54 protein-coding genes and 1 pseudogene (2 of these 55 running past the window's edge) are annotated in these 55,132 nt (G+C 67.6%); 29 read left to right on the plus strand and 26 right to left on the minus strand.

The genetic code is table 11. The features are described from left to right. From lpxA to BN940_RS09585, 4 genes are all read left to right on the plus strand, one after another. Window positions 1–240 carry the 3' portion of an acyl-ACP--UDP-N-acetylglucosamine O-acyltransferase gene (gene lpxA, locus BN940_RS09570; RefSeq protein ID WP_242404163.1) on the plus strand. It extends 561 nt beyond the left edge of the window, so 240 of the gene's 801 nt are visible here — the last part of the coding sequence; its start codon lies off the left edge, out of view; it ends in the stop codon at window positions 238–240. Between the two features lie 182 nt (window positions 241–422). Next, window positions 423–1,622 (plus strand): lipid-A-disaccharide synthase, encoded by a 1,200-nt coding sequence (lpxB, locus tag BN940_RS09575; RefSeq protein WP_052356073.1) that lies wholly within the window; start codon window positions 423–425, stop codon window positions 1,620–1,622. Further along, the gene (gene rnhB / locus BN940_RS09580) at window positions 1,606–2,310 is read left to right on the plus strand and encodes a ribonuclease HII (RefSeq protein WP_084330616.1); all 705 of its coding nucleotides are present in this window, start codon (window positions 1,606–1,608) and stop codon (window positions 2,308–2,310) included. The genes lpxB and rnhB overlap by 17 nt, the downstream gene beginning before the upstream one ends. Next, window positions 2,307–3,137 (plus strand): TrmH family RNA methyltransferase, encoded by an 831-nt coding sequence (locus tag BN940_RS09585; RefSeq protein ID WP_043682511.1) that lies wholly within the window; start codon window positions 2,307–2,309, stop codon window positions 3,135–3,137. Before rnhB ends, BN940_RS09585 begins: the two co-directional genes overlap by 4 nt. A 60-nt stretch (window positions 3,138–3,197) precedes the next feature. Here BN940_RS09585 and ppsR read toward each other — a convergent pair whose 3' ends face one another. Then, window positions 3,198–4,031, minus strand: coding sequence for a posphoenolpyruvate synthetase regulatory kinase/phosphorylase PpsR (gene ppsR / locus BN940_RS09590; RefSeq protein ID WP_043682514.1), 834 nt, complete (start codon window positions 4,029–4,031; stop codon window positions 3,198–3,200). Between the two features lie 222 nt (window positions 4,032–4,253). Here ppsR and ppsA point away from each other — a divergent pair, with 222 nt between their 5' ends. After that, window positions 4,254–6,632, plus strand: a complete 2,379-nt coding sequence (ppsA, locus tag BN940_RS09595; protein WP_043682516.1) for a phosphoenolpyruvate synthase — start codon at window positions 4,254–4,256, stop codon at window positions 6,630–6,632. Between the two features lie 14 nt (window positions 6,633–6,646). Continuing rightward, complete coding sequence (locus BN940_RS19510; RefSeq protein WP_052355758.1) at window positions 6,647–7,354, plus strand: methylated-DNA--[protein]-cysteine S-methyltransferase; 708 nt, start codon at window positions 6,647–6,649, stop codon at window positions 7,352–7,354. 74 nt (window positions 7,355–7,428) lie between these two features. On the opposite strand, the gene BN940_RS09605 is transcribed toward BN940_RS19510, so the two are convergent. Continuing rightward, window positions 7,429–8,073, minus strand: a complete 645-nt coding sequence (locus BN940_RS09605) for a cysteine hydrolase family protein (RefSeq protein WP_043682518.1) — start codon at window positions 8,071–8,073, stop codon at window positions 7,429–7,431. A 128-nt stretch (window positions 8,074–8,201) separates the two neighbouring features. Here BN940_RS09605 and BN940_RS09610 point away from each other — a divergent pair, with 128 nt between their 5' ends. Beyond that, window positions 8,202–9,221, plus strand: a complete 1,020-nt coding sequence (locus BN940_RS09610) for a GlxA family transcriptional regulator (protein ID WP_043682519.1) — start codon at window positions 8,202–8,204, stop codon at window positions 9,219–9,221. A 194-nt stretch (window positions 9,222–9,415) separates the two neighbouring features. Here the strand turns inward: BN940_RS09610 and smpB are convergent, their stop codons facing one another. Next, the gene (smpB, locus tag BN940_RS09615) at window positions 9,416–9,880 is read right to left on the minus strand and encodes an SsrA-binding protein SmpB (protein ID WP_043682522.1); all 465 of its coding nucleotides are present in this window, start codon (window positions 9,878–9,880) and stop codon (window positions 9,416–9,418) included. Between the two features lie 70 nt (window positions 9,881–9,950). Here smpB and BN940_RS09620 point away from each other — a divergent pair, with 70 nt between their 5' ends. The 5 genes from BN940_RS09620 (at window position 9,951) to mmsB (ending at window position 14,345) form a co-directional block, all read left to right on the plus strand. Then, window positions 9,951–10,385, plus strand: a complete 435-nt coding sequence (locus BN940_RS09620; RefSeq protein WP_043682524.1) for a type II toxin-antitoxin system RatA family toxin — start codon at window positions 9,951–9,953, stop codon at window positions 10,383–10,385. 1 nt (window position 10,386) lies between these two features. Then, a complete protein-coding gene (locus BN940_RS09625) occupies window positions 10,387–10,692 on the plus strand; it encodes an RnfH family protein (protein WP_043682527.1) in 306 nt (101 codons plus the stop codon). 281 nt (window positions 10,693–10,973) lie between these two features. Continuing rightward, the gene (locus BN940_RS09630) at window positions 10,974–12,128 is read left to right on the plus strand and encodes an acyl-CoA dehydrogenase family protein (protein WP_043682530.1); all 1,155 of its coding nucleotides are present in this window, start codon (window positions 10,974–10,976) and stop codon (window positions 12,126–12,128) included. After that, window positions 12,125–13,285, plus strand: coding sequence for an enoyl-CoA hydratase/isomerase family protein (locus tag BN940_RS09635; RefSeq protein ID WP_052355759.1), 1,161 nt, complete (start codon window positions 12,125–12,127; stop codon window positions 13,283–13,285). The genes BN940_RS09630 and BN940_RS09635 overlap by 4 nt, the downstream gene beginning before the upstream one ends. A gap of 166 nt (window positions 13,286–13,451) precedes the next feature. After that, a complete protein-coding gene (mmsB, locus tag BN940_RS09640) occupies window positions 13,452–14,345 on the plus strand; it encodes a 3-hydroxyisobutyrate dehydrogenase (protein ID WP_043682533.1) in 894 nt (297 codons plus the stop codon). A gap of 92 nt (window positions 14,346–14,437) precedes the next feature. Here the strand turns inward: mmsB and ygfZ are convergent, their stop codons facing one another. Next, window positions 14,438–15,439, minus strand: a complete 1,002-nt coding sequence (gene ygfZ, locus BN940_RS09645) for a CAF17-like 4Fe-4S cluster assembly/insertion protein YgfZ (protein WP_158386265.1) — start codon at window positions 15,437–15,439, stop codon at window positions 14,438–14,440. Window positions 15,440–15,743: 304 nt separating this feature from the next. Here ygfZ and BN940_RS09650 point away from each other — a divergent pair, with 304 nt between their 5' ends. The 6 genes from BN940_RS09650 (at window position 15,744) to BN940_RS09675 (ending at window position 21,616) form a co-directional block, all read left to right on the plus strand. After that, window positions 15,744–16,814, plus strand: coding sequence for a YeiH family protein (locus tag BN940_RS09650; RefSeq protein ID WP_084330619.1), 1,071 nt, complete (start codon window positions 15,744–15,746; stop codon window positions 16,812–16,814). 164 nt (window positions 16,815–16,978) lie between these two features. Next, window positions 16,979–17,986 carry an endolytic transglycosylase MltG gene (mltG, locus tag BN940_RS09655; protein WP_043682537.1) on the plus strand — a complete coding sequence of 336 codons (1,008 nt, stop codon included), beginning with the start codon at window positions 16,979–16,981 and terminating at the stop codon, window positions 17,984–17,986. 3 nt (window positions 17,987–17,989) lie between these two features. Continuing rightward, window positions 17,990–18,685, plus strand: a complete 696-nt coding sequence (gene tmk / locus BN940_RS09660) for a dTMP kinase (RefSeq protein ID WP_084330620.1) — start codon at window positions 17,990–17,992, stop codon at window positions 18,683–18,685. Beyond that, entirely contained in the window at window positions 18,682–19,821 is a 1,140-nt protein-coding gene (gene holB, locus BN940_RS09665) for a DNA polymerase III subunit delta' (protein WP_242404164.1), read from the plus strand. The genes tmk and holB overlap by 4 nt, the downstream gene beginning before the upstream one ends. A gap of 54 nt (window positions 19,822–19,875) precedes the next feature. Further along, entirely contained in the window at window positions 19,876–20,658 is a 783-nt protein-coding gene (locus BN940_RS09670; protein ID WP_043682540.1) for a TatD family hydrolase, read from the plus strand. A 67-nt stretch (window positions 20,659–20,725) separates the two neighbouring features. Then, window positions 20,726–21,616 carry an ankyrin repeat domain-containing protein gene (locus BN940_RS09675; protein ID WP_052355761.1) on the plus strand — a complete coding sequence of 297 codons (891 nt, stop codon included), beginning with the start codon at window positions 20,726–20,728 and terminating at the stop codon, window positions 21,614–21,616. 119 nt (window positions 21,617–21,735) lie between these two features. Here the strand turns inward: BN940_RS09675 and BN940_RS09680 are convergent, their stop codons facing one another. The 5 genes from BN940_RS09680 to BN940_RS09700 all read right to left on the minus strand — a co-directional run bounded on the left by BN940_RS09680 (window position 21,736) and on the right by BN940_RS09700 (window position 26,709). Beyond that, a complete protein-coding gene (locus BN940_RS09680) occupies window positions 21,736–22,809 on the minus strand; it encodes a sulfate/molybdate ABC transporter ATP-binding protein (RefSeq protein ID WP_043682543.1) in 1,074 nt (357 codons plus the stop codon). Then, window positions 22,806–23,693: a sulfate ABC transporter permease subunit CysW gene (gene cysW / locus BN940_RS09685; RefSeq protein WP_043682546.1), complete on the minus strand. Its 888-nt coding sequence runs from the start codon at window positions 23,691–23,693 to the stop codon at window positions 22,806–22,808. Before cysW ends, BN940_RS09680 begins: the two co-directional genes overlap by 4 nt. Before the next feature lie 129 nt (window positions 23,694–23,822). Continuing rightward, on the minus strand, window positions 23,823–24,683 hold the full coding sequence (cysT, locus tag BN940_RS09690; RefSeq protein ID WP_043682548.1) for a sulfate ABC transporter permease subunit CysT: 861 nt from the start codon (window positions 24,681–24,683) through the stop codon (window positions 23,823–23,825). Window positions 24,684–24,695: 12 nt separating this feature from the next. After that, on the minus strand, window positions 24,696–25,706 hold the full coding sequence (locus tag BN940_RS09695) for a sulfate ABC transporter substrate-binding protein (RefSeq protein ID WP_043682551.1): 1,011 nt from the start codon (window positions 25,704–25,706) through the stop codon (window positions 24,696–24,698). 166 nt (window positions 25,707–25,872) lie between these two features. Continuing rightward, window positions 25,873–26,709: an RsiV family protein gene (locus BN940_RS09700; protein ID WP_242404165.1), complete on the minus strand. Its 837-nt coding sequence runs from the start codon at window positions 26,707–26,709 to the stop codon at window positions 25,873–25,875. A gap of 123 nt (window positions 26,710–26,832) precedes the next feature. On the opposite strand from BN940_RS09700, the gene arsC reads away from it, so the two are divergent. Continuing rightward, complete coding sequence (gene arsC / locus BN940_RS09705; protein ID WP_043682554.1) at window positions 26,833–27,177, plus strand: arsenate reductase (glutaredoxin); 345 nt, start codon at window positions 26,833–26,835, stop codon at window positions 27,175–27,177. An 83-nt stretch (window positions 27,178–27,260) separates the two neighbouring features. Then, entirely contained in the window at window positions 27,261–28,043 is a 783-nt protein-coding gene (locus BN940_RS09710) for a bestrophin-like domain (protein WP_158386267.1), read from the plus strand. 80 nt (window positions 28,044–28,123) lie between these two features. On the opposite strand, the gene BN940_RS09715 is transcribed toward BN940_RS09710, so the two are convergent. Then, on the minus strand, window positions 28,124–29,383 hold the full coding sequence (locus BN940_RS09715) for an NAD(P)/FAD-dependent oxidoreductase (RefSeq protein WP_043682560.1): 1,260 nt from the start codon (window positions 29,381–29,383) through the stop codon (window positions 28,124–28,126). Between the two features lie 439 nt (window positions 29,384–29,822). Continuing rightward, window positions 29,823–31,691, minus strand: a complete 1,869-nt coding sequence (locus BN940_RS09720) for a methyl-accepting chemotaxis protein (RefSeq protein WP_148304937.1) — start codon at window positions 31,689–31,691, stop codon at window positions 29,823–29,825. 187 nt (window positions 31,692–31,878) lie between these two features. Between BN940_RS09720 and BN940_RS09725 the strand changes: the two genes are divergently transcribed. Both BN940_RS09725 and BN940_RS09730 read left to right on the plus strand, forming a co-directional pair. Beyond that, window positions 31,879–32,175, plus strand: coding sequence for an acylphosphatase (locus BN940_RS09725; protein ID WP_043682566.1), 297 nt, complete (start codon window positions 31,879–31,881; stop codon window positions 32,173–32,175). Window positions 32,176–32,307: 132 nt separating this feature from the next. Further along, complete coding sequence (locus BN940_RS09730; RefSeq protein WP_043682569.1) at window positions 32,308–32,736, plus strand: DUF411 domain-containing protein; 429 nt, start codon at window positions 32,308–32,310, stop codon at window positions 32,734–32,736. A gap of 53 nt (window positions 32,737–32,789) precedes the next feature. On the opposite strand, the gene BN940_RS17940 is transcribed toward BN940_RS09730, so the two are convergent. Both BN940_RS17940 and BN940_RS09750 read right to left on the minus strand, forming a co-directional pair. After that, the gene (locus BN940_RS17940) at window positions 32,790–34,169 is read right to left on the minus strand and encodes an OmpA family protein (protein WP_052355762.1); all 1,380 of its coding nucleotides are present in this window, start codon (window positions 34,167–34,169) and stop codon (window positions 32,790–32,792) included. Continuing rightward, window positions 34,166–34,981 (minus strand): motility protein A, encoded by an 816-nt coding sequence (locus tag BN940_RS09750; RefSeq protein ID WP_043686722.1) that lies wholly within the window; start codon window positions 34,979–34,981, stop codon window positions 34,166–34,168. The genes BN940_RS17940 and BN940_RS09750 overlap by 4 nt, the downstream gene beginning before the upstream one ends. 151 nt (window positions 34,982–35,132) lie before the next feature. Here BN940_RS09750 and BN940_RS09755 point away from each other — a divergent pair, with 151 nt between their 5' ends. Both BN940_RS09755 and BN940_RS09760 read left to right on the plus strand, forming a co-directional pair. After that, complete coding sequence (locus BN940_RS09755) at window positions 35,133–36,041, plus strand: LysR family transcriptional regulator (RefSeq protein WP_043682571.1); 909 nt, start codon at window positions 35,133–35,135, stop codon at window positions 36,039–36,041. A gap of 114 nt (window positions 36,042–36,155) precedes the next feature. Then, complete coding sequence (locus BN940_RS09760) at window positions 36,156–37,544, plus strand: 8-oxoguanine deaminase (RefSeq protein ID WP_043682573.1); 1,389 nt, start codon at window positions 36,156–36,158, stop codon at window positions 37,542–37,544. Between the two features lie 360 nt (window positions 37,545–37,904). Here the strand turns inward: BN940_RS09760 and BN940_RS09765 are convergent, their stop codons facing one another. The 3 genes from BN940_RS09765 to BN940_RS18535 all read right to left on the minus strand — a co-directional run bounded on the left by BN940_RS09765 (window position 37,905) and on the right by BN940_RS18535 (window position 41,787). Further along, a complete protein-coding gene (locus tag BN940_RS09765; RefSeq protein WP_043681547.1) occupies window positions 37,905–38,987 on the minus strand; it encodes an IS630 family transposase in 1,083 nt (360 codons plus the stop codon). A gap of 115 nt (window positions 38,988–39,102) precedes the next feature. Next, window positions 39,103–40,611: an IS5 family transposase gene (locus BN940_RS09770; protein ID WP_242404166.1), complete on the minus strand. Its 1,509-nt coding sequence runs from the start codon at window positions 40,609–40,611 to the stop codon at window positions 39,103–39,105. Window positions 40,612–40,746: 135 nt separating this feature from the next. Beyond that, window positions 40,747–41,787: a DNA-binding protein gene (locus BN940_RS18535; protein ID WP_084330622.1), complete on the minus strand. Its 1,041-nt coding sequence runs from the start codon at window positions 41,785–41,787 to the stop codon at window positions 40,747–40,749. A gap of 163 nt (window positions 41,788–41,950) precedes the next feature. On the opposite strand from BN940_RS18535, the gene BN940_RS18540 reads away from it, so the two are divergent. Continuing rightward, window positions 41,951–43,030, plus strand: a complete 1,080-nt coding sequence (locus BN940_RS18540; RefSeq protein WP_173424582.1) for a tyrosine-type recombinase/integrase — start codon at window positions 41,951–41,953, stop codon at window positions 43,028–43,030. Window positions 43,031–43,346: 316 nt separating this feature from the next. Here the strand turns inward: BN940_RS18540 and BN940_RS09780 are convergent, their stop codons facing one another. The 7 genes from BN940_RS09780 to BN940_RS09805 all read right to left on the minus strand — a co-directional run bounded on the left by BN940_RS09780 (window position 43,347) and on the right by BN940_RS09805 (window position 48,351). Next, window positions 43,347–43,835, minus strand: coding sequence for a c-type cytochrome (locus tag BN940_RS09780; protein ID WP_420864828.1), 489 nt, complete (start codon window positions 43,833–43,835; stop codon window positions 43,347–43,349). A 58-nt stretch (window positions 43,836–43,893) separates the two neighbouring features. Continuing rightward, window positions 43,894–44,340, minus strand: coding sequence for a hypothetical protein (locus BN940_RS19765; RefSeq protein WP_242404168.1), 447 nt, complete (start codon window positions 44,338–44,340; stop codon window positions 43,894–43,896). 42 nt (window positions 44,341–44,382) lie between these two features. After that, on the minus strand, window positions 44,383–44,592 hold the full coding sequence (locus tag BN940_RS09790; RefSeq protein ID WP_043682576.1) for a hypothetical protein: 210 nt from the start codon (window positions 44,590–44,592) through the stop codon (window positions 44,383–44,385). Beyond that, a complete protein-coding gene (locus BN940_RS19770) occupies window positions 44,589–44,801 on the minus strand; it encodes a GDCCVxC domain-containing (seleno)protein (protein ID WP_084330623.1) in 213 nt (70 codons plus the stop codon). The genes BN940_RS09790 and BN940_RS19770 overlap by 4 nt, the downstream gene beginning before the upstream one ends. 119 nt (window positions 44,802–44,920) lie before the next feature. After that, window positions 44,921–45,433, minus strand: coding sequence for a cupredoxin domain-containing protein (locus tag BN940_RS09795; RefSeq protein ID WP_148304938.1), 513 nt, complete (start codon window positions 45,431–45,433; stop codon window positions 44,921–44,923). A gap of 72 nt (window positions 45,434–45,505) precedes the next feature. Next, window positions 45,506–46,522 carry a copper resistance protein B gene (locus BN940_RS09800; protein WP_084330624.1) on the minus strand — a complete coding sequence of 339 codons (1,017 nt, stop codon included), beginning with the start codon at window positions 46,520–46,522 and terminating at the stop codon, window positions 45,506–45,508. Further along, window positions 46,519–48,351, minus strand: a complete 1,833-nt coding sequence (locus BN940_RS09805; protein ID WP_052355764.1) for a copper resistance system multicopper oxidase — start codon at window positions 48,349–48,351, stop codon at window positions 46,519–46,521. The genes BN940_RS09800 and BN940_RS09805 overlap by 4 nt, the downstream gene beginning before the upstream one ends. 198 nt (window positions 48,352–48,549) lie before the next feature. On the opposite strand from BN940_RS09805, the gene BN940_RS09810 reads away from it, so the two are divergent. Genes BN940_RS09810 through BN940_RS09820 form a run of 4 tightly spaced genes read left to right on the plus strand, consistent with a single transcriptional unit; the run spans window position 48,550 to window position 53,260 of the window. Next, a complete protein-coding gene (locus BN940_RS09810) occupies window positions 48,550–49,233 on the plus strand; it encodes a heavy metal response regulator transcription factor (RefSeq protein WP_043682579.1) in 684 nt (227 codons plus the stop codon). A 3-nt stretch (window positions 49,234–49,236) separates the two neighbouring features. Continuing rightward, on the plus strand, window positions 49,237–50,712 hold the full coding sequence (locus tag BN940_RS09815) for a Cu(+)/Ag(+) sensor histidine kinase (RefSeq protein ID WP_084330625.1): 1,476 nt from the start codon (window positions 49,237–49,239) through the stop codon (window positions 50,710–50,712). Window positions 50,713–50,721: 9 nt separating this feature from the next. Then, the gene (locus BN940_RS18980) at window positions 50,722–51,111 is read left to right on the plus strand and encodes a hypothetical protein (RefSeq protein WP_148304939.1); all 390 of its coding nucleotides are present in this window, start codon (window positions 50,722–50,724) and stop codon (window positions 51,109–51,111) included. 31 nt (window positions 51,112–51,142) lie between these two features. Continuing rightward, the gene (locus BN940_RS09820; RefSeq protein ID WP_242404169.1) at window positions 51,143–53,260 is read left to right on the plus strand and encodes a copper-transporting P-type ATPase; all 2,118 of its coding nucleotides are present in this window, start codon (window positions 51,143–51,145) and stop codon (window positions 53,258–53,260) included. A gap of 115 nt (window positions 53,261–53,375) precedes the next feature. Here BN940_RS09820 and BN940_RS09825 read toward each other — a convergent pair whose 3' ends face one another. The 3 genes and pseudogenes from BN940_RS09825 to BN940_RS18985 all read right to left on the minus strand — a co-directional run. Further along, window positions 53,376–54,458, minus strand: a complete 1,083-nt coding sequence (locus BN940_RS09825) for an IS630 family transposase (RefSeq protein ID WP_043681547.1) — start codon at window positions 54,456–54,458, stop codon at window positions 53,376–53,378. A gap of 131 nt (window positions 54,459–54,589) precedes the next feature. Then, window positions 54,590–54,715: pseudogene (locus BN940_RS20385) on the minus strand (chromate resistance protein ChrB domain-containing protein); the annotation flags it as partial. A 97-nt stretch (window positions 54,716–54,812) separates the two neighbouring features. After that, window positions 54,813–55,132 carry the 3' portion of a hypothetical protein gene (locus BN940_RS18985; RefSeq protein WP_148304940.1) on the minus strand. Its footprint extends 73 nt past the window's final position, so only the last 320 of its 393 coding nucleotides appear in the window; the start codon falls outside the window, past its right edge; the stop codon is at window positions 54,813–54,815.

Below are 55,132 nucleotides of genomic sequence, written 5' to 3' on the forward strand. Positions count from 1 at the left end.
GGCGACTCGTTCCGGCCGGTGGGCATCAACGCCGAGGGCCTGGGCCGGCGCGGCTTCACGCCGGCCGACGTGCAGGTGCTCAAGGACGCCTACAAGATCCTCTACCGGCGCCAGCTGAGCGTGGAGCAGGCCATCGAGGCACTGGCGGTCCTCCAGGCCGAACACCCCGGCGAGGCGCCCGCCGTCCAGACCCTGCTCGATTTCCTGCGGGCCTCCAGCCGGGGCATCGCCCGGCCATGACCACGCGCCTGAGCGCGGGCCCCGACCCTCAGGGCGAGGCCAGGCGAGGCCCTATCTTTCAGACGGTGCCGAAGGCACCCCCGCCGGGTGGCGGAAACGCTCCGGCCCCAGGACCGGAGCGTTCCACCTTTACCGCCGCCATCGTGGCCGGAGAACCCTCCGGCGACCTGCTGGCGGCGCGCATGCTGCGCGGCTTGCGGGCGCGCGATCCGCAGGTCCGGGCCAGGGGCATCGGCGGCCCGGCCATGGCCCGGGAAGGTTTCGAGGCCTGGCACCCCATGGACGCGCTGTCCGTGTTCGGCTACGTCGATGCGCTGCGCCGGGCACCGCGCCTGATCCGCACCTGGCGCGACACCCGCCGCCGCACGCTGGACTGGCGTCCGGACGTGTTCGTGGGGGTCGATGCGCCGGACTTCAACCTGCGCCTGGAAGAAAAACTGCGCGCCGCCGGCATTCCCACCGTGCATTTCGTCGGCCCGTCGATCTGGGCCTGGCGCTTCGAGCGCATCCACCAGATCCGCCGCGCGGTCTCGCACATGCTGGTGCTGTTCCCCTTCGAGGTCGAGCTGTACCGCGGGCAGGGCGTGCCCGTGACCTACGTCGGCCATCCCCTGGCCGAACTCATTCCGGTGCGGCCGGACCGCGCGGCCGCGCGCGCGCGCCTGGGCCTGGAGCCCGGCCGCCGGGTGCTGGCCCTGATGCCCGGCAGCCGCGAATCGGAGATCCGGCTGCTCGCGCCCCGCTTCCTGCAGGCCGCGCAGATGCTGGTGCGCCAGGACCCCGGCCTGCGCATCGTCGTGCCGATGGTCAACCAGCACCGCCGCGCCCAGTTCGAGGCCATCCTGGCGCAGCATCCCGTTCCCGGCTGCCGGGTCCTGTCGGCGCTGCCCGGGACGGGGCAGGGGCCTGCGCAGGGACGCGGCCCCGCGGCGGCGCCGGACGCGCCCGCCCGCGCCGATGGCCAGGACACGGCCGACTGGCCGATCGCCTGGCATGCCATGGAAGCCGCCGACGCGGTGCTGGTGGCCAGCGGGACGGCCACCCTGGAAGCCGCGCTCTTCAAACGGCCGCTGGTGATCTCCTACGTCATCACGCCCTGGATGCGGCGCATCATGACCTGGAAATCCGGCCAGGACGCCCCGAGCCTGCCCTGGATCGGCCTGCCGAACATCCTCGAGCGCGAATTCGTCGTGCCCGAGCTGCTGCAGGAGGCCGCCACGCCGCAGGCCCTGGCCGAGCACACCTGGGCGGCCCTGACCGACGCGGCGCTGGCCGAACGCATCTCGCGCCGCTTCACGGCGCTGCACGAAACCCTCAGCCGCGACACGCCGGGCCTGGCGGCGCAGGCCATCCTGGACGTCAGCCATGGCCACGCAGCCTGACCTGTTCGGCGGCCCGGTGGCGGGCGATGCGCAGGCGCCGGCCGCCGGCCGGATCCTGGTCGCCGGCGTGGACGAAGCGGGGCGGGGCCCCCTGGCCGGCCCGGTCTACGCCGCCGCCGTCATCCTGGACCCGGACCGTCCGATCGAGGGCCTGGACGATTCCAAGAAGCTCAGCCCCGAACGCCGGGAATCCCTGGCCGGCCTGATCCGCGAACGCGCGCTGGCCTGGGCCATCGCCAGCGCCAGCGTCGAGGAGATCGAGCGGCTGAACATCCTGCGGGCGACGATGCTGGCCATGCGGCGCGCCTGTCTGACCCTGCGGCACGCGCCGGCGTCGATCCTGGTGGACGGCAACCGCCTGCCCGAGGGCCTGCCCTGCCATGCCCGGGCCGTGGTGGGGGGCGACGCCCTGGAGCCCGCGATCTCCGCCGCCTCGATCCTCGCCAAGACCGCGCGCGACGCCTGCTGCCTGGAACTGCACGCGCGCTACCCGCAATACGCCTTCGATCGCCACAAGGGCTACGGCACCGCGCTGCATCTGGCCCGGCTGGCCGAATTCGGCCCGTGCCCCGCGCACCGGCGCGGCTTCGCCCCGGTGCGCGTCCTGCTGGACGCCGGCGTTGCCGGGCGGCATGCGGGCCACGAGGTAAACGGCCGGCAGAAGGCGCGGCGCGGGGACGCGCCATGACGTCCATACCCGTACGCCACATCGCGTCGCGCGACAACCCGGACTACCGCGCCTGGCTGCGCCTGGCCCAGGGCCGGCCGGGCCGCCGCGACGCCCGCGTCATCCTCGAAGGCGAGCACCTGTGCCGCGCCTGGCTGGAGCACAAGGGGCCGCCGCCGGTGCTGGTGGTCGGCGAATCCGCGCTGTCGCTGGACTGGGTCGGGCCGATCTGGCAGGCCTGTGCGCAGGGGCGCCGCGTCGTCCTGCAGAACAACCTCGCCGCCGTCCTGTCCCAGGTCGAGCACGGCCCCGCCGTGTTCTTCATCGTCGAGGCGCCCGCCCCGACGCTGCCCGAGCGCATCACGGCCGGCTGCCTGTGGCTGGACCGGGTGCAGGATCCGGGCAATCTGGGCACGCTGCTGCGCACGGCGGCGGCGGCCGGCCTGCGCCAGGCTTACCTGTCCGACGGCTGCGCCTCGGCCTGGTCGCCCAAGGTCCTGCGCAGCGGCCAGGGCGCGCATTTCGCCCTGGAGATCCACGAGCACGCGGACCTGCCGGCGCTGACCGGGCGGCTGGACATCCCGCTGGCCGCCACCACCCTGGAAAGGGCCGAACTGCTCTACCTGAAGGACCTGCGCCAGCCCTGCGTATGGCTGTTCGGCAACGAAGGGCAGGGCGTGGCGGACGAACTGATGGCGCGGGCCGACTGGCGCGTCCACATCCCGCAGTCCACGGCGGTCGAATCGCTGAACGTCGCCGCCGCGGCGGCCGTCTGTCTGTTCGAGCAGCGGCGCCAGCAACTGGTGGCCGCCGTCAGGGAACGCACGGCGCGGCGCAGGCAGGGCTGAACGGCATCGGCTCGCCAGGCCAGGCCGGCAAGGCGGCATGGCGAGCCCGGGCGCCGAAGGCTAATAGCTCATCCGGTCCAGGCCGACCTCGTCGAGTATCTTCGTGGAGATTTCCTCGATCGAGCGGGTGGTGGTGGACAGCCAGGGGATGTTTTCCATGCGCATCAGGCGTTCGGCGTCGGCGACTTCCTGGCGGCATTGCTTCAGCGAGGCGTAGGTGCTGTTGGGGCGGCGTTCGTTGCGCACCTCGGACAGCCGGTCGGGCTGGATCGACAGGCCGAACAGCTTGCGCCGGTAGGGCAGCAGGGCGGCGGGCAGGGCGCCGCGGTCGAAGTCTTCCGGAATCAGCGGGTAGTTGGCGGCCTTGACCGCGTACTGCATCGCCAGATAGAGGCTGGTGGGGGTCTTGCCGCAGCGCGACACGCCCACCAGGATGACGTCGGCCTGCTCCAGGCCCTGGACGTACTGGCCGTCGTCGTGCGCCAGGCTGAAATTGATGGCCTCGATGCGGTTGTTGTACTGCTTGCTCAGGCCGTTGGTGTGCGAGCGGCCCACCGAACGGCTGGCGCTCACGCCCAGCACGCCTTCCAGGTGATGGACGAAGGAGCCGAACAGGTCCAGGAAGACGCAGGGCGCGGCGCGGATGCGGTCGGCGATTTCCGGGTCCACCAGGGTGCTGAACACCAGCGGCGGCGGGCCGCCGCGGTCGGCCTGCTGGGTGATGCGGCGCGCGGCGGCGTCGGCTTTTTCCACCGAATCGATGAAGGGCAGCCGCACCGACTGGAAGGCGATGGCCTCGAATTGCGAAAGCACCGCGTGACTGAAGGTTTCAGCCGTGATCCCGGTGCTGTCGGAGACGATGAACACCGGGCGTTCGATGAGGGAGTCGGTCATGGATTGTTGAACCACCAAGCGTCAGAAACGGTACAATCCGCGAAAGGTTACCAGTCACCCGAACCGGGAGCAAGGGAACATCCGCACGGGCCTTGGGTTCGCGCAAGGGTTCCAGAGGCTGGTTTGCCGGGCGCACGCGATCATGCCGCGCACGCGGGGGCTTTTTTCCTCCGCGCCGCGTACGCCGGGCAAACACGCTTTTTCTATCTCAAAGGTGACACCATGTCGTACGTCGTATCGTTCGAGCAGCTCCGCATGACGGATGTGGACTCGGTAGGAGGCAAGAACGCTTCTCTAGGTGAAATGATCAGTCAGCTGGCCGGCGCGGGCGTGCGCGTGCCGGGCGGCTTCGCGACCACGGCCGAGGCCTTTCGCGACTTCCTCAAGTCCACGGGGCTGGACGCCCGCATCAACGCGCGCCTGGATGCGCTCAACGCCGACGACGTGCGCGAACTGGCCGCCGCCGGCGCCGAGATCCGCCAGTGGGTGATCGACACCCCGTTCCCGGCCGACTTCGAGCGGGCCATCCGCGCGGCCTTCGCCCAGCTCGACGCCGACGGCAAGGGATCCTTCGCCGTGCGCTCGTCGGCCACCGCCGAGGACCTGCCCGACGCGTCCTTCGCCGGCCAGCAGGAAACCTACCTGAACGTGGTCGGCATCGACGAGGTGCTGGACAAGATCCGCCACGTGTTCGCCTCGCTGTACAACGACCGCGCGATCTCCTATCGCGTGCACAAGGGCTACGCGCACGCCGAGGTCGCCCTGTCGGCCGGCATCCAGCGCATGGTGCGCTCGGACAAGGGCAGCGCGGGCGTGATGTTCACCCTGGACACCGAATCCGGCTTCAAGGACGTGGTGTTCATCACCTCGTCCTACGGCCTGGGAGAGACCGTCGTCCAGGGCGCCGTCAACCCGGACGAATTCTACGTCTTCAAGCCCACGCTGGCCTCGGGCCACTATCCCGTCATCAGCCGGCGCATCGGCTCCAAGCTGATCAAGATGGAATTCGACGAGCAGCGCGTCTCGGGCCACGCCGTGCGCACGGTCGAGGTCCCCGCCTCGGAGCGCAACCGCTATTCCCTGAGCGACGAGGAAATCATCGAACTCGCCCGCTACGCCACCATCATCGAAGCGCACTACCAGCGCCCGATGGACATCGAATGGGGCCGCGACGGGGTGGACGGCAAGCTCTACATCCTCCAGGCCCGTCCCGAAACCGTCAAGTCGCAGCAGAGCCACCACGACGTCCAGGAACGCTACCGCCTGAAGGCCACCGGCGAAGTCCTCATCACCGGCCGCGCCATCGGCCAGAAGATCGGCTCGGGCACGGTGCGCGTGGTGGCCGACGCCTCCGAAATGGACAAGGTGCGCCCCGGCGACATCCTGGTCACCGACATGACCGACCCCAACTGGGAACCGGTCATGAAGCTGGCTTCCGCCATCGTCACCAACCGCGGCGGGCGCACCTGCCACGCGGCCATCATCGCGCGCGAACTGGGCATCCCCGCCGTGGTGGGCTGCGCCGACGCCACCGACGTGCTGGCCAACGGCCGCGAGGTCACGGTGTCCTGCGCCGAAGGCGACGAGGGCCGCATCTACGACGGCCTGATCGAGACCGAGATCGAGGAAGTCCGCTGGGGCGAGATGCCCGACATCGGCCTGAAGATCATGATGAACGTCGGCAACCCGCAGCTGGCCTTCGACTTCTCCCAGATTCCCAACGGCGGCGTCGGTCTGGCGCGCCTGGAATTCATCATCAACAACAACATCAACGTCCATCCCAAGGCGATCCTGGACTACCCCAACGTCGATAGCGACCTGAAAAAGGCCGTCGAGTCCGCCGCCCGGGGCTACGCCAGCCCGCGCGCCTTCTTCGTGGAAAAGCTCGCCGAAGGCGTGGCCACCATCGGCGCGGCCTTCTATCCCAAGCCCGTGATCGTGCGCCTGTCGGACTTCAAGTCCAACGAATACCGCAAGCTGGTGGGCGGCTCGCGCTACGAGCCCGAGGAAGAAAACCCCATGCTGGGCTTTCGCGGCGCGTCGCGCTACATCTCCGAGGATTTCGCCGAATGCTTCCGCATGGAATGCGAGGCCCTGAAAAAAGTCCGCGACGAGATGGGCCTGACCAACGTGGAAATCATGGTGCCCTTCGTGCGCACGTTGAGCCAGGCGCGGCGCGTGGTGGACCTGCTGGCCTCCCACGGCCTGAAGCGCGGCGAGAACGGCCTGCGCCTGATCATGATGTGCGAAGTCCCGACCAACGCCATCCTGGCCGACGAGTTCCTGCAGTACTTCGACGGCTTCTCGATCGGCTCGAACGACATGACCCAGCTCACCCTGGGGCTGGACCGGGATTCGGGCATGGAACTGCTCGCCGCCGACTTCGACGAGCGTGACCCGGCCGTGCAGTTCATGTTGCGCCGCGCCATCCAGGCCTGCCTGAAGGCCGGCAAGTACGTCGGCATCTGCGGGCAGGGCCCCAGCGACCATCCCGACCTGGCCCAGTGGCTGCGCGACGAGGGCATCCTGTCCATGTCCCTGAACCCGGACACGGTGGTCGATACCTGGCAGCGCCTGGCCGACACGAAGATCGCCGCCTGAGCGAGCGGCACGCGATGCCGTTCCATGCCCTGATCCCGTCGCCCCTGGGGCCGATCCTGCTGGCCGCCGACGAGGCCGGCCTGACCGGCCTGTACTTCACCGACCAGCGGGATCTCCCGCGGGTGCCGGGGGTCGAGGCCGCCGCGGCGGTGGTGTCCGATCCCACGGCGGGCTTCCAGGGCAACCGGGCGATCCGCACCTTCAAAGCGACGCGGGAACGTCCGGCGGGGGCAAGCGGCGAGCTGTTCCCCCCGGGCTCCGCCGCCGCGTCCGCGCCGGCGCCCGTCCGGCGGCGGAACGGGGACGCGGCCGACGGGTCCGGCGCGGCGGCGCCCCTGCGCCTGCTGCAGGAAGACACGCCGGCCGCCGTCCTCGCCGTGCTGGAGCAGACCCGGCGCGAACTGGACGAATACTGGCGCGGCGAGCGCACGGTCTTCGGGATGCCGCTGGCGCCCCGGGGCACGGCCTTCCAGCAGAAGGTCTGGCAGGCGCTGCTGGAAGTCCCCTGCGGCGAGACCCTGTCCTATGGCGAACTGGCCGAGCGCGCCGGCCTGGGCGCCGGCCACGGCCGCGCGGTCGGCACCGCCGTGGGCAGCAACCCCATCAGCATCATCATCCCCTGCCACCGCATCCTGGCCCGCAACGGCACTCTGAACGGCTACGGCGGCGGCCTGGGCCGCAAGGTCCGCCTGCTGGAAATCGAGGGCTTCACGATCCGCTGAGGGATGGCTGGCCGGGCAGCGATCCGCCGAACGGGAATCGTCCGGGCAGGCTGCCGGGCGGCCACCGCGCCGCCTCAGCCCTGGACGGGAGTGCCGGCGCCGGCCAGCGCCCGCTGGCCCGACAGGTAGACGTTGTCCTTTTCCAGCGCACGGCCCGCGCCGATGGCTTCGATCCAGTCGGCGGTCGTGGCGACCGCGGCGAAATTCGAGTGGAACACGGTGCAGAACACGCGGTGGATCTCCTCCGCGCTCGCCTGGCCCGCCGCGTTCCGGTAGGCCGGCGAGCCGCTGGCGTCGGACAGGAATTCCGCGCCGAATCCCCGCTGCAGGGCCTCGAAGATCGTCGCCGCGTCGCAGTTGTGCGTCATGTAGCCCGCGACGGTCACGGTATCGATGTCCCGCGCGGCCAGCCAGTCGGCCAGGTCCGTCCCGGCGAAGGCGCTGGCCCGGGTCTTGTGGACGGTGTGGTCCACCGGCAGCCCGGCGACGGCCGGATGCGGCCGCCAGCCGTCCGAGCCGCGGGCGAACACGGGGCCGTTTTCGGGGCCGTCGTGCAGCACGCGCACGACCGGAATGCCCGCGCCGCGGGCGGCCTCCAGGGCCAGGCCGATGTTGCGCAACGATGTTTCCACGGGGGGATGGGCGATGGGCAGGCGGCCGGTGAAGTATTCGTTCTGCACGTCGATGAGCAGCAGGACACGGCGAGGGGAGGCGGGCATGCGGGGCTCCAGAAAGGGAAGTTTTCGGATGGCACGGCGCGTTTTCACGGGCCGATGCGCCATTGTGGCGCCGGCCGCCCGCGGCCGGGAGTGGCCTGAAAACCATGATTCGATAAAATCGGGCCATCATGGATGATTATCTGATCCAGCCTCCCGGCTGTCTCCCCGCCCGATCCCTCGGCTCCGGCGCGGCCCCGCTCAGGATCGCCGTCGTCGCCTTCGACGGGATCACGCCCTTTCACCTGTCGGTTCCCGCCCTGGTCTTCGGCGCGCGGCCGGGCGGCGCCGCCACGGGTTTCGAGGTGCGGGTATGCGCCGCCGACCCCGCGCCGCTGCGGACGACGGCCGGATTCTCGATCGTCCCCGAATACGGCCTGGCGGAACTGGAGCGGGCCGACTGGGTGATCGTGCCTTCCTGGCACGAGGACGGCCGCCCGGCCCCCGACGCGCTCGTCCACGCCCTGCGCCGCGCCGGTGCGCGCGGCGCGGGCCTGGTGGGCCTGTGCCTGGGCGCGTTTCCGCTGGCGCAGGCCGGGCTGCTCGACGGCCTGCGCGCCACGACCCACTGGGCCTACGCCGACCGGCTGGCCGAACGCCATCCGGGCGTGCGGGTCGAGCGCGAGGCGCTCTACGTGGACGAGGGCAGGGTGCTGACGTCGGCCGGCGTCGCGGCGGGGCTGGATTGCTGCCTGCACCTGCTCGGCAGGCTGGGCGGCGCCGCCGCCGCCGGCCGCGCCGCCCGGACGCTGGTGGTCGCGCCGCACCGGGACGGCGGACAGGCCCAGTTCATCGAGCGGCCGATGCCGGCCTCGCCCGGCGAAGGGCGGCTGGCCCGCGTCCTGGGCTGGGCCGCCGCCCACGTGGAGCAGCCGCACACCATCGACACGCTGGCCGCCCGGGCGGCGATGAGCCGGCGCAGCTTCACGCGCCATTTCCAGCGCGCGACGGGGACCTCGCTGAAGCAGTGGCTGCTGGCCAGGCGCCTGGAACGCGCGCGCGAGCTGCTGGAGGAGGGCGCCCTGCCGATCGATGCGGTCGCCCAGGCGGCCGGCTTCGGCTCGGCCCTGTCGCTGCGGCAGCATTTTCGCGCCCGCCTGCGCACCACGCCCACGGCCTACCGACGCACCTTCCGCGAGGGACGGCCCTGAAACGGGCAGGACGACGTGCGGGATGACGTGCAGGACGCGGGCCGATGCGCCGCCGGACTGCGCGCCCGGCGCGCGTTCGATCCCCGGACGTACGTTCCGCCCCGCCCAATCCCCGGCGGACGTTCGATTCCCGGGCGTTCCCAGGGCGGACGTTCGATTCCCGGCCGATCCCAGGGCGCGCATTCGATCCCCGCTCAATCCCCCTTGCGGGCGCGGGTGTCGTGCTTCATCAGCCGCTCTTTTTCGCGCGCCCAGTCCTTGTCGCGCTGGGTGTCGCGCTTGTCGTGCAGCTTCTTGCCGCGCCCCAGGCCGAAGTCCAGCTTGATGCGCCCGCCCTTGTAGTGCAGGTTCAGCGGCACCAGGGCGTAGCCGCGCTGCTCGACCTTGCCGATCAGCTTGCTGATTTCCTCGGCGTGCAGCAGCAGCTTGCGCGTGCGCGTGGCGTTGGGGTGGATGTGCGTGGAGGCCGTGGGCAGCGGGCTGACGTGCATGCCCAGGATCCACAGGGCGCCGTCGCGCACGATGACGTAGCTTTCCTTGAGCTGAACGTGACCGGCGCGGATGGCCTTGACTTCCCAGCCTTCCAGCACCAGTCCCGCCTCGAAGCGTTCCTCGATGAAGTAATCGTGGGTGGCCTTGCGATTTTCGACAATACTCATGGGGGTCCGACCAAGGCGGGAACTGAAAATGTAAAATCCCTTCATTCTAGCCCAACCGACCGCCTTGCCGATGCCCTCGATCCAGCGCTCCGTCCTCGTCCCGTTCAGCTGCGCACAGATGTTCGACCTGGTGGCCGACGTGGGGCGCTACCCTGAATTCATGCCCTGGTGCGGCGGGGCCGACGTGCAGTGGCGCAACGAACAGGGCATGCAGGCCACGGTGCAGATCCATTTCGCCGGCATCCGCCAGAGCTTCACCACGCGCAACGACCACGACTATCCGCACAGGATCGTCTTCCACCTGGTGGACGGGCCGTTCTCCAGCCTGACCGGGCACTGGACCTTCCAGCCCCTGGGCGAGGACGGCTGCAAGGTGCTCTACACCATGGAATACACCTTTTCCAGCCGCGCGCTCTCGGCGGTGGTCGGGCCGGTCTTCAACCGGATCGCCACCAGCTTCATCGATTCCTTCACCCAGCGCGCCCACGCGATCTACGGAGCCTGAGGTGCGGGTGCACATCGCCTTCGCCGCGCCCACGCGCCTGTGGCGGCGGACCCTGGACGTGCCCGAGGGCACGACCGTGGGCCAGGCCTTGGCCCTGAGCGGTTTCGCCGAGGAATTCCCCGAGTTCACGGACCATCCGCCCGCGATGGGCGTGTACGGCGAGCGCTGCGACGCGCGCCGCGTGCTGCGCGAGGACGACCGCGTCGAACTGTACCGGCCGCTGGTCTTCGATCCCCTGGAATCCCGCCGCCGGCGCGCGGCGCACCGGCAGGATGCGGGACGGCGGCCCGCGAAGGCGGACAACTAGCACGCCACGGACCGGGCGGCGGACCCGCCGGGCCGATGAACAGGCAGGCGCCGAGGGGCTCGCATCGGGCGGTGCAAGAGGCATGCCGCGGGAAAATGTCGCGTGCGCGACAGCCGCGCCGCGGCGGCTGCGCTAAGGTGGGCGGGCCGCACGGAAGCCGGCTCTCAAAGTGCTACATTAAGCCTGCGGCGCATCGGCCGGCCCCTACCCGGGCCGGGCCGCGTCGGGCGGCGCCACGAGCATGCCGCGACAGCCCCCTACAAAATCCGGAGACACGCACCATGGATTTTCGCCTCACCGAGGAGCAACAGGCCTTCGCCCAGGCCGCCCGCGAGTTCGCCCAGGGGGAACTGGCCCCCTACGCGGCGCAATGGGACGAGGAACATATCTTTCCCCGCGAGGCCTTCGCCAAGGCCGGCGCGCTCGGGTTCTGCGCCATGTACGCGCCCGAATCCATCGGCGGGCTGGGCCTGCCGCGGCTGGACGCCACGCTGGTGTTCGAGGAGATGGCCGCCGTCGATCCCTCCACCACCGCCTTCATCACCATCCACAACATGGCCACCTGGATGATCGGCTCCTGGGCCCAGCCCGGCGTGCGCGAGTACTGGGGGCCGCTGCTGGCCAGCGGCGAAAAGCTCGCCTCCTACTGCCTGACCGAACCCGGCGCGGGCTCGGACGCCGCCTCGCTCACCACCAGCGCGCGCCGCGAGGGCGAGCACTACGTCCTGAACGGCGCCAAGGCCTTCATCTCCGGCGCGGGCGACACCGACGTGCTGGTGGTCATGGCGCGCACGGGCGGCGAGGGCGCGCGCGGCATCTCCGCCCTGGTGGTGCCCGCCGACAGCGCCGGCATCGCCTACGGCCGCAAGGAAAACAAGATGGGCTGGAACAGCCAGTCCACGCGCCCGATCACCTTCGAGAACGTGCAGGTGCCGGTGGCAAACCGCCTGGGCGAGGAAGGCGAGGGCTTCCGCTTCGCCATGAAGGGCCTGGACGGCGGGCGCATCAACATCGCCACCTGCTCGGTGGGCGCGGCCCAGGGCGCCTACGAGGCCGCGCGCCGCTACATGGGCGAGCGGCGCCAGTTCGGCCGCGCGCTGGCCGACTTCCAGGCGCTGCAGTTCAAGCTGGCCGACCTGCTGGCCAATATCGTGGCCTCGCGCCAGATGGTGCGCCTGGCCGCCTGCAAGCTCGACGAGGGCGATCCGCAGGCCAGCGCCTACTGCGCCATGGCCAAGCGCCTGGCCACGGACCTGTGCTTCCAGGCCTGCCTGGATGCGCAGCAGATCCACGGCGGCTACGGCTACCTGAAGGACTACCCGCTGGAACGGCTGGTGCGCGACACGCGCGTGCACCAGATCCTGGAAGGCACCAATGAAATCATGCGCCTAATCGTGGCGCGCCACATCCTCACCCAGGAGGCCGATCTGCGATGAGCGCGTCCCCCCTTGCCGAATCCGCCGGCCAGGCGCCGGTGCTGTTCCAGGAGCTTCCCGCGGGCGGCGGGCGGCGCATCGGCGTGGCCACGCTCAACAGCCCGCGCACCTTGAACGGCCTGTCGCTGCCCATGTGCCGGCTGCTCGACGACCGCCTGCGGGCCTGGGCCGGCGACGACGGCGTCGCCGCCGTGGTCCTCAAGGGCGCGGGCGGCAAGGCCTTCTGCGCCGGCGGCGACCTGCACAGCCTGTACCGCGCCATGCTCGAAAGCCCGGCGAGCGACGCCTGGGCCAACGTGCCGGCGCGCGAGTTCTTCGAGACCGAATACCGGCTGGACCACCTCATCCACCGCTACCCCAAGCCCGTGCTGTGCTGGGCCGACGGCATCGTGATGGGCGGCGGCGTGGGACTGATGCTGGGCGCCAGCCACCGCATCGTCACCGGCGCGACGCGCTTCGCCATGCCGGAAGTCACCATCGGCCTGTATCCCGACGTGGCCGGCACCTGGATGCTCAGCCGCCTGCCGCGCGGCATCGGCGCCTTCCTCGCCTTCACCGGCGCCCAGCTGGGCGCGGCCGACTGCCTGCACTATGGCCTGGCCGACCGGGTCTGCGAGGCCGGCGAGCCCGACGCCCTGCTGGCCGCGCTGGCGGCCACGGACTGGACGGCCGATCCGGCCTGCCACGCCGCCCAGGTCGATGCCGCGCTGGACGCCTGCCAGGTGCCGGCGCCCGAGCCCGGGCCGCTGCAGCGCCACGCCGACGCCATCCGGCTGGCCTGCGGCCGCGCCGATTTCCTGGAGATCGCCGCCGCCATCGCCGCCTGGAAGGACCACCCCGATCCCTGGCTGGCGCGCGCGGCCGCCACCTTCCTGGCAGGCTCGCCCGGTTCGGCCCGCCTCAGCCACACGCTGCTGGCGCGCGCCCGGCACCAGTCCCTGGCGGAAACCTTCCGCATGGAATTCGCGGCTTCGCTGCATTGCTGCGCCGAGCCGGACTTCCGCGAGGGCATCCGCGCGCTGCTGATCGACAAGGACAAGTCCCCGCGCTGGAACCCGGCCACGCATGAGCAGGCCACGGCGGACTGGGCGCGGCGCTTCCTGGTCCCGCCGGTCCCCGAGGGCGAGCCGCATCCGCTGGCGGACCTGGGGCCCTGAGCCGGCGGCCGCGATCGCGGGCCGCGCGGGCGGCGCGCATCGCCCCCGGCAGCCCGCGCGTCCACGACCGCAACCCACGGCCGCAACCCACGACCGCAACCCACGACCGCACACCCGCGGGACCGGGCAGCCACAAGAATTCCACGCATCATCACAGGAGACACACATGAGCAGCACCATCGGATTCATCGGACTGGGCCACATGGGCGGCCCGATGGCACAGAACCTGGTCAAGGCCGGCCACCGGCTCCAGGTCTTCGACCTGGTCCCCCAGGCCGTCCAGGGCCTGGTCCAGGCGGGCGCCACGGCCGCGGCCTCGGCGGCCGCAGCCGTGGCCGGGGCCGACGTGGTCGTCACCATGCTGCCGGCCAGCCGCCACGTCGAGGGCCTGTACCTGGGCGAGGACGGCCTGCTGACGGCCATCGCCCCGCGCGCACTGGTGCTCGAATGCAGCACCATCGCCCCCGAATCGGCCCGCAAGGTCTCGGCCGCCGCCGCGCAGCGCGGCATCCGCATGCTCGATGCGCCGGTGTCCGGCGGCACCGGCGGGGCCGTGGCCGGCACGCTGACCTTCATCGTCGGCGGGGCCGCCGCCGACCTGGAGTCGGCCCGGCCCTACCTGCAGGCCATGGGCAAGAACATCTTCCACGCCGGCGACGCGGGCGCGGGCCAGGTCGCCAAGATCTGCAACAACATGCTGCTGGGCATCCTGATGGCCGGCACCGCCGAGGCCCTGGCCCTGGGCGTGGCCAACGGCCTGGACCCCCGGACGCTGTCGGACATCATCGCCAAGAGCTCGGGGCGCAACTGGGCGACCGAGCTGTACAACCCCTGGCCCGGCGTGATGGAGAACGCCCCGGCCTCCAAGGGCTACGCCGGCGGCTTCGGCGTGGACCTGATGCTCAAGGACCTGGGGCTGGCGGCCGAGGCATCCATGCAGGCGCGCGCGACCACGCCGCTGGGCGAACTGGCGCGCAACCTGTACGCGCTGCACAGCGCCCAGGGCCACGGCATGCTGGATTTTTCCAGCATCCTGAAGCTCTACCACCAGCCACGCTGAAAAACGGGCGGGCTCGTCCCGCCCGGAGGGTTTTCAGCCGTGACGGATATCTCCCTCGCCGCTTGCAGGCGGCGCGGGTTCTCCGGCCCGGATCAGTCCGCAAGGACTGATGTGGGTCCGAACGCATTCAGCACGGCGCCGTCGGGCGAACCCGCCGCGTAGCGCATCGCCGGCCAGTCCGACAGCGTGATCTCGGCGGCCACGTGCAGCAGGCCCTGGTGGACCGCCGACTCGATCACGCGTCCCACGGGCCGGCCCGTCGCGTCGCCGGCGGCGTACAGGTCGGATCCCGGAGGCAGGGCGGGGGCGTCCGGCGCCCAGGGCGCCGTGCCATAAGCCAGGCGGCGCTTGACCGTGCCGCGGTAGTGGCTGCGGGCGATGACTTCCTGGCCGGGGTAGCAGCCCTTGGCGAAATCGATGGTGCCGTTCAGGTCCATGTCGAGGGACGCGGGCAGGAACTGGTCCTGCGAGGCGGCCCGGATCCAGGGCCAGCCGCCGGCCAGCCGCGCCGCGGTCCAGGCGTCGCCCGCGCCCGCGGCGGCGGTCGGCCTATCCGCCGCGCCCGGCCCGGATGACCCGGACAATCCAGACGTTGCGCCCGGCCCGGACGGCCCGGCCGGTTCGGACGTGTCCGAGGGTGCGATGCGCCAGGCGGCGGGCCGCGCCGCCTGCGACATGGGCGCCACGATCCAGTCGGCGCCGTCGATCGAGGCCCGGGTCCAGGGCGGCGCCCCATGCAGGCTGGCCGGCACGGCCCCGGCGCCCAGGGCGCCCCCGATGTGCACCGCCGCGTCCGGATCGATCACGACGCGGGCGCGCAGCACGAACATGCGCAGCCGCTTGATCAGGCTGTCCGCCAGGTCGCGCGAGACCATCCAGGCCAGGCCGCCGTCCTGCGCGCGCCACAGCACGCCGTTGGCCAGCAGGCGGCCCTGGGGCGTGCAGTACGCGGCCGGCGCCGCCTGGTCGGCGCCCAGGCCGGTGACGCCGTGCGTGAGCTGCCCGTGCAGGAACGATGCGGCGTCGGGGCCCTGGACGCGCACCAGCGCGCATTCGGGCAAGGGTTGAAATCCGTCGGTGGCAAGACCTTCCATGGGTGAATCCGTGAATATTGCAGGCAATCGATCTGCGCCCATGATAGCGCGGGTGCGCAACGGGCCGGCGCGCGGCCGGGTTCCGCACAGGGATATGCCATGCAGCGGTCATCGCAGAATGAGCGTACGATTTTTTCCGTTTTCCGAGACGCCCCCATTCAAGGAGGGTTCAAGAATCATTCAAAGCCATGCAAAGCCATAGTATTCAATATTTTTTATGAATCATCTAAGATGATTTGAATTTATTTATTTATAACCTCTGCTTAGAATGGCGGCCGTATCCCTTGCGAGCCCGGCTCAGACGATGCCTCCCATTTCCGCCATTCCCCAGCCCCTCCCGTCCACCGGCCGCCTCGGCGCCGTCCGCTCGCACACGGAGGGCGGCGCGCGCACCCCTTCGGTCTGGTATGGCCTGCTGCTCGCCGGCGGCCTGGGCCTGGCGGCCTGGGGGCTGGGCGCGCGTTTTCCGTTGATCGGCGGCCCCGTGTTCGGCATCCTGCTGGGCATGGCCTGGCGCAATCTGCTGGGCCTGTCCCCGCTCTTCACGCCCGGCGTGGTCTTCGGCAGCCGCCAGGTGCTGAAATGGTCCATCATCGGCCTGGGCTTCGGCCTGAGCCTCGGCCAGGTCGTGAAGACCGGGGCCTCGTCCCTGGCCGTGACCCTGGTCACGCTGTCCGCCGCCTTCCTGACCGCCTGGCTGCTGGGGCGCTGGCTGAAGCTGGGCGGGCACCTGAGCACCCTGATCGGCGTGGGTACGGCGATCTGCGGCGGCTCGGCCATCGCGGCGGTGGCGCCCATCATCCGGCCCGACGATCACGAGACGGCGCTGTCGATCTCGACCATCTTCCTCTTCAACGTCGCCGCGGTCCTGCTGTTTCCGCCCCTGGGCCACTGGATGGGGCTGAGCGACGCCGGCTTCGGCCTGTGGGCCGGGACCGCCATCAACGACACCTCCTCGGTGGTGGCGGCCGGCTACAGCTACGGCACGGCGGCGGGGGACATCGCCACCATCGTCAAGCTGACCCGCGCCACGCTCATCATCCCGGTCTGCATCGCCATCGCCTTCTGGACGGCGTGGCGCAACCAGCACTCGGAAACCCGGCTGCCGCTGGCCGCGATCTTTCCCTGGTTCATCCTCTGGTTCCTGGCGGCCTCGGCCACCCGCAGCCTGGGCCTGATCCCCGCGGCGCTGCTCGAACCGCTGCACCTGCTCTCGCAATTCCTCATCATCCTGGCGCTCACCGCGATCGGCCTGTCGTCCGACCTGCGCCGCATGGCCGTGGCGGGCGTCCGCCCGCTGCTGCTCGGCCTGGGCGTGTGGACGGCCGTGTCGCTCAGCAGCCTGGGCGTGCAGCTGCTGCTGGGCAGCCTCTGAACCCGAACGCCGCGAGTCCCGCCGGCCGCCCGCCGGCGTGCAAGCGCCGGCAGGCCAGCCGACGTTCCAGTTAAACTGGCAGGCATGAAAAATTACCCCCACGCCGCGTCCTGTGGGCTTGCCGTCCACCGCGCCGCCTGCATTCATCCCGGGACGGTCCGGCGATGAAAAAGGCCCTGCGCGCATTCCTCTGGCTGCTGATCCTCGGCCTGACGGCCGCGGCGGTCGCCATCGCGGCGGCGGCCTGGTGGGGCTGGAAGCGCCCCGTGCCCATGCGGGCGCCGGTGGTGGATTATCTGATCGACGCCGGCAGCACGCCGCGCCAGATCGCCCTGGCCATGCGCGACGCGGGCATCGAGATCCAGCCCGAGGCCTTCGTCTGGCTGGCGCGCCTGAGCGGCCGCGACACGTGGCTCAAGGCGGGCGCCTACGAGGCCCGCCAGGGCGACACCCCTTGGCTGCTGCTAGAGCGCATGGCCAACGGCGACATGACCCAGGCGCGCCTGACCTTCCCGGAAGGCTGGACCTTCGCCCAGATACGCGCGGCGCTGGACGCCGACCCGCAGATCCGCCACGACACGCTCGGCATGGACGACCGGACCCTGCTGCGGCGCCTGGGCCTGGAGGCCGACGCGCCCGAAGGCCTGTTCCACCCCGACACCTACGTGTTCGCGCCGGGCAGCTCCGATCTGGACATCCTGCGCCGCGCCGCCCAGGCCGGCCGCCAGACGCTGGAGCGCGCCTGGGCCGGGCGCGACCGCGACCTGCCGCTGGAGACGCCCTACCAGGCCCTGATCCTGGCCTCCATCGTGGAAAAGGAAACCGGCCACGGCGCCGACCGGGCGCGCATCGCCGGCGTGTTCGTCAACCGCCTGCGCATCGGCATGCCGCTGCAGACCGATCCCACCGTCATCTACGGCCTGGGCGCCGGCTACCAGGGACGCCTGCGCAAGAAGGACCTGGAACGCGATACCCCCTGGAACACCTACACCCGCGCCGGCCTGCCGCCCACGCCCATCGCCAGCCCGGGCAAGGCCGCCCTGGAAGCGGCCCTGCATCCGGAGCGGCATAATTACCTGTATTTCGTGTCGCGGGGCGATGGCACCAGCGAATTTTCCACCGACCTGGCGGCGCACAACCGCGCCGTCGGCAAATACATCCTCAAGCGATAGCCCATGACCCGGAGCGCCTGCTTCATCACGCTCGAAGGCCTGGACGGGGCCGGCAAGAGCACGCACATCCCCTGGATCGAGGAACGGCTGCGCCGGGCCGGCGTGGACCTGCTGTCCACCCGCGAGCCGGGCGGCACGCCCCTGGGGGAAATCCTGCGCGAACTGCTGCTGCACCGTCCCATGGACCTGCGCACCGAGACCCTGCTGATGTTCGCCGCCCGCAACGAGCACTGGCGCACGCGCATCCTGCCGGCGCTGGAAGGCGGCCAGTGGGTGCTGTGCGACCGCTACACCGACGCCTCCTTCGCCTACCAGGGCGGCGGCCGCTCCCTGGGGGCGGAACCGGTGCGCATCCTGGAGGACTGGGTGCAGCAGGGCAGGGGACCGGACTGCACCCTGCTGTTCGACGTGCCGCTGGAAACCGCCCGCGAGCGCCTGTCGCAGGGGCGCGCGCACAGCGACCGCTTCGAGCGCGAGGACGCCGCCTTCTTCGAGCGCACCCGCCAAGCCTATCACGCCCGGGCGGCGGCCGATCCGGGCCGCTTCCGCGTGATCGACGCCCGCCGGGGCATCGCGGAGATCCGCGCCGAACTGGACGGCATCCTGGAGGAACTGCTGCGCGCGCGCGGCTACGCGCCCGTTTCCGCCGCCTCCGCGCCCCCGGCCGCATCCGGCACGTCCCCGGGGAGCCCGGCATGAGCGGCATGGCCAACAAGGCCGGCGCGGCGGCGCCCGGGGCCCCGCTGCAGGACGGCGCGGCCGCCCCGGCCGGGGGGGCGGAGTCCTTCACGGATTTCCTGCCCTGGCAGCAGGCGCCGGCGCGCCGCTGGCTGGCTTCGCGCGAACGTTTCGCCCACGCCTGGCTGATCCACGGCCGGCCCGGCTGCGGCCAGATGGAATTCGCCCTGGCCGGGGCCGCCAGCCTGCTGTGCGAATCGCCGCGCGACGGCCTGGCCTGCGGCGCCTGCCAGGCCTGCCGCTGGGTGCTGGCCGGCAACCATCCCGACCTGCGCCGCATCCGGCCCGACGCCCAGGCGGTGCGCGAAGGCGCGCTGGACGTCGCCGAGGACGCGAAGAAGCAGCCTTCGCGCGAGATCCGCATCGAACAGATCCGCAGCCTGCTGCCCTGGTTCAACACCGCCACCCACCGGGGGGGCTGGCGCGTCGCCCTGCTGTACCCGGCCGAAGCCCTGAACACCATCGCGGCCAACGCCCTGCTGAAGATCCTGGAAGAGCCGCCCGAGCACACCGTGTTCCTGCTGTCGGCCCAGGCGCCCGACCGCCTGCTGCCGACGCTGGTGTCGCGCTGCCGGCGCCTGCCCCTGGCGGTGCCGCCCGCCGCCGAGTCCCTCGCCTGGCTGCAGGCGCGGGGCGTGAAGGACGCCGCCGCCCGGCTGGCCGCCGCCGGCGGCGCGCCGCTGCTGGCGCTGGAGCAGGCGCGGGACGGCCGGCCCGTGAAGCCGGACTGGCTGGAGCTGTTCCTGGACCAGGCGAGCCGGGGCGGCGACGGCGCCGCGCTGGCCGACGCGCTGCAGGCCGGCGAGCCGGCCGACTGGGTGGACGGCTTCCAGCGCCTGTGGCTGGACCTGAGCCTGGGCGTGCACGGCCTGCCGCCGCGCTATCATCCCGCAGAGGCGGCACGGATCGCCGCCATCGCCGGCCGCCTGGACCCGGCGGCCCTGGCCCGCGCGGCCGACTGGCTGGGCGAGCAGCGGCGCCTGGCGCGGCATGCCCTCAACCCCAAGCTGCTGGCCGATCACGCCGCCCGCCATCTGCTGCAGTCGGTGCGGCCCGCGCGCGCTCCCGGCCGCGCCGATCCCGGGGCCGGCGCCTAGGCCGGGGCCCGGCCCGAACACACGCAGTCCCCAAGACACCCACGTTTTGCCATCATGTACATCGATTCCCACTGCCATCTGAACTTTCCCGCCCTGCAGGACCAGCTGCCCGAGGTGCTGGAGCGCATGCGGACGGCCGGCGTGGGCCATGCCCTGGTCGTCAGCGTCAACCTGCGCGACTGGCCCGGCCTGATGGCGCTGGTGGAGCGGCATCCCTTCCTGCGGGCCTCGGTGGGCGTGCACCCGGACAACGACCCCGAGGACGACGACGGCATCGAGCCGACCCTGGACGACCTGGTCAGCCGCGCCGCCCATCCCAGGGTCGTCGCCATCGGCGAGACCGGCCTCGACTACTACCGCCAGGGCGAGCCGCTGGAATGGCAGCGCGAACGCTTCCGCACCCACATCCGCGCGGCGCACGAGACCGGGCTGCCGCTGATCATCCACACCCGCGCCGCCGCCGAGGACACCCTGCGCCTGATGCGCGAGGAACGCGCGCCGGGCGGGGTCATGCACTGCTTCACCGAATCCTGGGAGGTCGCGCAGGCGGCCCTGGACCTGGGGTTCCACATTTCCCTGTCCGGCATCGTCACCTTCAAGAACGCCGTCCAGATCCAGGACGTCGCGCGCAGGGTTCCCCTGGACCGCCTGCTGATCGAGACCGATTCCCCCTACCTGGCCCCCGTGCCCTACCGCGGCAAGCTGAACGATCCTTCCCGGGTGATCCACGTGGCCGAAAAAATCGCCGAACTGCGCGGCGTGCCCGTCGCCGAGATCGAGCGGGCGAGCGCCGAGAACTACTGGCGGCTGTTCGACAAGGCCGCCGCGCCCGCCTGAACCCTTCGCTGCCGGCCCGCCGCCCCGGCCGGCCGGTTTCCATTCCCCTCGACGGAGGTCTTCCGCCATGTCCCTGTCCACTCCCGCTCGATCCGGCGCACGGCGCCGCCGCCGGCCGTCCGCCCCGGCCCTGGTCCTGGCGCTGGCCGTGGCGCTGGGCGCCGGCCTGCCGCCCGCGGCCCTTGCCCAGCAGGCGCCGACGGCCGACTGGTGGTCGGCCATCCGCCGCGACGACGTGTCCGCCGTCCAGGGCATGCTGCTGCGCTACACCGACCCGAATGCGCTCAACGCCCTGGGCAACCCGGCGCTGACCCAGGCGGTGCGCGACCAGTCCTGGAAGGTGTTCGACGCCCTGCGCGCCGCGCCCGACGTGCGGATCGACGAGCCCAACGCCCGCGACGAGACCGCGCTGATGTACCTGTGCATCCTGGGACAGACCGAGCGGGCCCGGGCGCTGATCGCCGCGGGCGCGCAGGTCAACCGCCTGGGATGGACGCCGCTGCACTATGCCGCCTCCAAGGCGCAGCTGGAGACGGCCCGCATGCTGATCGAGCACGGGGCCATCATCAACGCTCCCGGCCCGGACGGGACCACGCCGCTGATGATGGCGGCCCTGTCGGGCAAGGCGGAAATGGTCCGCCTGCTGCTGGCGCACGGCGCCGACCCGACCATGTTCAACACCGCCCGCGAGACCGCGGCGGACTGGGCGCGCAAGCGCAACCACCAGTCCCTGGCCGCCGCCCTGGACGACGTCGCCGCCCGCACGGCGCGCAGCAGGCAGGGCGGGGCCGCCGCCGCGGCGCAGGCCGGACAGGGCGAAGCCGCGCAGGCGCCCGCGCCCGCAGGGCCGGACGCCGCGTCGCCGGCGCCGGCGGCCAAGGCGGGCGCGGGGGACGAATCCTCGTTCTCGCGCTATTTCGACCTGGACCGCTTCGAGGATACGCCGCAGGGCCGCTGAGCAAGCGGCACCGAGCAAGCGGCACCGACCGGGCGCACGGGGCCGCGCGGCGCGCGCCGCGGGTCCGCCGGCGCGGCGATCCCGGTCCGCAGCCCGTCCTGCAACCCGCTCCGCAACCGCTAGTTCAGGAACACCCGCGCCTGGCGCGGCCGGGCGATGAAGCGGCGGTGGCCCTGCGCCCGGATCCGGTCGAACTCGGGGCTGGGCATGACCACCTCGATGATCTCCTGGGTGTCCTCGCGGCGCAGTTCCAGCTGCGCCAGCGGCCCGAAGGCGTGCGCCCGCTGCAGGTTCACCAGCAGGCCACGCCCGGCGGGCGGCTGGTCGGCCGCCGGCAGCGGCTCGATCTGGATGTCGTGCGGCCGGACGTAGGCCGTCCCCGGCGCGTCGGCCGCGCCTTCCAGGCCCGGCATGTCCAGGGCCGCGCCGCCGGTGTGCAGCCGCCCGTCGCGCACCCGGCCGTGGAACAGGTTCACGTGCCCCAGGAAGCCATAGACGAAGGCGGTCTCGGGCGCGTCGTATACCGCCTGCGGCGCGCCCCGCTGCTCGACCCGGCCCTTGTTCATGATGACGATCTCGTCGGCGACCTCCAGGGCCTCCTCCTGGTCGTGCGTGACGAACAGGCTGGTCATGTGCAGTTCGTCGTGCAGGCGGCGCAGCCAGCGCCGCAGTTCCTTGCGGACCTTGGCGTCGAGCGCGCCGAAGGGTTCGTCCAGCAGCAGCACGCGCGGCTCCACCGCCAGGGCGCGCGCCAGGGCGATGCGCTGGCGCTGGCCGCCCGACAGCGCCGCCGGCCGGCGGTCGGCCAGCCAGTCCAGCTGCACCAGCTCCAGCAGCCCCATGACCTTCTCGCGGATCCGGCGCTCGTCGGGCCGCTGGCCGCGCGGCTTGACGCGCAGTCCGAAGGCGACGTTCTCGAACACCGTCATGTGCTTGAAGAGCGCATAGTGCTGGAACACGAAGCCGACCTGGCGCTGGCGCACGTGCGTATGGGACGCGTCCTGCCCCTCCAGCAGGACCTGGCCCCCGTCGGGATGCTCCAGCCCGGCGATGATGCGCAGCAGCGTGGTCTTGCCGCAGCCCGAAGGCCCCAGCAGCGCGGTCAGCCGGCCGTCCGGAAAGGCCAGGGACACGTCGTCCAGCGCCGTGAACGCGCCGAACCGCTTGTGGATGTGGCGGACTTCGATGCTCATGAGGATTGCTCCGATGGGTTGCGGGCGGCCTGGGCGCGCAGGTGCCATTCCGCCAGGGATTTCAGGGCCAGCGTCAGCAACGCCAGCAATGCCAGCAGCGAGGCCACCGAGAAGGCGGCCGCGAAGTTGTATTCGTTGTAGAGGATCTCCACGTGCAGCGGCAGCGTGTTGGTCAGGCCGCGAATGTGGCCGGACACCACCGACACGGCGCCGAATTCGCCCATGGCGCGCGCGTTGCACAGGATCACGCCGTAGAACAGCCCCCAGCGGATGTTGGGCAGCGTGACGTGCCAGAAGACGCGCCAGCCCGAGGCGCCCAGCACGATGGCGGCTTCTTCCTCCTCGCAGCCCTGCGACTGCATCAGCGGGATCAGTTCGCGCGCGACGAAGGGCACGGTGACGAAGACCGTGGCCAGCACGATGCCCGGCACGGCGAACAGGATCTGGATGTCGTGCGCCTGCAGCCAGGGGCCGAACCAGCCCTGGGCGCCGAACATCAGCACGTAGATCAGGCCGGCGATCACGGGGGATACGGAAAAGGGCAGGTCGATCAGGGTGATCAGCAGGTTCTTGCCGCGGAACTCGAAGCGGGTGACGGCCCAGGCGGCGCAGACGCCGAACACCAGGTTCAGCGGCACGGCGATCCCGGCCGCGATCAGCGTCAGGCGGATGGCCGCGCGCGCGTCGGGCTCGGTGACCGCGGCCACGCAGGCCTCCCAGCCCTTGCCCAGGGCCTCGTGAAAGACCGCCGCCAGCGGGATGAAGAGGAACAGGAACAGGAAGGCGAACGCCGTTCCCATCAGCGCCAGGCGGACGAACCGGCCTTCGGCGGCCGGCCGCGCGGCGGCGGCCTGGGGGAGCGAATCGAGAGCGATGGAGGTCATGGAATCGGACGGTTCATGCGGTTGGATGCGGGCGTGGATTCATGCGCGCGGCTGCGGATGCGTGGCTATGGATGCGGGGCTGCAGATGCGTGGATGGGGGGATGCGTGGATGGGGAGCTCGGGCGGGCCCTAGCCGGCCTCGCCGGTCGAGCGCCGCCGCACCCAGGCCTGCAGCAGGTTGATGGCCAGCAGCAGCAGGAAGGAAATCCCCAGCATCACCACGGCGATGGCCGTGGCGCCCGCGTAGTCGTACTGCTCCAGCTTGGTGACGATCAGCAGCGGCGCGATTTCCGAGACCATCGGCATGTTGCCGGCGATGAAGATCACCGAGCCGTATTCGCCGGCCGCGCGCGCGAAGGCCAGGGCGAAGCCCGTCAGCAGGGCGGGCAGGATCGCGGGAAACACCACGCGGACGAAGACCTGCGCGCGCGAGGCGCCCAGGCTGCTGGCGGCTTCCTCGTATTCGGGGGCCATGTCCTCCAGCACCGGCTGGACGGTGCGCACCACGAAGGGCAGGCCGATGAAGACCAGCGCCACCACCACGCCCAGCGGCTTGAAGGCCACCTGGATGCCCAGCGGCGCCAGCAGCCCGCCCAGCCAGCCGTTGGGTGCGTACAGCGCGGTCAGGGCGATCCCGGCCACGGCCGTGGGCAGGGCGAAGGGCAGGTCCACCAGGGCGTCGATCAGCCGCTTGCCGGGAAACCGGTAGCGCGCCAGCACCCAGGCCACGATGCCGCCGAACACCGCGTTCACGGCGGCCGCCAGCAGCGCCGCGCCGAAGCTCAGGCGGTACGAAGCCAGCACCCGGGGCGCGGTGACCGCCTTCCAGAAGGCCTCCCCGCTCAGGGTCGAGGCCGTCAGGAACGCGGCCGACAGCGGCAGCAGGACCACCAGGCACAGATAGGTCAGCGTCAGGCCCAGCGTCAGGTTGCGTCCGGGCAGGACCCGGTGCGCGACGGGGGCGTGCGGCGCGAGCGTCGTGAGGGACATGGCTCCGCCGCCTTATTGCGCGTTCGGCTGATAGATCTGGTCGAACACGCCGCCGTCCGAGAAGTGCGTCTTCTGCGCCTCGGTCCAGTCCGGCGCCACGTCCGTGATCCTGAACAGCGACAGGTGCGGGAACTGCCCCGCGTGGCGCTCGGCGACCGCCTTCAGCGTGGGCCGGTAGTGGTTCTTCGCCGCGATCTCCTGGCCGGCCTCGGTGTACAGGTAGTCCAGGTAGGCCCGCGCCACGTCGCGCGTGCCGCGGGCGTCGACGACCTTGTCCACCACCGCCACGGGCGGCTCGGCCAGAATGCTGACCGAGGGCACGACGATGTCCACCTTGCCGGGGCCCAGTTCCTCGATGGCGAGGAAGGCCTCGTTTTCCCAGGCGAGCAGCACGTCGCCGATGCCGCGCTCGACGAAGGTCGTGGTGGAGCCCCGCGCGCCCGAATCCAGCACTGGCACCTGGCGGTAGAGCTTGCCGACGAACTCGCGCGCCTTGGCCTCGTCGCCGCCGGGCTGGCGCAGGGCGTAGCCCCAGGCCGCCAGGTAGTTCCAGCGCGCGCCGCCGGAGGTCTTGGGGTTGGGGGCGATGACCTGCACGCCCGGCTTGATCAGGTCGTCCCAGTCGTGGATGCCCTTGGGGTTGCCCTTGCGCACCAGGAAGACGATGGTGGAGGTGTAGGGCGCGCTGTTCAGCGGCAGCTGCCGCTGCCAGTCCTTGCGGATCGCGCCGCGCTCGGCGATGGCGTCGATGTCCGGCGCCAGCGCCAGGGTCACCACGTCGGCCTGCAGGCCGTCGATCACCGAGCGCGCCTGCTTGCCCGAGCCGCCGTGCGACTGGCGGATCGTGACGTGGTCGCCGGTCTTGTCCTGCCAGTACCGGGCGAAGGCCTGGTTGTAGGCCTGGTACAGCTCCCGCGTGGGATCGTAGGACACGTTCAGCAGTGTGACGTCGGCGGCGTGCGCGGCGCCCGCCAGGCTCAGGGCGGCGGCCAGGGGTAGCAGGAAGCGGAAGGGGGATCGCATGGAAAGGAGCCTCGTGATGCGGGAGATCGAGGCATCAGGTTAAAGCGTTCCTTTCCCGGACAGAACGAATCGTTTTGTCCAACGATATGAACACTGCGCATTATGCAGCGGTGCTATATGCGTATGCGGGCGTATGCGGGCGCGGCGGCCCGCGGGCGGCGCGCGGCTACGTGCGCGGCGGCAGGAACTGCGGCCGCAGGACGCCCCGCAGGCGCTCGTAGGGGATCAGCAGTTCCGGCTGCCCCCAGGCGTAGGGGGCGATCTCGTAGGGCTGGTACTTGACCAGCACGCCCAGGTCGGTCAGCCCCACGTTGTCGCTGGGCGCGAAGGGCCACATGCGGTCGAAATTGTCCCGGTTGTCGATGGCGTCGGCATGCTGGTCCAGCCAGCGGGCATGCTCGGCGCGCAGCGCCGCGTCGAAGGCCGGGCGGGCGCCCGGCGCCAGCAGGTTGTCGATCGTCAGGGCCTTTTCCGCCGCATTGTCCCAGTTCAGCAACTGCGATCCGGTCATGCCGTGGGCCATGCCGGTGCGGTACTGGGCCGCGTCCAGCTCGACCACGGTGAGGCGCTCGTTGCGGTAGCGCGTGCGCGCCGTCAGCTGGACCTCGTCGCGGGATTCGGCGGTCTTCCAGTAGTAGGCCTCGAAGCCGGCCAGGGTGTCGTAGGGCGCGGCGCTTTGCGCATCGACCCAGGTCATCGCGGCCAGGGCGTGGTCGACCAGCTCGGTAAGGCGGGGATGCCCCGGGAAGGCCAGGGAATCGACCGTCAGCTTCGGACATTCGCCCTGGCAGCCCGGCCGTTCGCGCGACCATTTCACCGGCTGCGTGAACAGGCCGTCCTGGCGCGTCTGCTGGTCCAGCCGGGCCGGCACCAGGCTGAGGTTGTCCCGCGGCCCGCCGGCGCAGCCGGCCAGCGCCAGGGCCAATGCCAGCGCCGCGATCGGCAGGGCGGGGCGCGGGGAAAGCGGCGGACGGGTGTCGGACGGCGGAAGCATCGGCAGCATCGGCATGGGCATCGTGGGCGGGGTGGCGCGCGGTGTGGAGGATCGGGGGCCGCACGGGTGATTCCGGACGGCCGGATCGGGGAGGATCGTGGATAATGGGGGCTTTCCACCCCGGGAATCCGCATGATCAGAATCTACCACAACCCGCGCTGCAGCACGTCGCGCAAGGCGCTGGAAACGCTCCAGGCCACGGGGCGCCCCGTCGAAGTGGTCGAATACCTGCACCACCTGCCGCCGCGCGACGCGCTGCGCGAGCTGATCCGGGCGGCGGGCCTGACGGTGCGCGAAGCCCTGCGCGCCAAGGAACCGGCCTACGAGTCCCTGGGGCTGGCGGATCCGGCACTGACGGACGAACAGCTGCTCGACGCCATCGAACGGCACCCCGTCCTGCTGAACCGGCCCTTCGTCGTCACGGACAAGGGCACGCGCCTGTGCCGGCCCTTCGACACGATCCAGGAAATCCTCTGACCCGCGTCTTCATCCTTTCCTGACGTCCGCTCATCATGACCCCGGCGGGCCGATGCCCGCCGACGCCCAGCGAGGGCCTCGCCGTGTTCGACTTCATGTATGACCTGCCCGAATGGGCGATGTTCGTCTCCTGCGTGCTGCTGGTGGGCGGCCTCTCGGCCGCGGCCCTGGCGCTGATGTATGCTCTGCGCCGCCTGTGGCCGCCCGGCTCGCACGGGCCCAACATGGTCAACACCATGCTCTCGGGCATCCTGCTGCCCACCGGGATGGTGATCACCTTCGTGGCGGCCGACATCTGGCAGCAGGACGCCAAGGGCCGCACGGCGGTGGAAAAGGAAGCCGTCGCCGTGGCCGATACGATGCGCGTCGTCAAGTTCCTGCCGGCCGATCTGCGCGAACAGGTCACGGGCGTGCTCGACGATTACATCCGCGAAGTCGTCGAGAACGAATGGCCGCTGATGGGCGAGGGCCGGGCCAGCCAGATCGCCGAGGATCAGCTGGAGACCCTGATGGTCATCTCGGTGCGGATCGAGGCCGGCACCGACGGGCTCGGCGTGCAACGCGCCGCCGAGGCATTGCGGCGCTATACGATGGCCATCGAAAAAGCGCGCAACCAGCGCCTGCTGGTCTCGCACAGCCGGGTGATGCCGACGAAATGGATCGCGGTGCTGGTGCTGCTGTTCGTCGCCGCCTGCGTGCTGAGCGAACTGCACATGACCCAGCGCAGGCCGCTGATCCTGTCCCTGACGCTGTTTTCCCTGGGCTTCGGCGCCACGCTCTACCTGATCGCCTCGTTCGACCGGCCCTTCACGGGCACCACCATCATCGAGCCGACCTCGCTGTCCGTGCTGCTGGTGCGAGGGTAGGGGCGCCCAGTCCCTGGATGAATGAAAACGCCCCGGGCCGCCGCATGCGCAGCGGGCCGGGGCGCGTCGGCGGGCATGCCTCAGGGCTGGACCGAGGGTACGCCGGCCGGGAAGCTGCGCGTGCGGTGCGTCACCGGCAGGCCGCGGCCCTTCAGCAGGATGTTCCAGTAGAACCAGGGCATGAAGCTGCGCTTGAGCCACCAGTAGAAGCGGCGCGGGATGCGCGGATCGAAGGGGAAGCTGGGCGTGATCGTGCCGCCGTAGGTGAATTCGGCCAGCAGGACCTTGCCGCGCGAGGTCGTCAGCGGGCAGGCGGCGTAGCCGTCGTAGCTTTCGACGTTGCCGGCGCCGCGCAGGACGCTCAGCAGGTTGAGCGTCAGCACCGGGGCCTGGCTCTTGATGGCGGCGGCCGTCTTGCTGTTGGGCGTGGACGTGCAGTCGCCCAGGCCGAACACGTTGGGGTAGCGCGTGTGGCGCAGCGTGTTCTTGTCCACCTCCAGCCAGCCGTTGGCGTCGGCCAGCGGGCTGCTGCGGATGAAATCGGGCGCGCTCTGCGGCGGCACGACGTGCAGCAGGTCGTAGTGGACTTCCTCGCGCACCTTCTCGCCGTCCACCACCGACTCGAAGACGGCGATCTTTTCCGCGCCGCGCACCTGGACCAGGTTCTGGCCGTAGTGCGGTTGGGCGCCGTAGGAGGCCATGACCTTGTCCAGCGCCTGGGCGTAGAAGGGCACGCCGAAGACCGTGGCGCCGGCCGAGCGGAACTGCAGGCTGTCGGCCTTCACGCCGCGGCGGCGGAAATGGTCGGCCGCCAGGTACAGGGCCTTCTGCGGGGCGCCCGGGCATTTCACCGCGCCGGCCGGCTGGGTGAAGATCGCCGTGCCGCCCTGGAACTGGCGCACCAGCTCCCAGGTGTAGGGCGCGAGGTCGTAGCGGTAGTTGCTGGTCACGCCGTTCTTGCCCAGGGCGTCGGCCAGGCCTTCGATGGCGTTCCAGTTGATCTGGATGCCGGCGGCCACCACCAGGTAGTCGTAGCCCACGCGGCTGCCGTCGGCCAGTTCCACCAGGCGCTCGTCGGGCAGCAGGGCGGTCACGCGCTGCGCGATGTGGCGCACGCCGTCGGGCAGGCAGTCGTGCAGGGAACGGCGGGTGTCCTCGGCCTTGTAGGCGCCGCCGCCCACCAGGGTCCAGGCGGGCTGGTAGTCGTGGTGGCTGGACGGATCGATGACGGCGATGTCCAGGCCGGGCTCCTGGCGCCGGAGCTGGGCGGCGACGGTGGTCCCGCCCGTACCGGCGCCGACGATCACCACGGTGTGTTTGCGGATGGATGCGTTGCTCATGAGGGCCTCGAATGGGTCGGATGGAGCCTGGGGCGGGGCGCCCGACGGCAAAATAGGCCCCCACGCAGCGCCTTCGGCTTGCGGCCCCCCGGAGGGAGCGCTTTCTGCCTTGGAGCGGCCCGGCGGCACGATGCGACCATTCTAGGAGCCGGCCCTCCGGGGGAGAACGACCGATGGGCTATGTCTTTATGACCGTCGCAGCAGGAAACCCGATGATGCTCATGGGTATTCGGCCGAGGACGGGGGATCGAGCCGGGATCGGGACCAGACCCGGGCAAAGCCGGGACGGGACAGGAGGCAGTTCGAGGGCGCGCGGGCGAACCGCGACGCGCGCCGCCGCGGGCGGCGGGCGGCGGGTGGCGGGCGTGAGGCAATGTGGAACACGGGCGAGCCTCCCGATGGAAAGGCCCGCCCGCGGCCGCGGCCCGCCGGCGCGCGCTCAGGCGTGCGGAGCGGGCAGGGCGGCGGGCCCGTCCGCCGACGGATCGAGCTTGAAGCCGGCCACCGCCTGGGCCAGGATCCGCGCCTGGTCGCGCAGGCTGTCGGCGGCGGCGGCCGATTCCTGGACCAGCGCGGCGTTCTGCTGCGTCATGCCGTCGAGCTGCTGCACGGCGATCTCGATCTGGCTGATGCCCAGGCTCTGCTCGCTGGTGGCGACCTTGATCTCGCTGATGATGTCCGTGACGCGCTGGACCTCGGACACGATCTTGTCCATGGCGGCGCCCGCCTGGCGGACCTGCTCGCCGCCATGCGCGACCTGGGACACGTTGGTGTCGATCAGGGCCTTGATCTCGCGCGCCGACTGGGCGCTGCGCTGGGCGAGCGAACGGACTTCGGAGGCCACCACGGCGAAGCCGGCGCCGTGCTCGCCCGCGCGGGCGGCCTCGACCGCGGCGTTGAGCGCCAGGATGTTGGTCTGGAAGGCGATGGAGTCGATCACGCCGATGATGTCGCCGATGCGGGACGCATTTTCGTTCATGCCCTGCATGGTCTCGACCACGCGGTGCATCAGTTCGCCGCCCTCGCGCGCGGCGGCGCGCGCGCTTTCGGCCAGCTGCACGGCGGCATTGCCCGAATCGGCGGTCTGCTTGACGGTGCTGGACAGCTCTTCCATGGAGCTGGAGGTTTCCTGCAGGCTGGCGGCGGCGCCTTCGGTGCGGCGCGCCAGGTCCGTGTTGCCGGCGGCGATCTCGTCCGAGGCCAGGTGCACGGAATCCGTGGTCTGGCGGATGCTGCGCAGCGTGCCGGCGATCTTGTCGACGAACTGGTTGAACGAGGCCCCGACCTGGGCCAGTTCGTCGTGGCCCGACTGGTCCAGGCGCCGGGTCAGGTCGCCCTCGCCGGAGGCGATGTTCTGCAGGGCGTCCTTCAGCATGCCCAGGCGGCGCAGCAGGGCGCGGGTGAGGAGCGCCAGGGCCAGCGCCGCCAGCGCGATCATGACGATGCCGGTGAGGATGGCCTGCAGGCGCATCTGGCGCACCCCCGCCAGGATGTCGCCCTGGTCCAGGGCGATCGCCAGCATCCAGTCGGTGCCCTGGATGCGGTGGGCGCTCAGCCAGTACCGGCCGGCGGCGTTTTCGGCTTCCGCGAGCTCGCCGGGCTGGTCCGCCAGGCGCTGGAGCCGGGGGATGTCGTAGCCGGCGAAGACCTCGGTCGCCGGCTTGAGCGACAGCTGCGCGTCGGGGTGGGCGATGATCTTGCCGTCGCCGGAAACCAGATAGGCGAAGCTGTGCTCGGTGGGGCGCAGCGCGCGCGTGCTGGCGACGATGTCGTCCAGGCCGATGTCGGCCGCGATGACGGCACGGGTCTTGCCGTTTTCCTGCACGGGCACCGACACGCTGACCACCAGGCCGTTGGTGGCCGCGTCCAGGTAGGGCGAGGTCAGGACCGGCTTGCCGGCCTGCGCCGCCAGCGTGTACCAGGGCCGGCTGGTGGGATCGTAGCCGTCCGGCAGCTTGAGCACCTGGCCGAACTTCATCTTCTTGTCCGCGGAGCCGATGTAGGTGGCCATGAAATGCCCGGAATGCAGCGCCTGCAGCAGGAAGGGCTCGGGCGCGTCCGTCAGCGCCACCGGCTGCACTGATGCCAGGATCGCGACCTTGCTGCGCGCCCAGCTTTCGATTTCGCGGGCATTGCTGTTGATCAGGCTTTCCGTCTGCGCCGAGACGAGGTCCCTGACGGCGGTCTGGGCGGAATACAGATTGGCGGCGGCGAGCAGGCCCATGGCGACGGCGACGGTGGCCGCGGAAGCCAGGACCAGCTTGGCCCGGATGGATAAGGAGCGGATGCCCATGGGATCGGAGTCCAAGTGAAAGAATCGATGCCGGCGTGCGGCCGGTCGGAAAAAAGAGCGCGGAAAGAGCGCGGAAAGGCGGCGCGTCTTTCCGGAAACATCCGGCGAAAGACCTTTTCGGCGTGTTTCGGTTACAGTTTAATGCTCAAGCGTTGCCTTGCGTCTTGGCTGAAACCCCGATTGCTTTCCGACTCGCGATCGTATGAAATCCTTACCTGACCAACACCAGCTCGAAACCCTGACGGTCCTCGTCGAAGGCCGCGTCCAGGGCGTCGGCTTCCGCGCCGCCACCGTCCGCCAGGCGCACCAGCTCAAGCTCGGCGGCTGGGTGCGCAATCTGCCCGACGGCCGGGTGGAAGCCCTGATCCAGGGCGAGCACGCCGCCATCGACCGCATGCTTTCCTGGCTGCTCCAGGGGCCGCCCGCGGCCCGGGTGACCGGCGTGACGCACACCGAAACCCCGACGGAACGCCACTACGATCGCTTCGAGCAGATCTGAGCCGGCGCGATCGGGCGCGACTGAACCAAACGGGTTTTTCACGCTCCAACCCATGCCCGCCGATGCCGGCGGACCCGACCTGCCAGGCTCATGTCCAGAGCCGGTTCATCTTCCGAATATCCCGAGGTACGCATGCAACGATTCTTCGCCTTCGGCCTGCTGGCCGCCGCCCTGGGGGCCTCCCTGTCCGTCCACGCCCAGGCGGGCGAGGCGGTCACCGTCTACCAGGATCCGAACTGCGGCTGCTGCCACGGCTGGGCCGAGCACATGCGCGCCGAAGGCTTCGACGTGCGCGAAGTGCCTTCGAGCGACATGGCGGCGATCAAGGCCCGCCTGGGCGTGCCGATGGAGCTGGCGTCCTGCCACACGGCGCGGCTGGAATCGAGCGGCCAGGTGGTCGAGGGCCACGTGCCGGCCTCGGCCGTGCGCAAGCTGCTGGCCTCGAAGGACACGCGCGGCGCCGCGGCGCCCGGCATGCCGCTGAATTCGCCCGGCATGGGACCCATGGACGGCAATCTGGTCACGCTGGACTTCGACGGCAGGCCGTTCTCGCGCGATTGAACGCGCCGCGCCCGCGCGCCGGCGGCCCAGGGCCGCCGGGCCAGGGCCTTGCCTCAGCGCGTGGCCGTTCCGGGTGCGGGATGCGTGCCGGCGGGCCCGGCTTCGCTGCGGTCCTCGTGCGGCCTTTCCACCACCAGTTCCACCCGGCGGTTGCGCGCGCGCCCGTCGGCCGAGCGGTTGTCGGCGATCGGCCGGGCATCCGCGTAGCCCACCGCCTTCAGGTGCCCCTTGGCGATGCCGTTGGCCTGCAGATAGCGCACCACGCTGCCGGCCCGGGCGCTGGACAGTTCCCAATTGGACGGATAGCGGGCGTTGCTGCGCACCGGCACCGAATCCGTATGGCCCTCGACCGTGATGTCGTAGCCGGCGTCCGACAGCACCTTGGCCATGCGCTGCAGCACCGACAGGCCGGCGCGGCTGAGATCCGCCTGGCCCGTGTCGAACAGGATCTCGCTGTTGATGCGGAAGCTGATGGAGCGCCGGTTGACGATCACTTCGACGTCATGGCCCAGTTCGCCCAGCGGCAGGGAGGCCGCCAGAGCGGCGCCTTCGGACGATTCCGCGGGCTCGGGCTCTTGCGCGGGCGCCGCGCGATCCCCGTTCTCGCGGGCGGGCGCCGGGGAGGGCGGAGCCGCCGGGGCGGCCTGCGGGCCGGATGGGGCCGGAGCCGCCGGGGCGGCCGGCGCCGAGGGCGCCGCAGCGGCGGCATCCGGTTCTCCGGTGCCGGTGCCGGCGGCCGGGGCTGCGGGCGCGGCATCCTGCGAAACCGGCGCGGGCGGCGCCGGCGGGCCGACGAAGTCGGCGTGCGGCCGGGGGCCCGGCGCGGAGCCGGGTTCGGCCCCGGGCTCCGAGGCGGGGGCCGGGGCGGCTGCGGAATCCGCCTGCGGGCCGGGCCGGACGGCGGGCGCTTCCACTGCGGGTGCGGGTGCCGGTGCGGCCGCCACGCCGGTGCCGGCGACTCCCGTGTCGATATCCGGGAAAGTCCCGAACAGGGGCGAGCGCTCGGGCTCGGCCGGGGGCGGCGGGGCGAACAGAAGTTCGGCGGCCGGCGCGGCCGGGTAGGGGAATGCCTCGTCCGGCGCGGGAATCGGCGCCAGCGCCACGGAAGCGGCCGGCGGCGAGGACGCGGCCGGCGAAGCTGCCTGGATGGTGGCGCCCGGCGCGGGGGCGCGCTTGCCGATGGAACCCGAAAACGCCAGCATCACGATCATGGCGACCAGCATCAGGGTCATCATGTCCAGGTAGGTGATGAACCAGAGCTCGTCCTGGGAGGCCTCGGCGGCCTGCGGCTCCAGGCTCCAGCGCGCGGACGGGTCCGAGCGCTTGCGGTTGCGCCGCAGCGCCTGCCGGGCTTCCCGCAATTCGGCCTCCAGGCCCCGCATGCGCTGGGCGATGGCCTCGGCCGGGCTCGGTTCGCCTGGCACGCGCCTCATGACGGCTCCGGCTCCTTGTTCCGAAGGGCGGCGGCCGGCTCCAGGTCGCGGATCTCATCGCGGATTTCCGCGATGAAGGCCTTCAGCGTTTCCCGCATCAGGGCCGGGCTGCGCTTCTGGCTCATCATGGCGATGCCCTGCATCAGGGTGTTCATGAGGATCAGGCGCTGTTCCGTGCGGCGCTCCAGCTTGACCGCCACGGGCTTGAACACCAGGTTGGCCAGCAGCACGCCGTAGAAGGTCGTCATCAGGGCCAGGGCCATCTGCCGGCCGATGGCGGTGATGTCGCCGTCGCCCAGCAGGAACAGCAGGTTGACCAGGCCCACCAGGGTGCCCAGCATGCCGAAGGCCGGCGCGAACCCCGCCATGACGCGGAACAGCTGGGCCTCGGCGTGCTCCTTGGCCTTCATCCGCGCGATGCGCCACTGCAGCAGGTCGAGGATGTCCTGTTCCGGCACGTTGTCGATCACGAACTGCACGCCGTTGCGCAGGAAGGGGCTGGACACCCGCTGCAGCGCCTGCTCGACGGCATGGATGTCGCTCTGCATCCAGATGCGGGCGATTTCGACCAGGTCTTCCAGGTCCTTGTCCACGTCCAGGCGTTCGCGGTGGACGACGCTGCGGATCAGCCCGAAGATGCGCATGACCTCGCGCAGGGGATAGGCGATGAAGGTGGCCGCCGCCGTCCCGATCAGCACGATGCCCAGGCCCGGCCAGTCGACGAACAGGCCCGGGTCCTCGGCGGACAGGAACAGGACGATGGCCAGCAGCAGGATGCTGGCGACGATGCCGATCAGGGTGGACGGATTCATGCCGGTGCGCGAATGAAAAAACAGGGCCATCTTACCTGAAGGCGGCGCCGCCGGACGGCGGGGAAGGGGAGGCGCACCGCTACAATGCGGCCATCCCCACCTGTGCGCCCGGAGCCCGCCCGGGCGCGCGCCACCGGAGTTTTCCCCCATCATGCATGCCAGGGTCCTGCGCTATCTCGACGAAGTGGTCCGCCGCGGATCGATCCGGAAGGCGGCGGAATACCTGCACATCGCGCCCACCGCGGTGAACCGGCAGATCCTGGAACTGGAAAGCGAGCTGGGCGCGCCGCTGTTCGACCGCATCCACAAGCGCCTGCGCCTGACGCCGCTGGGCGAGATGGTGCTGGCGCACGTGCGCCGGACGCTGCGCGAATACGACATCCTGCGCGAACGGATCGAGGAATTCAAGGGCGTGCGCCGCGGCCAGGTGTCCATCGCGGTCACGGCGGGCCTGGCCGATGCCCTGATGCCTTCCCTGGCGCATGCGTTCCGGCAGCGGTTCCCCGGCATCACCGTCCGGATCCTGGACCTGCCGATCACGGAGATCACCGCCGCCGTGGAGCGGGGCGACGCCGACCTGGGCCTGGGCTACGACCTGGCCGATGCGCCGTCCCTGCGCGTGCGGGCGGCGAGCGACTGGCGCATCGGCGTCGTCGTGCCGCCCGGGCATCCCCTGGCGGAACGCGCCTCGGTCCTGCTGAGCGAATGCGCGGGATATCCGCTGATCCTGCCGGCTGCGCCGCTGTCGATCCGCTCCCTCCTGGACGATGCGTTCGCCCGCAACACCATCGAAGTCGCGCCCGCGGCCGAATCGACGTCGATGGCCCTGATCCAGCGGCTGGTGATGCAGGGCGACGGCATCGCCTTGCTCAATCCCCTGGACGTGATGGAAGAGCGGGCGCGCCAGACCTTGATGTTCATCCCGCTGCGCGACCGGAACGTGCGACCGCAGCCCCTGGCGCTCATCGAGCGCGCCGGGCGCCAGCCCAACGCGGCGGCGGAGCTGATGGCGCAGAGCATCGAGTCGGCCCTGGCGCAGCTTTATCCGCAGATCGGCTGATCCGGGCCTGATGTCCACTTTTTGTGGACAGATATCGCTAAATTCTGATCTTGGATCAAGTCATCGAAGTACCCTAGACTGGCGTCCATCCCGACTTCCGCAGCGAGACCCGCCATGCCGTTCCTGATTGCCCTTCACGCCGACGTCCTGGTCACCATGGACGCGCAGCGGCGCGAAATCCCCGATGGCGCCCTGGTGGCCGAAGGGCCGGCCGTGAAATGGGTGGGCCCCACGAACGAATTGCCGGAATCCTACCGGCAGGCGCTCGACAGCGGCGCCGCGCAGCGCCTCGACATGCGCGGCCACGTGGTCGTGCCGGGCCTGGTCAATACCCATCACCACATGTACCAGTCCCTGACGCGCGCCGTGCCGGCCGCGCAGGACGCCGAGCTGTTCTCCTGGCTGGGCAATCTGTACATGCTCTGGTCGCACCTGACGCCGGAAATGATCCGCGTGTCCACCCGCACCGCGATGGCCGAACTGATGCTGTCGGGCTGCACGACCACCAGCGATCACCTGTACCTGTATCCCAACGGCGCGACGCTGGATGATTCCATCGCCGCCGCACAGGAAATGGGCATGCGCTTCCACGCCGCGCGCGGTTCGATGAGCGTGGGCCGCAGCAAGGGCGGCCTGCCGCCGGACGCGGTGGTCGAGGAAGAGGCGGCCATCCTGCGCGACAGCCAGCGGCTCATCGAAAAATATCACGACGATCGCCGCCATTCGATGCTGCGCATCGCGCTGGCGCCGTGCTCGCCGTTCTCGGTCTCGCGCGAGCTGATGCGCGAATCGGCGCGGATGGCGCGGCACTACGGCGTGTCGCTGCACACGCACCTGGCCGAAAACGAGAACGACGTCGCCTATTCGCGGGAACAATTCGGGCTCACCCCGGCGCAGTACGCCGAGGAACTCGGCTGGGTGGGGCACGACGTGTGGCACGCCCACTGCGTCAAGCTCGATCCCGAAGGAATCGCGCTGTTCGCGCGCACCGGCACCGGCGTCGCCCATTGCCCGTGCTCGAACATGCGCCTGGCCTCGGGCATCGCGCCGGTGCGGGCGATGCGCGACGCGGGCGTGCCGGTCGGCCTGGGCGTGGACGGCAGCGCGTCGAACGACGGCGCCCATCTGCTGGGCGAGGCGCGCCAGGCCATGCTGCTGCAGCGGGTCGGCCACGGGCCGGCCGCGATGAGCGCGCGCGAAGCGCTGGAAATCGCCACGCTGGGCGGGGCGCGCGTGCTGAACCGCGACGACATCGGCGCGCTGGCGCCCGGCATGTCCGCCGACTTCGTGGCCTTCGACATGACGGCCGCCGGCTATGCCGGCGCCGGCCACGACCCGGTGGCCGCGCTGGTCTTCTGCACGCCGGGCCACGTCGCCACCAGCGTCATCGACGGGCGCGTGGTGGTGCGCGACGGCCATCTGCTGACCGCCGACCTGCCCAACGTGCTGGCCCGGCACCGGCAGCTCGCGCACGATCTCTTCCTGCGCGCGAGCGGCGGCTGAACCGCCATATCCCGCGCCGCATTCCGCACCGGGCATGCCGCCGGCCCGAACCCGATCAGGCCGGCTCGACGGTTTCGCCCGAAAGACTTGCCCGAAAGACTTGCTCGAAAGACTTGCTCGAAAGACTTGCTCCACAGCTCCGGCCGTCAGGATCCGGACGGCGCTGTCCCATCCTAGTAATTCGCATAATGTATATTATGTAAAGTCAACGATTACGCTTCCTGGCCTTGGGGTCTTCCTGGACGTCTATTCAAGTAAAACTATGGGTATTTTTCAACTAAATTTTAATAGGGAGAGCTGCCTCCTCCCTTGTGCCGTTCCCTGGGCGTTGAGCACTAGTGTGGTGTTTTATTAATACGATTATTTATACCCAGCTGTGGCCGCTCTTGCACGCGCGACTTTCGCGAGGATGGCCTCGGCGCTCTTGGTCCAACGAAATGGCTTGGCGCTATAGGCATTATGGGTATCGATAAACTGGCGGATGGCCTCGCGCAACTCCTGCACGCTGCCAAAGGCGCCTCGATACAAGGCTCGGCGCTCAAGGCTTGCGAACCATCGCTCGACGGCGTTCAGCCACGAGGCACTCGTGGGCGTGAAGTGCAACTTCACGCGGGGGTGCTTGGCCAGCCAGGCTTTGACTTCCGCCGTTTTATGCGTGGAACTATTGTCGAGGATGACGTGCAAGTCCAGGGCGGGGTCTGTCGCCTTGTCGATCTGGCGCATGAAGTCGAGGAACTCCTTTGCGCGGTGGCGTGCCGTGATACGCCCCATGACGTTGCCCGTGAGAATGTCGAACGCCGCATAGAGACTCGCTGTGCCGTGGCGCTTGTAGTCATGCGTGCGCCGCTCGACCTGCCCCGGGCGCAACGGCAGCATGGGCTGCGTGCGATCGAGCGCCTGAATCTGCGTCTTCTCATCGACCGAGAGCACGACGGCGTTCTCGGGCGGGGCCATGTACAGGCCCACCACGTCGACGACCTTCTCGGCGAAGTGCGGGTCATTGCTGATCTTGAAGGTCTGCAGCCGATGCGGCTTCAGATCCGCCGCCTGCCAGACCTGACGTACCTGGTAGACGGAGGCCCCGGTGTGCTTAGCCATCAGCCGCAAGCTCCAATGCGTGGCCTCGGCCGGGACGCGCTGTGTGGTGAGCGTGAGGATCTCGTGCACCTTCTGTTCACTGAGCTTGCGGGGCTGCCCGGGACGCGGGAGATCCCTCAACCCCTCAAGCCCCTGTTCCTCGTACCGATTGCGCCACTTGAACACCACAGGTGCCGACAATCCCAGGCGTTCACTCACCTTGGCAGGCGGCATCGCGGCGTCCAGCTCCAGCAGAATTCTGGCGCGCTGGGCCAGCCGTTGGTCAAGCGTGGTCTTACGCAACCATGCTCGCAGCTCGGTGCGATCCGAGTCAGACAAGTGAAATTCTGCCGCCGGCTTGCTCATGGTGGACACTCATCGAAAGAAGCGTCCACCATTTTATTTCAAACTATTGAATAAATAAACAAATTAGTCGTCCCTGATTTATTCATTTCTGCGTAGGATGACCCGCCGAGCGCACCTACGCCCTCAAGGCCAGCGTCTGCAATCCGCCCAGCCGGCGGTTTGATCCATATCTGAGTCCTCCGTCTGCTCTTGCCAGCCGGAACAGCCTGGAAGCACCACGTTTTTGCAGGCGCAAAAAAATCTGCCATAGGAAGGACACGCCCTTGCGGGCGATCATGCGCAGCAGCCATTTGATGTTGTAGCCCGCCGCACACAGCACGGCGTGCAGTTTGTCCCCGGTTTCCCCCTTCAGGTGACAGCGGCCCATACGATGATCTGCTTTCAGGTGTCCGATGATCGGCTCGATGGCGCTGCGTCGCTTGAGTTGACGCCGTTCCTGCGGCGTCAGCCGCCGGGGCTTGCCCCGATGCACAATGCGCAGTGCCGGGTTGTCTGCATCCACGCCCCGGTACCCCAAGTCTACAAACACCGTGCTCGGCGTGGGCGCACGATCCTGCATCAGGATGCCGGCCTGCTCCATCTGCTCATGCAACGTATGCCCGTCATAAGGATTGCGGTGAAACGCCCGAGCACCCACGATCAGATTACCCTTGAAAGTGCTGGCAATGCCCACCTTCACCCCGAACTCATAAGGCCGACGCGCTTTACCCTTGCTGATGCAATCGACTTCCGGCGCATGCCAGGCGTACAACTTGCGCTGACCCGCCTGGGCCTTGCGCTGTGCGCTCTGGGCCACAAGGTCAAGGGCCTTGCGCACGACCTCCTGCAGGGCGGCTTGCACGGCCTGGGCGAGAGTACCGGCCTTGCGTTCGATCTCACGAGCCAATCGGCCCACAATCGTTCTCTGACGGCGGATCACCCGGCGCATGCGCTTGAACTGACGGGCGTGGGCGTAGCGCCCGGCCTGAAGGCTGAGCGCCGGCCCTTCCTTGGCAAAAGTCTGCTTCAACGACAGACCGGCACCCTGGGCCGCCTCGACCAGTTTGGTGCGTGCCACCTCCAACAACCGGCTATCCGTGGGATGGGCAATGGCCTTCTCTTGGACGGTCGAATCCACAATCACCCGGCCCAGTTCCTGCGGCTCGATCAGCTTCAGATCCACCGCCACGTTGATCGTCTGGGCCAGCAATTCCTCCACGCCGTCCTCGCCCAACAGCTTGCGGAACTTCACCAGGGTGGTGGCATCGCAAGGCGCACGATCCTCGTAGTACGCCTGACCACTGAAGAACTGCCAGCGCGGCGTATCGGCCCAGCGGGCCACGACGCCTTCATCGGACTCGTTGAAAGCGTGCTTCAGATACAGCAGCGAGATCATCACGCGCAGCGCAACGCGAGGGCGTCCGGCCTTGCTCGCCGAACTCTTGCGCGGCGGCTTCTCGCCAAACAGGTCCAGGTCAGGCATGGCTTGATCCGCATGCGCCTTGCGCACGAACCGATGCGCCACGCCGGCCTCGATCTCCTGCCACGGCATGCGTGAGGCCAGCACCGCCAGCGGATGGCGCAGATCGATCATCTGGTCGATGCGGGAACGGAAGAAATCGTCGGTGGCGGGGCAGGCAAACATGAGGATGAAACTCCCAGAAAATAGCCTCTATTGGATCGCAAACTGGGAGTTCTGGCCATCGGAAATCACCCGGAAAACCAGTGTTCATGCGGGTTTGGTAATTGTTCAGGGACGACAAATTAATGAAACACAACACTAGAGAGTTGGCTTTACTGAGGTACCCCGCTTTGATAAGGGAGGTACGACTTTTCTGTCCCCTTTGTGCACGGAACGACGTGTCCGGCGCGCCTTTCCCTGCATCAGCAGTTCCATCTGACGGTCTTTGGTCTGTAGCTGATGACGCAACGTGTTGATCTGCACTGTCAGCTGTGTGGACGCGCTTTCCCATCTGGTCTCAGCTGCACGCGCAGCTTGGGCGCCCGCCTCCAACTGTGCTTTCAGCGCTTGTATTTCGGTTTCGGCTTTCATGGCACGCTGGATCTGTCCGCTGGACGCTGTGAGGGCTTGGTCAAGTTCGTGTCGATGCTGGGTAGCGGTGGCGCCAGCTGCTTTCCGCAGCTGCACCAACTCCTCTTGCGCCCTTTTCAGCGCTTGGCGATGCTCGTCGATTTCTCCCAGCCAGCGCCGCTCGTGAGCGGTGTGCCGCGCCTCGGCGGCCATCAATGATTCCTGGTTGGTGGTGTGCGCCGCTTGTAATGCCTGCTGTAGCGCCGTTACCTGATCCCGCGACTCGGCCAGTTGGCTGTGGGCCTCCTTGAGCTCATGGGCGCTTTCGCGCATCTGCCGCTCAGTAGCCTGCAAGCGGGTTTCTGCAGCGGCGGCTTGGTCCTGGGCAGATTTGGTGGCAGCCTCCAAGTCAGATTCCCGAACGCGCAGCCGGTCTCTTTCCTGCTCATGTGACGCGCGATCTACTTCGAGCGCTGCCTGAGCATTGGCAAGTTCTTCACGCTCCGAGGCGGTCTCAGCCGTACATTCGCCCCGTGCCGTCACCAATGCTGCCTCCCATACTTGAGACACAGCATGCGTAACGGCTTGCGGGATATCGCTCGCCCCACCCTGCCCGGCCAGCAAACGCTCGCCCAAGCCTCGAAACCAGTTCTTCAGATGGGGGCCCACGGTGTTGGGCGAACCACGCCCCAGGTGCAGGCGCACTTTCTCAATGGTCGGTTGCTCGCCAGCATGCAGCAAGGCATCAGCCGCAGCCCATACATCCGCTTCTTTTACGCCGGTTGCCATAGTTCTATCCTCTTGCGCATTCTGTGCTTGCCGCGGTCGTGGGTTTCCAATAGATTAGGTCGGATAATTAAAAGTTATCCGAGCTTATTCATAATTTCTGTAATATAAAATACAACATACATATTTTACAATACAGTCTATAAACCCACTAGAGAAATTCCTGATGAAGACGCCGCAGACTGGTATTTCCGGCATCGTTGCGCAGCAGCGCACGGAAGCGACTGAACTGGACGAAGTATTCACGGGTAGTGCAGCAATCCACGCGTTGCTGCGCGAAGGCAGTGCCGCAAATACCCTCGCCTCTTATCGATCCGCCATCCAGTATTGGGCGGCCTGGCATCAGTTGCGCCTGGGCACGCCGCTTGCGCTGCCCATCCCGGTCAAGACGGTGCTGCAGTTCATCGCGGATCATGTGGAGCATGCAAGTGATGCGGGCCTAGCCCATGATTTGCCGGCGTCGATCGACGCCGCCCTGGTGGCGATCCGCGCCAAGCGGTGGCCTGGCCCTTTCAAACTGACCACAGTGCGCCACAGACTCGCCGTGCTTTCGGAAGCACATGAAGCGAAAAATCTGCCAAACCCCTGCCGCAGTCGTGCCGTACAGCTCGTCATGGAACGCACCCGTAGCGCCTACGCCAAACGCGGTGAGGGTCCGGCGCGTAAAGACGCACTGACCAAGGAGCCGCTAGAGCAGCTGCTCGCGACCTGCGATGATTCCCTTATCGGCCTACGAGACCGCGCCCTACTCCTTTTTGCCTGGGCAAGCGGCGGGCGCAGACGCTCCGAGGTCGTACGCGCCACCCTGGAAAATACCCATCGGGTGCCCGAGGGCTTCCTCTTTACGATGGGCGCATCGAAGACCAATCAGCAAGGCATCGCCCGAGCGGATCAGAATAAGCCTGTAGTTGGCCGCGCAGCGCTCGCGCTCGAGGCGTGGCTCGCGGCCTCACAGATCGAGTCAGGGCCAATCTTCAGGCGCGTGCGTCGTGGTGGCGTCATCGGCACGGCGCTAAGCTCAGAAGCTGTCCGCAGAATCGTGCAGGCACGGGCCACGAAAGCTGGCATAGAGGGCGACTATGCCGCACACAGCTTAAGATCGGGTTTTGTCACTGAGGCTGGGCGCCAGGGACTGCCGCTGGGTGACATCATGGGCATGACGGGTCACGCGAGTGTGGCAAGTGTCATCGGCTATCACCGTGCGGGGGCTGCGCTTTCTTCAAAAGCCGCACGCCTGCTAGATTGAGGCATAGTAGCGTGGCGCCCAGCAGCTACGCGGCACCCGAGGGGCGCCTGAAATAGTGCGCTCATGCCGATGCTGGTGATGAATGTCCGGGTAATGCGGATGGCGATGGCAGTCCCCATAAAGGGAGCCGTAGAGAAATACGCCCCTGCCCGATCCGATCTGAGTGCCTTTCAGCACGTGCACTGACCGAGTCGCTTGACCTTTACACGGAGGCAATGTTTACCATATAAGCACTCGACCCTGATATCTGATGTAGGTTCACAAGCATCGCATATAGCATTCCAATGGAATTGAAGCGGCTCGTAACCCAACAGCGTCATCGCCGTTGCTGCTGCTCGGTCACTTCCCTTTGCATGCGCAGGACGTCCGACGCCCAAGTGCTCTTGATATAGGCGAGCACCGCAACGATCTGCTCATCACTCAGGGTGTTACCAAACGCTGGCATGTCACTCTGATAGCCCGGCGGCGCCGTGCGGCCCGGTACTAGGCCGTTTTTCACCAGGTCGAAGAGTACCGCGTCGGGATGATGCCAGGTATGGCCCGTACGGTCATGCGGCGGCGCGGGCAGTCTGCCGTTCGCCAGGCGCTCGCGCCAGTTGGGCTGGCCCTGCAGCTTTGCGCCGTGGCAGGCTGCACAGGTGTTTGCGTAAATCGCCTTGCCCTGCACGACCAGATCCTGATTTACAGGGTCAATGAAAGTTGCGCTGGATGGGCGACTCGTCCAGTACAGCAAGACAGCTCCAGCAACCGCTACAGCCCCCACCGCCGTAACGGCCCATTTTTTATGGATTCGAAGAAACATCATAGCTGGATCTGAGGCAGGCCCCGTTCAGTTGAAGTAGTCGTACTTGTACCGGGAAAGGTCACTGCTTTGCCGCAGGCTCCTGAACCTTGTCCGCGTACTTGATGAGAATATCGCCCATTGCACGCATCATTTCGCCATGCATCTTCATGGCGGTCTTGCGATCGAGGCCCGCTCCCATCGCCATCGGGCAACCTTCCATCATGCTGCCGCCCATGGCACCATCGCCCATCATGCCACCCTGCATGCGCCCGCCTTCTCGCATGCCTCCGTGCGCGTCGCTTGCATCGCCCTGCCCTCCGCTGCGCATTCCCATCATGCCGCTACCCATCGCACGGGACGAAGCCGCATTTCCCATCATGGAAGAGTTTTGGCCCGAGCCACCGTCCTGTTGCATCATCCCAGAGCCCTCAGAACCACTCTGAGTGGCAGTGGCAGCAATGCTGGGTGCACCCATACCGATTGCCAACGCGGCAAGGGAAGCCGCAACGATCGTTTTCGCATTCATAGCTCGCTCCTGAGCATCAAACAGAAAGACCTGGATTGGTCGTCACTTCTTGAAGAGATATTTCACCAGTGCCGCAATGGCAAGCACCAGCACGGCTGCAATGAGCAGCCAAAAGATGGCCATGAGCCACATCATCCCACCCATCATCGAGTCACCCATCATTTGGGCCTGTGCGACGGCGGGCACCAGCGCTCCGGTAGCGACGGCAACCCACAGAGGCAACAGCGCAGACACGTCTTTAGGCTTCCTCATGAGCAACACTTTCCTTCTTGGATAGACGGGCACGGCACCGACCCGTACGAGCAGAATACACAGCAGTCACCCGATTTTGGTTTCAGCAACGTCTTGCATTGCCCACACTCATAAAAGAACTGACAGGTATCCACCGGCATCGCCTCCCGCTGCATATGACCGCAGTGGGGGCAGGTAACGACAGATTCAAAGATGATCGGAGCTTCCATAGCTATCCAACGTGGAGAATCCACCTATGAGGCGCTTGCCATCGGCGCCCAAAATTTCAGCACCGATACGCAATCTCAATGGCAACACTCGCAGCCTAAACCTTGGCACAATGAGAAGGTCAACTCACTGTCACCTTGCCCACCATCCCGGCTTCCCTATGGCCCGGGACCAGGCACGCAAAATCCACCGTACCGGGTTTGTCGAACGTCCATACCAGCCCGCCGACCTTGCCTGCCGCGAGCGTGATCATATTGGGCTCGGCATGCTTCATCCCTGACATCTTCTGCATTTCGGCGGCATGCGCCTTCAGGTCTGCCATGGTGCCGATTACCATTTCATGCGGGATCTTCCCAGCGTTCTTCACAAAGAAGCGGATGGTCTCACCCGCTTTCACCGGGATTTCACTGGGTGTGAATCGCATGGAATCATCCATCGTAATTTCGACCGTGCGGGTGACCTTTGTGGGATCGCCGGGTCGGCCGATGGCAGAATCCACTGCCGACATGGTGGACATATCATGCCCTGGCATACCGTGAGCGGGCGCTTCATGCCCGCCCGAGTGCCCACCGGCCGCCCAGGCAAAGGTCGGCAGGACGCCGAGCGCCAGGATGGCCAAGGGTTTCTTCATCATGAAATTTCTCCTGAAAACTTGGTTAAATGAGCGGCCAACAGTGGTCGCCAATAAAATGATCAGCGGACAGAATCAAAAGCGGAGGCTGACACCTGCCACAAAACGGGTCTCTTGCTTCGGTTCGCCTGCAGCGCGTGCGTAGTCTGCAGTTTTGCCAAAATTGCTGGCCCATTCCACACCGATATAGGGCGTGACCTGGCGCGTGATTTCGTACTTGAGGCGCAGACCAGCCGTGCCATTCGAAAGCCCACTGCCGATTCCCCGGCGTTCGTCGTCTTTGCCGTAAAGATTGACCTCGACGCTGGGCTGGAGGTACAGGCGCTGCGTGAGCAGGACGTCATACTCCGTCTTGAGCCAAAGCGCTGTGCGCCCATTGGAGCCCACGAACGCAGTCGCAACGACATCGAACCAGTACGGAGCAAGGCCTTTGAGGCCCAAGGCAAGCCACTGACGGTTGGGCATGCCTGCGCCGTGATCGAACCGCAAGCCGAGTTCCGTATCCCAGAACGTGGAGACCGCATGGCGCCAGAGCAATTGCGTTCTGGAATCGCGCAGCTTGCCGCGCGCCACCTCGCCTTCGGCCTTGAGGGCCGCGCGGTTGTAGGTGCCGCCAACCCAGGCTTCGCCGTCGTAGCTACCCCACTCTTGCCCGCGTGCCCTGACGTACTCCAGGCGATCGATGTAGACAGACGCGAAATTGTGCTCATCTGACATCCGAAGTGCTTGTGAGGGCGGCAAGGCATACTTGCCGGCGTTACGCACATAACCCTCGGAATACGCATTTGGGTCTCGCGCATCGGCAGGTGCCGATCCCCCCTGCATCTGCATGGAGCCATGATCCATGCCTGCCATATCCATCGCGCCATGCCCCGCTTCTTGTGTAGCCGCAGAGCCAGTATCGGGAGACACCGAGGAAGCGGCAGGGGCCGGTGTCGCAACATTGTGGCTGGCATGCCCGGAATGCGCCTGAGCGCTGGCTAGGGCGGGAACAGCCATCGCGGCGGACATTGCTGCAGCAAGCAGGGTTATCTTCACCGAGGAAAGGCTTTTCATGGTGGCAGCATCCTGGATAGGGTGGGTAATTTTCATGCGACGACCACCTCACGGAACATGCCGGAATCCATGTGCAGCATCAGGTGGCAGTGCCACGCCCAGCGGCCAAGGGCATCGGCAGTCACCAGAAAGCTGATCCGCTGGGCGGGCTGCACCGGAATGGTGTGGCGCCTTGCTTGAAACTGGCCATCGGGCGCTTCAAGCTCGCTCCACATGCCGTGCAGATGCATGGGGTGTGTCATCATCGTGTCGTTCTGCAGAATGACCCTGACCCGTTCGCCGTAGCGGAAATGTACCGGCGTCGATCGCCCATACTCGACCCCGTCGAACGACCAAGCATAACGCTCCATGTTGCCGGTCAGGTGAAGTTCCACCTCGCGTTCCGCACCGCGCGAGTCCATGGCGCCATCGATCGTATGCAGGTCGGCGAGCGTCAGCACGCGCCGCCCGTTGTTGCGCAGCCCGATGCCGGGATCGTCCAGATTGGTGCGCGGCATGTCTACCCGCATGTCGGTACTTGCGCCGTATTCCGTCTTCGCGTGTCGCACCTGGCTGCTGGCGGGCGCGGCAGCCATTGCACCGTGATTCATGCCCGACATCCCCGCCATCCCTGAATGGTCCATTCCCGGCATCGCACTATGATTCATGCCTGCCATACCACTGTGATCCATCCCGGCCATAGCGGAGCCTGAGCTGCCACCCGAAGCCTTATCCATGGCGCCCATCATATCGGCCATGGTGAGCCATTCGACGGGATCCAGCGCAGGAACCGCAGCAGTCAGCCCCTCACGGGTGGTCAGCGTGCCGCACGCATAGCCCGTACGGTCCATGGCCTGGGCGAAAACGGTGTAGGCATCATCTTTCGGTTGAACCACGACGTCGTAGGTCTCGCCAGGCCCAAAACGAAACTCGTCGACGGTGACTGGCTCCACATTCACGCCATCTGCCTGGACGATGGTCAGGGGCAGGCCGGGAATGCGCACGTCGTAAAAGGTATTGGCTGCACCGTTGATGAAACGCAGCCGGACTCGTTCTCCGGGTTTGAAAAGGCCTGTCCAGTTGCCGGCGGGTGTCACGCCATTCATCAGGTAAGTCAGCACATCCGCCGACAGATCTGCCAGGTCGGTCGGATTCATGCGCATCTCGCTCCACATCTTGCGCTTGTCCACGGCCGCTTTCAGCCCCAGGCGAGAAACATCCTGGAAAAAGTCCACGGCAGTCGGCTGATTGTGGTTGTAGTAGTCCCCCCGCATCTTGAGCTTTTCGAGAACCCGCATTGGATTCTCGTCGGTCCAATCGGAAAGCTGAATGACGTGCTCGCGGTCAAATCGCAGCGAGTCCGGCTGGACGGGGTCGATGATGATCGCGCCGTAGACCCCAGTGGCCTCCTGCATGCCGGAGTGCGAGTGGTACCAATAGGTGCCGCTTTGCTGCACCTTGAAGCGATAAATAAATGTCTGCCCGGGAGCGATCCCCGCAAAGCTCAACCCTGGCACCCCGTCCATCTGGAAGGGCAAGATGATGCCGTGCCAGTGGATGGAAGTCGGCTCGGTGAGGCGATTCTTCACGCGGAGGGTGATGGTGTCCCCTTCTCGCCAGCGCAGGGTGGGCGCGGGAAGCGAACCATTCACGGTCGTGGCCATGCGCGGGGTGCCGGTGAAATTCACTGGCGATTCGCCGATTTCAAGATTGAATTCTGTGCCGCGCAAGACAGCGGCTGAGCCCGTGTGGGTGCCCGCAGCCGCAGCAGTTGCTCGTGCGTAGGGCGAAAGGCCCAGCAGGACGCCGCCTGCGGCAAGCCCCTGAACAAAGCGGCGGCGCGACAAGGCTGGAACGGAAGTAATGGAGGCGGCAGGTCGTTTCACGAATGTGATTCCTGTTCATGCGAAGGTAGAAGCCGATACTCTACGCAGGCGCGTCTGTCAGGCCGATGACGCCACCATTACAAACCTGTCATCTGAGCGTCATGTTGGCGTCATCCCCTTGCCACTAAAATTGGAAAACGGTTGCGTTGCATTCCTCTCACTTTTAGTGGCAACCCGAACACACAAGGGGGCAGGCGCATGAAGTTGCTCCTGGTCGAAGACGAGGTCAAGACGGGTGAATATGTACGGCAGGGACTCGCCAAGTCGGGCTTCGTCGTGGATCTCGTGCGCACGGGGCTGGATGGCCATCACCTGGCGCTCACCGGTTCCTACGACCTGATCATTCTGGACGTGATGCTGCCCGATGTGGATGGCTGGCATATCGTGCGGGCACTACGCGAGGCCCGGTCATCGGTACCCGTTCTGTTTCTGACCGCGAGAGACAGCGTGGACGATCGCGTCAAGGGGCTGGAACTGGGCGCAGACGATTATCTGGTCAAGCCCTTTGCCTTCTCGGAGCTTTTGGCGAGGGTGCGCACCCTGCTGCGGCGCGGCAACGCGGCAAGCCTGCAGGATCAGTTGCAGGTCGCCGATCTGGTTCTAGACATTGCGCGCCGCCGCGTCCAGCGCCAGAACCAGCGCATCAGCCTGACCAACAAAGAATTCGCACTGCTGGAGCTCCTGGTGCGCCGTCAGGGTGAGGTGCTGCCGCGATCGCTCATCGCATCGCAGGTCTGGGACATGAATTTCGACAGCGACACCAACGTGATTGATGTCGCGATCCGGCGCCTGCGGGCGAAGATCGATGACGCTTTCGAGCCCAAACTCATCCATACCATTCGGGGTATGGGATATATGCTTGATGCCGGCGCACCGGACTGATTCATGAACCGGCGCCCTGCTTCTCTTGCAGTACGGCTGACGGTCTCCATCGGGGTGGTCATCACTGCCGTACTGCTGGTGTTTGGCTGGACGGTTGAGCGATCCATCAGCAACCACTTCGTCCATCAGGACGTGGACGAGCTCGATGCAGTCATCCGAACACTGCGACATACCCTGGCCGTGATTCCACCGGGTATCCCGCCAAAGGCACTGCGCGAACGCCTGGCCGAGGCGATATCCGGTCACCACAATGCGCAATTCCAGATCTCTACCGCAGACGGCACAGTCATTTATGCAACACCAGGCCCCAGCCTGAGCCAGCTCGCCAAAGACGTCCAGCCTGTCAAGACGGTCACCGCCGACAATGTCAGCGTTTGGCGAACAAACGGTGAGACCTTGCGTGCGGCCGTGGTGCAGGCACCTTCCGCCGTCGGCCCGGGTGCAGAACCAGTCACGATTGCTGTCGCAACGGGCATCGACTTTCATCTGCACTATCTGCAGCGCTTTCACACCAATCTCTGGATACTCACTGCAATCGCCTGCCTGGTTGCAATCTTCGCGACATGGCTTGCGGTACTCCAGGGTCACGCGCCCATCCGGCGCATCAGCCGCGACATCCGAAAAATCAGGACGGACCAACTGCACGTCCGGTTGGATCTGCAAACGGTGCCCGTCGAGCTGACGGAACTGGTGTCAGCCTTCAACGACATGATCGGGCGGCTGGAGGCGCTCTTCCAGCGCCTGTCGGATTTTTCCGGCGACATCGCCCACGAGTTGCGCACGCCCATTACAAACCTGAAGACCCAGACTGAAGTCGCCCTTTCGCAGCCACGCGACATCGAACAATACCGTGAGATCCTGTACTCGAACCTGGAAGAATACGAACGCATGGCAAAGATGGTGAGCGACATGCTGTTCCTCGCCCAGGCCGACAACCAGTTGCTCAAACCCGAATTCGCCACAGTCGATCTGAATGTGGAGATTCAGGATCTCTTTGACTACTTCAGTGCGTGGGCCGAGGAACGCGAAGTCGGCCTGCACCTCACTGGAAGGCCCGTGTGCATTCAGGGAGACCGGCTGATGATTCGTCGCGCCCTGAGCAACCTGCTCTCCAACGCTATTCGGTACACACCGCCAGGGCATCGCGTCACGGTCAACCTGGCAACGGCCGACCATCAAGTCGGCGTGCAGATCCGTAATCCTGGCCCGGTCATTCCCGAGGAACACTTGTCCCGCATCTTTGACCGGTTCTACCGATTGGACGCCTCGCGCCAGCGCAGCGGTGAAGGCGCAGGCCTGGGGCTTGCAATCGCGAAATCCATCATCGAAGCGCACGGTGGCAGGATTGGCGCCCAATCGACCACTGGCGCGACCACATTCGAACTTTCGCTTCCGCTCGCGCCCTGCGCCGATTCGCAATCGTCCAGCGAATTTGTTCATCAGTTCAACCGTTTCGAGCCCGACCGGCCAGAAACTTGAGAATGCATCTTGTCATCCACCCACGGGCGCACCGCATCCCACGACGGCCGCTTCGATCCGGCGCAGCGCTTGATCCTCTTGCTGCTCTTGTGTTCCACGGCGCTGGTCGCAGCGACGGGCGTTTATCTTTATATCTTGCCCGCTGCACCCCAGTGGGTGTTTCTGGTCGCCATCCGGATTCACACCTACGGCGCCTGGGTAGCGATCATTGCACTCTGCTTGCATGCATTCGCAGGGCTGGGAGTTCTTCACACACACCGCGGCCTGCTCGGTGCAATGTTTGGTGACGGCACGGTGCCCATCCCAACAGCCCTCACGCTCTGGCCACGCTGGACACAGAAAAAACTGCATGACCTCAAAGGAAATCCGCATGGACCATCATCACACACACCGTCATGACCCGCATCCGAGCCACGACGGAGGCGGGGACATGACCAAACCCGTGGACCTCCCTGCAGACACGATCTATACCTGCCCCATGCACCCGGAGGTCCAGCAAGATCACCCAGGCCATTGTCCAAAATGCGGCATGGCGCTCGAACCCGTCATCCCGCTGGACACTGAAGACCACAGCGAACTCGCAGCGTTCGAGCAGCGCTTCTGGTGGACGCTGCCCCTCACGCTCATCATCACCGTGCTTGCCATGGCCGGCCATCGGTTTGCCTGGTTCGATATGGCCACACAAAGCTGGATCGAGCTCGTGCTGTCGCTACCGGTCGTGTTCTGGGCGGGCCGGACGTTCTTCGAGCGCGGCTGGCAGTCGATCGTGCACCACAGCCCCAACATGTGGACACTCATCAGCCTGGGCACTGGTGCCGCCTTCGTCTACAGCGTGGTCGCCACACTCGCGCCCGATGTGTTCCCGCAATCTTTCGTCTCCATGGGGCGCGTCGCCGTGTACTTCGAGGCGGCTGTTGTCATCATTTCGCTGACCCTGCTGGGGCAGATGCTGGAGTTGAAGGCGCGGTCACAGACTTCCGCCGCCATCAAGGCGCTGCTGGGCCTCGCCCCCAAGACAGCACGGCGCATCAACGCCGATGGCAACGAAGAGGACGTGCCGCTCAACCACGTGCACGTGGGCGACCTGCTACGCGTGCGCCCGGGTGAAAAAGTGCCTGTGGATGGCGTCGTTACGCAAGGGCAAAGCGCTGTGGACGAATCCATGCTCACGGGCGAGCCCCTGCCCGTCACCAAGCGCGTGGGCGATGCGCTCATCGGTGCTACGCTCAACACCAGCGGCGCGTTGGTGATGCGCTCAGAAAAGGTGGGTGCGGCCACCATGCTCTCGCAGATCGTGCAGATGGTCGCTTCTGCGCAACGATCCAAGGCGCCCATGCAGCGCATGGCTGACGTCGTGGCCGGTAAATTCGTGCTCACCGTGGTGGGGATCGCCGTGGCCACCCTGCTCGCCTGGGGGTTCTTCGGCCCCGAGCCTCGCTGGGTGTTCGGTCTCATCAACGCTGTAGCGGTACTCATCATCGCCTGCCCGTGTGCGCTGGGACTCGCGACGCCCATGTCCGTCATGGTGGCCACCGGGCGCGCAGCAACACAGGGCGTGCTGTTTCGCGATGCGGGCGCCATTGAAAAGATGCGTGAGGTGGACACCCTCATCGTGGACAAGACCGGCACCCTCACGGAGGGCAAGCCCGCCTTCGATACGGTCATCCCGGCACCCGGTTTCACGTCCGACGAGGTACTGCGCCTTGCAGCCAGCCTGGATCAGGGCAGTGAGCATCCGTTGGCCGACGCCATCGTGACGGCCGCGCGGGCTCAGGGCCTACAGCTTTCGACGGCGGAAGATTTCGAATCCGGCAGCGGCATTGGGGTGCGCGGCGTAGTCAGCGGCAAACGGCTGGCGTTGGGCAACACCGCCCTGATGGACCAGGAGAACATCGACGTCACGGCGTTGCGAAAAGAGGCCGAGCGGCTGCGCAGCGAAGGCGCGAGCATTATGTACTTGGCAGTGGATGATCATGCCGCCGGCATTCTGGCGGTCACCGACCCCATCAAACCCAGTACGCGCGAAGCCATCGACGCCCTGCACCAAAAAGGCCTGCGCATCGTCATGGCAACAGGCGACGGCCTGACCACAGCCCAGTCCGTTGCTGGCAAGCTGGGGATCGATGAGGTACACGGTGAAGTCAAGCCGGCAGACAAGCTGGCTTTGGTGGAGAAACTGCAGAAAGAAGGCCATATCGTTGCCATGGCAGGCGATGGCATCAACGACGCGCCGGCGCTGGCTCGGGCCGACGTGGGTATCGCCATGGGCACCGGCACCGACGTCGCCATGAATAGCGGCCAGATCACCTTGGTCAAGGGAGACCTGCGCGGCATTATCGCCGCACGCCAGATTTCCTCTGACACCGTGCACAACATGCGGCAGAACCTGTTGTTCGCCTTCGTGTACAACGGGATCGGTGTACCCATCGCCGCCGGTGTCCTCTACCCGATCACGGGCTGGCTGCTCTCGCCCATGATTGCGGCACTCGCCATGAGCCTGAGTTCGGCCTCGGTGATCTTCAATGCGCTGCGGCTGCGTCGTGCGTGAGGCTTGCCCGAACACTAGTGCCGGTGCTGGTGGTGAATGTCCGGGTAATGCGGGCTGCTCCACGACTGAGCTCCGCTACGCCCAAGCTGGCTAGTGTGGTGTTTTATTAATACGATTATTTATACCCAGCTGTGGCCGCTCTTGCACGCGCGACTTTCGCGAGGATGGCCTCGGCGCTCTTGGTCCAACGAAATGGCTTGGCGCTATAGGCATTATGGGTATCGATAAACTGGCGGATGGCCTCGCGCAACTCCTGCACGCTGCCAAAGGCGCCTCGATACAAGGCTCGGCGCTCAAGGCTTGCGAACCATCGCTCGACGGCGTTCAGCCACGAGGCACTCGTGGGCGTGAAGTGCAACTTCACGCGGGGGTGCTTGGCCAGCCAGGCTTTGACTTCCGCCGTTTTATGCGTGGAACTATTGTCGAGGATGACGTGCAAGTCCAGGGCGGGGTCTGTCGCCTTGTCGATCTGGCGCATGAAGTCGAGGAACTCCTTTGCGCGGTGGCGTGCCGTGATACGCCCCATGACGTTGCCCGTGAGAATGTCGAACGCCGCATAGAGACTCGCTGTGCCGTGGCGCTTGTAGTCATGCGTGCGCCGCTCGACCTGCCCCGGGCGCAACGGCAGCATGGGCTGCGTGCGATCGAGCGCCTGAATCTGCGTCTTCTCATCGACCGAGAGCACGACGGCGTTCTCGGGCGGGGCCATGTACAGGCCCACCACGTCGACGACCTTCTCGGCGAAGTGCGGGTCATTGCTGATCTTGAAGGTCTGCAGCCGATGCGGCTTCAGATCCGCCGCCTGCCAGACCTGACGTACCTGGTAGACGGAGGCCCCGGTGTGCTTAGCCATCAGCCGCAAGCTCCAATGCGTGGCCTCGGCCGGGACGCGCTGTGTGGTGAGCGTGAGGATCTCGTGCACCTTCTGTTCACTGAGCTTGCGGGGCTGCCCGGGACGCGGGAGATCCCTCAACCCCTCAAGCCCCTGTTCCTCGTACCGATTGCGCCACTTGAACACCACAGGTGCCGACAATCCCAGGCGTTCACTCACCTTGGCAGGCGGCATCGCGGCGTCCAGCTCCAGCAGAATTCTGGCGCGCTGGGCCAGCCGTTGGTCAAGCGTGGTCTTACGCAACCATGCTCGCAGCTCGGTGCGATCCGAGTCAGACAAGTGAAATTCTGCCGCCGGCTTGCTCATGGTGGACACTCATCGAAAGAAGCGTCCACCATTTTATTTCAAACTATTGAATAAATAAACAAATTAATGAAACACAACACTAGCGTCTTGCGTGCCCCGGCCAGATCCGACAGCCACTGCGCGTAGTCGGTTGCGCGGTCGCGCAAGGCCGCGCAGCCCAGCGTCTTGATTGCGCGCCATATCCGCATGCAGGCCGTGGCACTCGCCGAGGGAAGGCTAACGATCAGAGTCAGCCAAGAGTCTGAAGTAGGAGTCATGGCGGAAGAATAGGTCTTCGTCATGATCGCTGCAATCATGTAGAGATATCTACAAATTACCTAAGCGTATCCCTCGAATACCGGAATTCACTGGGATCTACGGCCCCCATTGGGCCAAACTCAGACCAGTGCCTGTGTCGCGAATTTGTACGACTCCCATTGATAGGTCTTGGCCATAAGGTTTCTCGCCGCAATTGATGGCGTTGAGCCACGCGAAGATTCTCCTTGCCGTCACTTCAATTTCGCACACCGCCGCTGCGCTTAATAGCGTCGTCAGAGGCGATTCTTCATTCCATTCGCAGCAAGGCCAGTTCTGGGGAGCCACGGCAAGATAACCGTTTGCTAGGAGGACGGCATCTGTCGTGTAATTAATTAGTCCCGCATCCTTTAAAAGGGGCGTCTGATTGATGAAATCAG

Source organism: Castellaniella defragrans 65Phen (genome assembly GCF_000612685.1).
GTDB lineage: Bacteria > Pseudomonadota > Gammaproteobacteria > Burkholderiales > Burkholderiaceae_B > Castellaniella > Castellaniella defragrans.

Coding starts and splice junctions, on each gene's coding strand:
- lpxB (WP_052356073.1), top strand. CDS start 423: ATGCTGCGCGGCTTGCGGGCGCGCGATCCGCAGGTCCGGGCCAGGGGC.
- rnhB (WP_084330616.1), top strand. CDS start 1,606: ATGGCCACGCAGCCTGACCTGTTCGGCGGCCCGGTGGCGGGCGATGCG.
- BN940_RS09585 (WP_043682511.1), top strand. CDS start 2,307: ATGACGTCCATACCCGTACGCCACATCGCGTCGCGCGACAACCCGGAC.
- ppsR (WP_043682514.1), bottom strand. CDS start 4,031: ATGACCGACTCCCTCATCGAACGCCCGGTGTTCATCGTCTCCGACAGC.
- ppsA (WP_043682516.1), top strand. CDS start 4,254: ATGTCGTACGTCGTATCGTTCGAGCAGCTCCGCATGACGGATGTGGAC.
- BN940_RS19510 (WP_052355758.1), top strand. CDS start 6,647: ATGCCGTTCCATGCCCTGATCCCGTCGCCCCTGGGGCCGATCCTGCTG.
- BN940_RS09605 (WP_043682518.1), bottom strand. CDS start 8,073: ATGCCCGCCTCCCCTCGCCGTGTCCTGCTGCTCATCGACGTGCAGAAC.
- BN940_RS09610 (WP_043682519.1), top strand. CDS start 8,202: ATGGATGATTATCTGATCCAGCCTCCCGGCTGTCTCCCCGCCCGATCC.
- smpB (WP_043682522.1), bottom strand. CDS start 9,880: ATGAGTATTGTCGAAAATCGCAAGGCCACCCACGATTACTTCATCGAG.
- BN940_RS09620 (WP_043682524.1), top strand. CDS start 9,951: ATGCCCTCGATCCAGCGCTCCGTCCTCGTCCCGTTCAGCTGCGCACAG.
- BN940_RS09630 (WP_043682530.1), top strand. CDS start 10,974: ATGGATTTTCGCCTCACCGAGGAGCAACAGGCCTTCGCCCAGGCCGCC.
- BN940_RS09635 (WP_052355759.1), top strand. CDS start 12,125: ATGAGCGCGTCCCCCCTTGCCGAATCCGCCGGCCAGGCGCCGGTGCTG.
- mmsB (WP_043682533.1), top strand. CDS start 13,452: ATGAGCAGCACCATCGGATTCATCGGACTGGGCCACATGGGCGGCCCG.
- ygfZ (WP_158386265.1), bottom strand. CDS start 15,439: ATGGAAGGTCTTGCCACCGACGGATTTCAACCCTTGCCCGAATGCGCG.
- BN940_RS09650 (WP_084330619.1), top strand. CDS start 15,744: ATGCCTCCCATTTCCGCCATTCCCCAGCCCCTCCCGTCCACCGGCCGC.
- mltG (WP_043682537.1), top strand. CDS start 16,979: ATGAAAAAGGCCCTGCGCGCATTCCTCTGGCTGCTGATCCTCGGCCTG.
- tmk (WP_084330620.1), top strand. CDS start 17,990: ATGACCCGGAGCGCCTGCTTCATCACGCTCGAAGGCCTGGACGGGGCC.
- holB (WP_242404164.1), top strand. CDS start 18,682: ATGAGCGGCATGGCCAACAAGGCCGGCGCGGCGGCGCCCGGGGCCCCG.
- BN940_RS09670 (WP_043682540.1), top strand. CDS start 19,876: ATGTACATCGATTCCCACTGCCATCTGAACTTTCCCGCCCTGCAGGAC.
- BN940_RS09675 (WP_052355761.1), top strand. CDS start 20,726: ATGTCCCTGTCCACTCCCGCTCGATCCGGCGCACGGCGCCGCCGCCGG.
- BN940_RS09680 (WP_043682543.1), bottom strand. CDS start 22,809: ATGAGCATCGAAGTCCGCCACATCCACAAGCGGTTCGGCGCGTTCACG.
- cysW (WP_043682546.1), bottom strand. CDS start 23,693: ATGACCTCCATCGCTCTCGATTCGCTCCCCCAGGCCGCCGCCGCGCGG.
- cysT (WP_043682548.1), bottom strand. CDS start 24,683: ATGTCCCTCACGACGCTCGCGCCGCACGCCCCCGTCGCGCACCGGGTC.
- BN940_RS09695 (WP_043682551.1), bottom strand. CDS start 25,706: ATGCGATCCCCCTTCCGCTTCCTGCTACCCCTGGCCGCCGCCCTGAGC.
- BN940_RS09700 (WP_242404165.1), bottom strand. CDS start 26,709: ATGCTGCCGATGCTTCCGCCGTCCGACACCCGTCCGCCGCTTTCCCCG.
- arsC (WP_043682554.1), top strand. CDS start 26,833: ATGATCAGAATCTACCACAACCCGCGCTGCAGCACGTCGCGCAAGGCG.
- BN940_RS09715 (WP_043682560.1), bottom strand. CDS start 29,383: ATGAGCAACGCATCCATCCGCAAACACACCGTGGTGATCGTCGGCGCC.
- BN940_RS09725 (WP_043682566.1), top strand. CDS start 31,879: ATGAAATCCTTACCTGACCAACACCAGCTCGAAACCCTGACGGTCCTC.
- BN940_RS09730 (WP_043682569.1), top strand. CDS start 32,308: ATGCAACGATTCTTCGCCTTCGGCCTGCTGGCCGCCGCCCTGGGGGCC.
- BN940_RS17940 (WP_052355762.1), bottom strand. CDS start 34,169: ATGAGGCGCGTGCCAGGCGAACCGAGCCCGGCCGAGGCCATCGCCCAG.
- BN940_RS09750 (WP_043686722.1), bottom strand. CDS start 34,981: ATGAATCCGTCCACCCTGATCGGCATCGTCGCCAGCATCCTGCTGCTG.
- BN940_RS09755 (WP_043682571.1), top strand. CDS start 35,133: ATGCATGCCAGGGTCCTGCGCTATCTCGACGAAGTGGTCCGCCGCGGA.
- BN940_RS09760 (WP_043682573.1), top strand. CDS start 36,156: ATGCCGTTCCTGATTGCCCTTCACGCCGACGTCCTGGTCACCATGGAC.
- BN940_RS09765 (WP_043681547.1), bottom strand. CDS start 38,987: ATGAGCAAGCCGGCGGCAGAATTTCACTTGTCTGACTCGGATCGCACC.
- BN940_RS09770 (WP_242404166.1), bottom strand. CDS start 40,611: ATGTTTGCCTGCCCCGCCACCGACGATTTCTTCCGTTCCCGCATCGAC.
- BN940_RS18535 (WP_084330622.1), bottom strand. CDS start 41,787: ATGGCAACCGGCGTAAAAGAAGCGGATGTATGGGCTGCGGCTGATGCC.
- BN940_RS18540 (WP_173424582.1), top strand. CDS start 41,951: ATGAAGACGCCGCAGACTGGTATTTCCGGCATCGTTGCGCAGCAGCGC.
- BN940_RS09780 (WP_420864828.1), bottom strand. CDS start 43,835: ATGATGTTTCTTCGAATCCATAAAAAATGGGCCGTTACGGCGGTGGGG.
- BN940_RS19765 (WP_242404168.1), bottom strand. CDS start 44,340: ATGAATGCGAAAACGATCGTTGCGGCTTCCCTTGCCGCGTTGGCAATC.
- BN940_RS09790 (WP_043682576.1), bottom strand. CDS start 44,592: ATGAGGAAGCCTAAAGACGTGTCTGCGCTGTTGCCTCTGTGGGTTGCC.
- BN940_RS19770 (WP_084330623.1), bottom strand. CDS start 44,801: ATGGAAGCTCCGATCATCTTTGAATCTGTCGTTACCTGCCCCCACTGC.
- BN940_RS09795 (WP_148304938.1), bottom strand. CDS start 45,433: ATGATGAAGAAACCCTTGGCCATCCTGGCGCTCGGCGTCCTGCCGACC.
- BN940_RS09800 (WP_084330624.1), bottom strand. CDS start 46,522: ATGAAAATTACCCACCCTATCCAGGATGCTGCCACCATGAAAAGCCTT.
- BN940_RS09810 (WP_043682579.1), top strand. CDS start 48,550: ATGAAGTTGCTCCTGGTCGAAGACGAGGTCAAGACGGGTGAATATGTA.
- BN940_RS09815 (WP_084330625.1), top strand. CDS start 49,237: ATGAACCGGCGCCCTGCTTCTCTTGCAGTACGGCTGACGGTCTCCATC.
- BN940_RS09820 (WP_242404169.1), top strand. CDS start 51,143: ATGACCAAACCCGTGGACCTCCCTGCAGACACGATCTATACCTGCCCC.
- BN940_RS09825 (WP_043681547.1), bottom strand. CDS start 54,458: ATGAGCAAGCCGGCGGCAGAATTTCACTTGTCTGACTCGGATCGCACC.